General features: G+C 63.4%; 48 protein-coding genes and 1 riboswitch (1 of these 49 running past the window's edge). Of the genes, 21 read left to right on the forward strand and 27 right to left on the reverse strand.

Annotation, left to right across the window (positions count from 1 at the left end; all coding sequences use genetic code 11):
• Positions 1–448: 448 nt before the first annotated feature.
• Complete coding sequence (locus NKJ93_RS16720; RefSeq protein ID WP_352482684.1) at positions 449–2,158, forward strand: trimethylamine N-oxide permease; 1,710 nt, start codon at positions 449–451, stop codon at positions 2,156–2,158.
• A gap of 258 nt (positions 2,159–2,416) precedes the next feature.
• Here NKJ93_RS16720 and NKJ93_RS16725 read toward each other — a convergent pair whose 3' ends face one another.
• From NKJ93_RS16725 to NKJ93_RS16745, 5 genes are all read right to left on the reverse strand, one after another.
• The gene (locus NKJ93_RS16725; protein WP_023716755.1) at positions 2,417–3,904 is read right to left on the reverse strand and encodes an aldehyde dehydrogenase family protein; all 1,488 of its coding nucleotides are present in this window, start codon (positions 3,902–3,904) and stop codon (positions 2,417–2,419) included.
• Between the two features lie 70 nt (positions 3,905–3,974).
• On the reverse strand, positions 3,975–7,109 hold the full coding sequence (locus NKJ93_RS16730) for an efflux RND transporter permease subunit (RefSeq protein ID WP_352493975.1): 3,135 nt from the start codon (positions 7,107–7,109) through the stop codon (positions 3,975–3,977).
• Positions 7,110–7,316: 207 nt separating this feature from the next.
• The gene (locus NKJ93_RS16735) at positions 7,317–8,468 is read right to left on the reverse strand and encodes an efflux RND transporter periplasmic adaptor subunit (RefSeq protein ID WP_023716753.1); all 1,152 of its coding nucleotides are present in this window, start codon (positions 8,466–8,468) and stop codon (positions 7,317–7,319) included.
• A 62-nt stretch (positions 8,469–8,530) separates the two neighbouring features.
• The gene (locus NKJ93_RS16740) at positions 8,531–9,139 is read right to left on the reverse strand and encodes a TetR/AcrR family transcriptional regulator (protein ID WP_023716752.1); all 609 of its coding nucleotides are present in this window, start codon (positions 9,137–9,139) and stop codon (positions 8,531–8,533) included.
• A 250-nt stretch (positions 9,140–9,389) separates the two neighbouring features.
• Complete coding sequence (locus NKJ93_RS16745; protein WP_352590231.1) at positions 9,390–11,030, reverse strand: acyl-CoA synthetase; 1,641 nt, start codon at positions 11,028–11,030, stop codon at positions 9,390–9,392.
• A 188-nt stretch (positions 11,031–11,218) separates the two neighbouring features.
• Here NKJ93_RS16745 and NKJ93_RS16750 point away from each other — a divergent pair, with 188 nt between their 5' ends.
• Both NKJ93_RS16750 and NKJ93_RS16755 read left to right on the forward strand, forming a co-directional pair.
• Entirely contained in the window at positions 11,219–12,184 is a 966-nt protein-coding gene (locus NKJ93_RS16750; protein ID WP_352590234.1) for a sugar-binding transcriptional regulator, read from the forward strand.
• A gap of 85 nt (positions 12,185–12,269) precedes the next feature.
• Entirely contained in the window at positions 12,270–14,324 is a 2,055-nt protein-coding gene (locus NKJ93_RS16755) for a bifunctional aldolase/short-chain dehydrogenase (protein ID WP_352590237.1), read from the forward strand.
• Between the two features lie 73 nt (positions 14,325–14,397).
• Here the strand turns inward: NKJ93_RS16755 and NKJ93_RS16760 are convergent, their stop codons facing one another.
• The 4 genes from NKJ93_RS16760 to NKJ93_RS16775 form a co-directional block, all read right to left on the reverse strand.
• Positions 14,398–15,243 (reverse strand): acyl-CoA thioester hydrolase/BAAT C-terminal domain-containing protein, encoded by an 846-nt coding sequence (locus tag NKJ93_RS16760; RefSeq protein ID WP_023716748.1) that lies wholly within the window; start codon positions 15,241–15,243, stop codon positions 14,398–14,400.
• A 156-nt stretch (positions 15,244–15,399) separates the two neighbouring features.
• Entirely contained in the window at positions 15,400–16,455 is a 1,056-nt protein-coding gene (locus NKJ93_RS16765; protein WP_352590241.1) for a substrate-binding domain-containing protein, read from the reverse strand.
• A gap of 46 nt (positions 16,456–16,501) precedes the next feature.
• The gene (locus NKJ93_RS16770; protein WP_023716746.1) at positions 16,502–17,497 is read right to left on the reverse strand and encodes an ABC transporter permease; all 996 of its coding nucleotides are present in this window, start codon (positions 17,495–17,497) and stop codon (positions 16,502–16,504) included.
• Between the two features lie 83 nt (positions 17,498–17,580).
• Positions 17,581–19,092: a sugar ABC transporter ATP-binding protein gene (locus tag NKJ93_RS16775; protein WP_352590244.1), complete on the reverse strand. Its 1,512-nt coding sequence runs from the start codon at positions 19,090–19,092 to the stop codon at positions 17,581–17,583.
• A 135-nt stretch (positions 19,093–19,227) separates the two neighbouring features.
• Here NKJ93_RS16775 and mtnK point away from each other — a divergent pair, with 135 nt between their 5' ends.
• From mtnK to dhaL, 10 genes are all read left to right on the forward strand, one after another.
• A complete protein-coding gene (mtnK, locus tag NKJ93_RS16780; protein WP_352590247.1) occupies positions 19,228–20,499 on the forward strand; it encodes an S-methyl-5-thioribose kinase in 1,272 nt (423 codons plus the stop codon).
• Positions 20,496–21,590, forward strand: coding sequence for an S-methyl-5-thioribose-1-phosphate isomerase (gene mtnA, locus NKJ93_RS16785; RefSeq protein WP_352590250.1), 1,095 nt, complete (start codon positions 20,496–20,498; stop codon positions 21,588–21,590). The genes mtnK and mtnA overlap by 4 nt, the downstream gene beginning before the upstream one ends.
• A gap of 183 nt (positions 21,591–21,773) precedes the next feature.
• The gene (locus NKJ93_RS16790; RefSeq protein ID WP_352590253.1) at positions 21,774–22,376 is read left to right on the forward strand and encodes a hypothetical protein; all 603 of its coding nucleotides are present in this window, start codon (positions 21,774–21,776) and stop codon (positions 22,374–22,376) included.
• Entirely contained in the window at positions 22,373–22,657 is a 285-nt protein-coding gene (locus NKJ93_RS16795) for a helix-turn-helix transcriptional regulator (protein WP_352590256.1), read from the forward strand. Before NKJ93_RS16790 ends, NKJ93_RS16795 begins: the two co-directional genes overlap by 4 nt.
• Before the next feature lie 131 nt (positions 22,658–22,788).
• Positions 22,789–23,448 carry a 2Fe-2S iron-sulfur cluster-binding protein gene (locus NKJ93_RS16800; protein ID WP_352590259.1) on the forward strand — a complete coding sequence of 220 codons (660 nt, stop codon included), beginning with the start codon at positions 22,789–22,791 and terminating at the stop codon, positions 23,446–23,448.
• Between the two features lie 3 nt (positions 23,449–23,451).
• Positions 23,452–24,438, forward strand: coding sequence for an FAD binding domain-containing protein (locus NKJ93_RS16805; RefSeq protein ID WP_352590262.1), 987 nt, complete (start codon positions 23,452–23,454; stop codon positions 24,436–24,438).
• Between the two features lie 638 nt (positions 24,439–25,076).
• Positions 25,077–27,386, forward strand: coding sequence for a xanthine dehydrogenase family protein molybdopterin-binding subunit (locus tag NKJ93_RS16810; RefSeq protein WP_352590265.1), 2,310 nt, complete (start codon positions 25,077–25,079; stop codon positions 27,384–27,386).
• Between the two features lie 127 nt (positions 27,387–27,513).
• A riboswitch (FMN riboswitch) is annotated at positions 27,514–27,660 on the forward strand.
• Between the two features lie 76 nt (positions 27,661–27,736).
• Positions 27,737–28,210, forward strand: a complete 474-nt coding sequence (locus NKJ93_RS16815; protein ID WP_352482699.1) for a 6,7-dimethyl-8-ribityllumazine synthase — start codon at positions 27,737–27,739, stop codon at positions 28,208–28,210.
• 63 nt (positions 28,211–28,273) lie between these two features.
• Positions 28,274–29,287, forward strand: coding sequence for a dihydroxyacetone kinase subunit DhaK (locus NKJ93_RS16820; protein ID WP_352590267.1), 1,014 nt, complete (start codon positions 28,274–28,276; stop codon positions 29,285–29,287).
• A 9-nt stretch (positions 29,288–29,296) separates the two neighbouring features.
• Positions 29,297–29,935 (forward strand): dihydroxyacetone kinase subunit DhaL, encoded by a 639-nt coding sequence (gene dhaL, locus NKJ93_RS16825; protein WP_023716735.1) that lies wholly within the window; start codon positions 29,297–29,299, stop codon positions 29,933–29,935.
• On the opposite strand, the gene derI is transcribed toward dhaL, so the two are convergent.
• Genes derI through NKJ93_RS16840 form a run of 3 tightly spaced genes read right to left on the reverse strand, consistent with a single transcriptional unit; the run spans position 29,932 to position 31,936 of the window.
• Positions 29,932–30,375 (reverse strand): D-erythrulose-4-phosphate isomerase, encoded by a 444-nt coding sequence (gene derI, locus NKJ93_RS16830; RefSeq protein WP_352547512.1) that lies wholly within the window; start codon positions 30,373–30,375, stop codon positions 29,932–29,934. The genes dhaL and derI overlap by 4 nt on opposite strands.
• Positions 30,376–30,401: 26 nt before the next feature.
• The gene (locus NKJ93_RS16835) at positions 30,402–31,160 is read right to left on the reverse strand and encodes a triose-phosphate isomerase (protein WP_352482707.1); all 759 of its coding nucleotides are present in this window, start codon (positions 31,158–31,160) and stop codon (positions 30,402–30,404) included.
• A gap of 11 nt (positions 31,161–31,171) precedes the next feature.
• A complete protein-coding gene (locus NKJ93_RS16840) occupies positions 31,172–31,936 on the reverse strand; it encodes a DeoR/GlpR family DNA-binding transcription regulator (RefSeq protein ID WP_031193326.1) in 765 nt (254 codons plus the stop codon).
• A gap of 262 nt (positions 31,937–32,198) precedes the next feature.
• On the opposite strand from NKJ93_RS16840, the gene fba reads away from it, so the two are divergent.
• The gene (gene fba / locus NKJ93_RS16845) at positions 32,199–33,263 is read left to right on the forward strand and encodes a class II fructose-bisphosphate aldolase (protein ID WP_352493967.1); all 1,065 of its coding nucleotides are present in this window, start codon (positions 32,199–32,201) and stop codon (positions 33,261–33,263) included.
• Between the two features lie 46 nt (positions 33,264–33,309).
• Here fba and NKJ93_RS16850 read toward each other — a convergent pair whose 3' ends face one another.
• The 10 genes from NKJ93_RS16850 to NKJ93_RS16895 all read right to left on the reverse strand — a co-directional run bounded on the left by NKJ93_RS16850 (position 33,310) and on the right by NKJ93_RS16895 (position 45,047).
• Positions 33,310–34,248, reverse strand: coding sequence for a sugar phosphate isomerase/epimerase family protein (locus NKJ93_RS16850; RefSeq protein ID WP_023716731.1), 939 nt, complete (start codon positions 34,246–34,248; stop codon positions 33,310–33,312).
• Entirely contained in the window at positions 34,248–35,765 is a 1,518-nt protein-coding gene (locus NKJ93_RS16855) for a glycerol-3-phosphate dehydrogenase (protein WP_352590270.1), read from the reverse strand. Before NKJ93_RS16855 ends, NKJ93_RS16850 begins: the two co-directional genes overlap by 1 nt.
• A 19-nt stretch (positions 35,766–35,784) precedes the next feature.
• Complete coding sequence (locus NKJ93_RS16860; RefSeq protein WP_352590272.1) at positions 35,785–36,825, reverse strand: 2-hydroxyacid dehydrogenase; 1,041 nt, start codon at positions 36,823–36,825, stop codon at positions 35,785–35,787.
• A 7-nt stretch (positions 36,826–36,832) separates the two neighbouring features.
• Complete coding sequence (locus tag NKJ93_RS16865; RefSeq protein ID WP_352590275.1) at positions 36,833–38,395, reverse strand: FGGY-family carbohydrate kinase; 1,563 nt, start codon at positions 38,393–38,395, stop codon at positions 36,833–36,835.
• Positions 38,395–39,519, reverse strand: a complete 1,125-nt coding sequence (locus NKJ93_RS16870) for an ABC transporter ATP-binding protein (protein WP_023716727.1) — start codon at positions 39,517–39,519, stop codon at positions 38,395–38,397. Before NKJ93_RS16870 ends, NKJ93_RS16865 begins: the two co-directional genes overlap by 1 nt.
• Positions 39,516–40,634, reverse strand: coding sequence for an ABC transporter ATP-binding protein (locus NKJ93_RS16875; protein WP_023716726.1), 1,119 nt, complete (start codon positions 40,632–40,634; stop codon positions 39,516–39,518). The genes NKJ93_RS16870 and NKJ93_RS16875 overlap by 4 nt, the downstream gene beginning before the upstream one ends.
• Before the next feature lie 4 nt (positions 40,635–40,638).
• Entirely contained in the window at positions 40,639–41,496 is an 858-nt protein-coding gene (locus NKJ93_RS16880; protein ID WP_023676025.1) for a carbohydrate ABC transporter permease, read from the reverse strand.
• Positions 41,497–41,505: 9 nt separating this feature from the next.
• A complete protein-coding gene (locus NKJ93_RS16885) occupies positions 41,506–42,429 on the reverse strand; it encodes a carbohydrate ABC transporter permease (RefSeq protein WP_023716724.1) in 924 nt (307 codons plus the stop codon).
• Positions 42,430–42,582: 153 nt separating this feature from the next.
• A complete protein-coding gene (locus NKJ93_RS16890) occupies positions 42,583–44,028 on the reverse strand; it encodes an ABC transporter substrate-binding protein (protein ID WP_352590277.1) in 1,446 nt (481 codons plus the stop codon).
• A gap of 44 nt (positions 44,029–44,072) precedes the next feature.
• On the reverse strand, positions 44,073–45,047 hold the full coding sequence (locus NKJ93_RS16895; RefSeq protein ID WP_023716722.1) for a sugar-binding transcriptional regulator: 975 nt from the start codon (positions 45,045–45,047) through the stop codon (positions 44,073–44,075).
• Positions 45,048–45,274: 227 nt separating this feature from the next.
• On the opposite strand from NKJ93_RS16895, the gene NKJ93_RS16900 reads away from it, so the two are divergent.
• The 7 genes from NKJ93_RS16900 to NKJ93_RS16930 all read left to right on the forward strand — a co-directional run bounded on the left by NKJ93_RS16900 (position 45,275) and on the right by NKJ93_RS16930 (position 53,262).
• Positions 45,275–46,318 carry a LacI family DNA-binding transcriptional regulator gene (locus NKJ93_RS16900; protein WP_023716721.1) on the forward strand — a complete coding sequence of 348 codons (1,044 nt, stop codon included), beginning with the start codon at positions 45,275–45,277 and terminating at the stop codon, positions 46,316–46,318.
• Positions 46,319–46,356: 38 nt separating this feature from the next.
• Positions 46,357–47,625, forward strand: coding sequence for an ABC transporter substrate-binding protein (locus NKJ93_RS16905; RefSeq protein WP_031193325.1), 1,269 nt, complete (start codon positions 46,357–46,359; stop codon positions 47,623–47,625).
• A gap of 76 nt (positions 47,626–47,701) precedes the next feature.
• A complete protein-coding gene (locus NKJ93_RS16910) occupies positions 47,702–48,547 on the forward strand; it encodes a carbohydrate ABC transporter permease (RefSeq protein WP_023716719.1) in 846 nt (281 codons plus the stop codon).
• On the forward strand, positions 48,544–49,383 hold the full coding sequence (locus tag NKJ93_RS16915; protein WP_352493961.1) for a carbohydrate ABC transporter permease: 840 nt from the start codon (positions 48,544–48,546) through the stop codon (positions 49,381–49,383). Before NKJ93_RS16910 ends, NKJ93_RS16915 begins: the two co-directional genes overlap by 4 nt.
• A 21-nt stretch (positions 49,384–49,404) precedes the next feature.
• A complete protein-coding gene (locus NKJ93_RS16920; protein WP_352482714.1) occupies positions 49,405–50,445 on the forward strand; it encodes an ABC transporter ATP-binding protein in 1,041 nt (346 codons plus the stop codon).
• A 37-nt stretch (positions 50,446–50,482) separates the two neighbouring features.
• Positions 50,483–51,763, forward strand: a complete 1,281-nt coding sequence (locus NKJ93_RS16925) for an amylo-alpha-1,6-glucosidase (RefSeq protein WP_023716716.1) — start codon at positions 50,483–50,485, stop codon at positions 51,761–51,763.
• 83 nt (positions 51,764–51,846) lie between these two features.
• Positions 51,847–53,262 (forward strand): FAD-binding oxidoreductase, encoded by a 1,416-nt coding sequence (locus NKJ93_RS16930; protein ID WP_352590280.1) that lies wholly within the window; start codon positions 51,847–51,849, stop codon positions 53,260–53,262.
• 35 nt (positions 53,263–53,297) lie between these two features.
• Here the strand turns inward: NKJ93_RS16930 and NKJ93_RS16935 are convergent, their stop codons facing one another.
• The 5 genes from NKJ93_RS16935 to NKJ93_RS16955 form a co-directional block, all read right to left on the reverse strand.
• Positions 53,298–54,227, reverse strand: coding sequence for a pseudouridine-5'-phosphate glycosidase (locus NKJ93_RS16935; protein WP_352494031.1), 930 nt, complete (start codon positions 54,225–54,227; stop codon positions 53,298–53,300).
• 12 nt (positions 54,228–54,239) lie between these two features.
• Complete coding sequence (locus NKJ93_RS16940; RefSeq protein ID WP_023716713.1) at positions 54,240–55,349, reverse strand: carbohydrate kinase; 1,110 nt, start codon at positions 55,347–55,349, stop codon at positions 54,240–54,242.
• Between the two features lie 86 nt (positions 55,350–55,435).
• A complete protein-coding gene (locus tag NKJ93_RS16945) occupies positions 55,436–56,953 on the reverse strand; it encodes a zinc-binding dehydrogenase (protein WP_352590283.1) in 1,518 nt (505 codons plus the stop codon).
• Between the two features lie 10 nt (positions 56,954–56,963).
• Positions 56,964–57,401, reverse strand: a complete 438-nt coding sequence (locus NKJ93_RS16950; RefSeq protein WP_352590286.1) for an SRPBCC family protein — start codon at positions 57,399–57,401, stop codon at positions 56,964–56,966.
• Between the two features lie 81 nt (positions 57,402–57,482).
• On the reverse strand, positions 57,483–57,671 hold the final stretch of the coding sequence (locus tag NKJ93_RS16955; RefSeq protein ID WP_352590289.1) for a flotillin family protein. 1,998 nt of this gene lie beyond the right edge of the window; 189 of the gene's 2,187 nt are visible here — the last part of the coding sequence; its start codon lies off the right edge, out of view — the gene reads right to left on this strand; the stop codon is at positions 57,483–57,485.

Consider the following 57,671-nt stretch of genomic DNA (forward strand, 5'->3'; position numbering starts at 1 on the left):
GCCCGTCTGCTTCACTGCCATCGCGATTCCCTCAGACCGTCCACCTCAGAGAATCACAATCAGCGAATTACGCAACAGGCCCCTTGTGGGAGAAGGTGGATTGGCGCGCAGCGCCAAGACGGTTGAGGGGCGCTGGACGAAGTGCGGTTTTGCCAAGCTGGAACACCCCTCATCCGACCGAGCTTCGCTCGGCCACCTTCTCCCACAAGGGGAGAAGGAAAGACCGCACCCGTTGGCAGCGCCAACGAAGCTCGACTGTTTCACAAGCGCAATGTGCACAGCGTCACAAACCGCTTGACCTGAAAGCGCGTTGGGTCAATCTTCACTGCTAAGAATAAAATACTACTGAGCGGAAAACGCTTGGGCCGTTCAACGTGAGCGTCGATGACGCCTCGCGAGATTGCGGCTGTTGCCGATAGGGAACATCAAAAATGGGGAATCCACGTAAATGAGCACGATAGTCACCACCTTGGTGCCGCCTGCCGAAGGGCAGCTGCACCGGAACATCGATTGGCGCGGCGCCTTTTGGGTGGCAAGCGGCGTTCCGGCCCTTGTCCTGTTTTCGATCGGCGGCATTGCCGGCACCACCGGAACGCTGGCCTTCATGATCTGGACCGCATCCATGATCATGGGCTTCCTGCAATCCTTCACCTATGCGGAAATCGCCGGCCTGTTCCCGAACAAGTCCGGCGGCGCCTCGATCTATGGCGCCACCGCGTGGCTGCGCTATTCGAAATTCATCGCGCCGCTTTCGGTGTGGTGCAACTGGTTCGCCTGGTCGCCGGTGCTGTCGCTCGGCTGCTCGATCGCCGCCGCCTATATCCTCAATGCGCTGGCGCCGGTGCCGCTGTTCACCGACACTTCGCCGGAAGTCGCCGCCTATATCGCGGCCCATGCCGGAACCAGCGCCGCCGACGCCATCACCGCGGTCACCACTGCGGCGACGCCGGCGATCCGCAACTGGACGCTTTACGGTCATACGCTTGGCCCGGTTTCCTTCACCTTCAATGCCACCTTCTTCATCGGCGCGGTGCTGATGCTGATCATCTTCTCCATCCAGCATCGCGGCATCCTTGGCACCGCCAACGTGCAGAAATATATCGGCCTGCTCGTCATCATCCCGATGCTGATCGTCGGCGTGGTGCCGATCGTCACCGGCCAGATCGACTGGGCAAACTTTTCGCCGCTGGTCCCGCTCGCGGCAGCCTACGCGCCGGAGCCCGGCGCGTGGAACATCGCAGGCTGGACGCTCGTTCTCGGCGGCATGTTCATCGCGGCATGGTCGACCTACGGTTTCGAGACCGCCGTCTGCTACACCTCCGAGTTCAAGAACCCGGGCACCGATACCTTCAAGGCGATCTTCTATTCCGGCCTTCTGTGCATGCTGCTGTTCATCCTGGTGCCGTTCACCTTCCAGGGCGTGCTCGGCTTGAACGGCATGCTGGCGACGCCGATCGTCGACGGCTCCGGCGTTGCCGATGCGCTGGCTGGCATGGTCGGCGGCGGACAGCTGATCCACAGCCTGCTGGTCATGCTGATGATCCTGGCGCTGGTGCTCTGCATCATGACGGCGATGGCCGGCTCTTCGCGCACGCTCTACCAGGGTTCGGTCGACGGCTGGCTGCCGCGCTACCTCAGCCACGTCAACGAGCACGGTGCGCCGACGCGGGCGATGTGGACCGACTTGATCTTCAACCTGATTGTGCTGGCCATCGCTTCGGCCGACGCGACGAGCTTCTTCTTCATCCTCGCCGTGTCGAATTGCGGCTACATCATCTTCAACTTCCTCAACCTCAATGCCGGCTGGATCCACCGCATCGACAATGGCCACATTGCGCGGCCATGGAAGGCGCCGAGCTGGCTGCTCGGCCTCGGCGCTATCTTTGCCTATGTCAACGCGGTCTTCATGGGCGCCGGCGCCAAGGTCTGGAACCCGATGGCATTGTGGGCCGGGCTGATCACGGCCGCCTTGATCATCCCGGTGTTCTGCTTCCGGCACTACATCCAGGACAAAGGCAAGTTCCCCGACCACATGCTGGCCGATCTCGGCATGAACTCGTCCGACCTCGCAGTGCGAAAGGCGGGCATGCTGCCCTACCTGACGCTGATCGCCGGCGTCGCGGTGATGCTGCTCGCCAACTGGCTGTTCGTCATCTGAGGCTTGCCTTGAGAGCAATTCCAGGAAAAGGTGTGAACGGTTTTCCGGCCGGAATTGCCTCAAAACAAAAAATAGAGCGGTTCGGCGTTTCCGTGAAACGATGAACCGTTCTACGGATTGGGCGCGCGATGCGCGCTCGATCGCTTGCATTTTGTTCTTGCTTTGTGCCGGCAGCTATGCTACTAATCCCGCCATGGTGCTGATTCGCCCCGAGACCCGCCGCTGAGGCGGGTTTTTCGTTTCTGGGCCTATTCTGGCTCAATCGATCTTGATGAACACGCCCTTGGTGTTGAGATATTCGTCAAGGTGTTCGGCGCCGCCCTCGCGGCCGTAGCCGCTCATCTTGTAGCCGCCGAAGGGCACGGCCGGATCGATGGCGTGATAGGTGTTGACCCAGACCGAGCCGGCGCGGATCTTTTGCGACAGCCGGTGGGCGGTGGCGAGATTTTGGGTGAAGACCCCTGCAGCCAGGCCGTAAGGCGTGTTGTTGGCCCGCTCGACCGCCTCGTCCAGCGTATCGAACGGCAAGGCTGAAATCACCGGCCCGAAGATCTCCTCGCGCGCGATCTTCATATCGTCCGAGACGCCGGCAAAGACAGTCGGCGCGACGAAATTGCCGGCGGCAAGCGCGCCTTCCACAAGCCGGGTGCCTCCGGTGACGAGTTTCGCCCCTTCTGCAGTACCGGCCTCGAGGTAACCGGTGACCCGTTGCAACTGCTTTTCGGAGACGAGCGGGCCGATCTCGGTCGCCGGGTCGATGCCGTCGCCGACCCTGAGACCCTTGGCGTATGCCGCGAGACGCTCGATGAACTCGTCATGGACCGCGCGTTCGACGAAAAGGCGCGAACCGGCGATGCAGATCTGGCCGGAATTGGCGAACACCGACATCGCGGCCACCGGCACCGCTTTGTCGAGATCGGCATCGGCGCAGACGATGACCGGCGACTTGCCGCCAAGCTCCAGCGAGACGCGCTTGAGGTTGCCGGCCGAGGCGCGCACGATCGACTGGCCGGTCGCCGTCGAGCCGGTGAAGACGATTTTGTCGACGCCCATGTGCTCGGCGAGTGCGGCGCCCGCCTCGGTGCCGGTGCCGGTGACGATGTTGACGACGCCTTCCGGGACGCCGGCCTCGTTCATGATGTCGGCGATCAGCAGTGGCGTCAGCGGCGCCTCTTCCGATGGTTTCAGCACGATGGTACAGCCGGTCGCCAGCGCCGGGCCGATTTTCCAGATCGACGCGGCGGTCGGCGCGTTCCAGGGAATGATGGCGCCGACGACGCCGACCGCCTCCTTGCGGGTGAAGGAGACGATTTCGCCGGGCAGCGAGTTCTCGATCGTCTCGCCGTGCAGCGCCGTCGCCATGCCGGCATAATAGCGCAGCATGCCGATGACGCGGTTGCGATTGGCGCGGGTGCGCACGATCGGCATACCCATGTCGGTGGTGTCGGAGAGGCTGATCTCTTCCCAGTTCTTTTCGAAGAGATCGGCGATCCTCAGCAGAAGTACCTGCCGCTCGTAAGGTTTGAGCCGGCTCCACGGTCCCTCGAACGCCTTGCGGGCGGCAGTCACCGCCAAGTCGATGTCGAGGCGGTCTCCGCGCGGCACCGTGGCGATGACCGCGCCGGTGGCAGGATTGCGGGTCTCCATGGTCCGGCCGGAGCGGGCATCGACCCAGCCACCGCCGATGAACATCTGGCGATGGCGTCCGTCGATCGGCAGCCGCAGCGGTGCCTGAGCTATGGTCATGACGGTCCTCCTCCGGCACCTACGCCTGGTGGGCGGATTAAACCGCCGGAGGTCACATTTGCCAACAGCTCTATTCGGCCGCCAGGGCCAGTTGCGGCCTTTCGTTCTTTTCTTCCGTCTCGGCCGGCTGCTCCACCACCTTCTTGGGCTCCCGGCCGAAGAACAGCGCGTAGGCTGCCGGCAGGACAAGGATGGTCAGCACCGTGGCGACCAGGATGCCGCCCATCATGGCATAGGCGAGCGGCCCCCAGAAGACGCCGCGCGAGATCGGGATCAGCGCCAGCACCGCCGTCAGCGCCGTCAGCACGATCGGCCGGAACCGGCGAACGGCCGAGCCGATGATGGCCTCGGAGCGCTCCACGCCGGCGGCGATGTCCTGGTCGATCTGATCGACCAGGATGATCGAGTTTCGCATGATGATGCCGAGCAGGGCGATAACACCGAGGATGGCGACGAAGCCGAACGGCGCACCGCTGATCAAAAGTGCCGCCGCCGCACCGATGATGCCGAGCGGACCGGTCGCCAGCACCAGCATCGCCTTCCCGAAATGCTGCAGCTGGATCATCAGCAGCACGACGATGACCGCCAGCATGACTGGAGCTTTCGCCGCAATCGAGGCCTGGCTTTCGGCCGCATCCTCGGCGCCGCCCTGGATCTCGATCTTGTAGCCGGGTGCGAGGCCGGCGCGCAGGCCCGACATCTCGCCATACATTTTCATGGCGACATCGTTCGGCTGCACGCCATCCGGCAGCGTGGCGCGTACGCTGATGGTCGGCAAGCGGTCGCGCCGCCATTCGACGCCTTGCTCCAGCACCGGGACAATCTTGGCGACCTGCGACAGCGGCACGGAGCCACCGAAATCCGTCGGGATATAGACGGAATCGACCGCCGACAGCAGGTGACGGCTTGCCTCCGGTTCGCGGGCGACGATCGAAACCGTCTCCTCGCCGTCGCGGAAGTCATCGAGCGGCGCTCCCGACATGGTCGCCTGCAGCATCTGGCGGATGCGCTGCGAGGTGACGCCGAGCGCACGGGCGCGATCCTGGTCGATCACCAGCTTCATCGCCGGCACCGGCTCCAGCCAGTCGTCGTGGATGGCGCCGAGCAGCGGATTTGCCTGGAACTTCGCCTTCACCTCGTCGGCGATGCGGCGCACCTCCTGGCGATCCGGACCCATGACGCGCATCTGCACCGGCCAGCCGGTCGGCGGACCAAGGAACAGGCGGTCGACCTTGGCGCGGATCGACGGGAAATCCTCGGCCAGGATGGTGCGCAGCTTGACAATCAGCCGCTCGCGGGCCGGTTCGTCATTGGCCATCACCAGAAGCTGGGCGAAATTCGGATTGCGAAGCTGCTGGTCGAGCGGCAGGAAGAAACGCGGCGCGCCTTCGCCGATATAGGTGGCGATGAAGCGCTTGTCCTTGTCGTCCATCATCCTGGCTTCGAGCGCCTTGGCCTGTGTCTCGACTTCCTTGATGCTGGTGCCTTCCGGCAGCCAGAGGTCGACAAGGATTTCCGGGCGCGACGATTGCGGGAAGAAATTCTGCGGGATGAACTGGAACGCCCACAGGCTGGTGGCAAAGGTCATCATCGTCATCACCAGCACGATGATGCGATGGCGCACGGCCCAGGTCACGGTCGAGCGAAGGCGACGGTAGAAGCCCGTGTCGAAGACATCGTGATGGCTGCCGGCGTGCTTGCGCTGCTTCAGGATCATGTGGCCGAGCCATGGCGTGAAATAGACCGCCGCGAACCAGGACACGACCAGCGCGATACCGACGACGTAGAACAGGGTGCGCACATATTCGCCGGCCGTCGAGGCGGCGAAACCGACGGGGATGAAGCCGGCCGTGGTGATCAGCGTGCCGGTCAGCATCGGGAAGGCGGTCGAGGAATAGGCGAAGCTCGCCGCCTCGACCTTGACCAAGCCTTCCTCGAGCTTTCGCTCCATCATTTCGACGACGATCATCGCGTCGTCGACCAAGAGGCCAAGGGCGATGATCAGCGCGCCGAGCGAGATGCGCTGCAGGTCGATGCCGAGCTCGTACATGATGGCGAAGGTGGCGGCCAGGACCAGCGGAATGACGATCGCGATCACCAGACCCGAACGCCAGCCGATCGACAGGAACGAGACGACAAGCACGATCAGCAGCGCTTCACCGAGCGCTTCCATGAACTCGGCCACCGCATCCTTGACGACTTCCGGCTGGTCGGAGACCTGGTCCACCGACACGCCATAGGGCAGCGCCTCCTCGAAGCGCTTGTAGGTCGCTTCGACGTCCTTGCCGACGTCGGTGACGTTGAAGCCCTTGGCCATGACGACGCCGAGCTGGACGCTGTCATGGCCGTTGAAGCGGTATTTGCGCTGATAAGGGTCCTCGAGGCCGGAGGTCACGGTGGCGATGTCGCCGAGGCGCGTCACCTGGTTGCCGGCCCGCAGCCGAAGCTCGCGAATGTCGGCCGCCCTGGCCACGTCGCCTTCGACCGAGATGCGCACCGAACGCTGGCCGGTGTCGACCGAACCTGCCGGGTCGACATTGTTCTGGCCCCTGATCGCATTCTGCAGGTCGGTCAGCGTCAGGCCGCGTTCGGCAAGCACCTTGGATGAAACGTCGATGTAGAGCTTTTCCGGCTGGTCGCCGATGATCACGGCTTTCTCGACGCCGGGCGTCGTCAGCAGCATGTCGCGTGCCTGGATGGCGAATTTCTTCAGCTCGGGATAGCCGTAGCCATCGCCGCTGATCGAATGCAGGGTGATGAATGTGTCGCCGAATTCGTCGTTGAAGTAGGGCCCGAGCAAGCCCTGCGGCAGTTCATTCGAGATATCGCCGACCTTCTTGCGCACCTGATAGAACGCATCCGCGACCTGCGCGGGACTGGTGTCGCCCTTGACCTGCAAGGTGATGATGGCGCTGCCGGCGCGGGTGTAGGAGCGGACGAAATCGAGATGCGGCGTTTCCTGCAGCTTGCGCTCGATCTTGTTGACGACCTGGTCCTCCATCTCCTTGATCGAGGAGCCCGGCCAGATCGCCTGGACGACCATGACGCGGAAGGTGAAATCGGGATCTTCCTTCTGGCCCATGCGCATCAGGCCGAGCGCACCGGCGACGATGATAAGCCCGAACAGGAAGCGGGCAATGCTCGGATGGCCGATTGCCCAGCGCGAAAGATTGAAAGACCGCTTTTCAGTGGTGTCGGTGGTCATCGGCGTCAGTCCGTTTCAATTGATCAACAGAGCACGCGCTTTCGCATGCCCAAGGAACTTCCGATGTGGGCTTCCGAGCGGCGAGGCTTTCCGAGTTGAGAGATCTACATCGCGGTGGGACACGAGGATCGATGTGGGGGTTACATCGACCTGAGATCTCGAAAATCGGGGGCGCCTGCCGCCCGGAAACCGTGAATTGCCTGGCCGTCAGCGCAAGCGCCTTGCGGCGTCATCATCGGCCGAGGCCGACTGTTGTGCTGCATCACCGGTAAGCTTGACTTTCAGATTCTCGGTCATGAACTGCGTGCCGGCAGCGACGACCACATCGCCCGGCTTCAGCCCGTCGGCGACACTGACGCCGTCAGGCGTGAAGGCGGCGACCTTGACCGGATGCGCATGAACGGTACCGCCACTGCGGTCGACGGTCCAGACAATCGATTGGCTGTCCTTTTGTGCCAATGCGCTCAGCGGGATCGACACCAGCTGCTGCCGGTTGCCCGCCGCGGCTTCGATGGAGGCCGTCATGCCAAGCAGCACGTTCGGATCGTTGGGCAGGCTGACGCGAACGGCAAAGGTGCGCGACTGCGGATCGGCGCTGCCGGCGACTTCGCGGACCTTGCCTTCGAGCGTCAGCGCCTCATCGGACCAGAAACCCGCCTTGACGGTCTTGCCCGGCTTGAACTCGGCGATATCGGTTTCGGGAACAGCGATCAGGACTTCCTTCTCGCCGTCGATGGCAACGGTCACCACCGGCGTGCCTGAGCCGACCACCTGGCCGACATCGGCGGCAACGGCGGTGACGATGCCATTCTTGTCCGCCTTGAGATCGGTATAGCGGACCTGGTTCTGTGCCTGGGCAAGCTGCGAGCGGGCGGAGTCGCGCGTGGCGACCGCCTGATTGTAACTGAGCGTCGCCTGCTCGAGCTGCGACTTCGGTGCGAAATTCTTGGCGTAGAGCTGTTCGGCGCGCTTGCGCGTAAGCTCGACTGTCTCGACCTGACGGTCGGCGGCATCGAGGCTGGCCTGGGCGCTTCTCACCGAAAGCTCGTAGTCGGTGGGATCGATGCGGGCGAGAACGTCGCCGGGCTTGACGCGGTCACCGATGTCGACAAGGCGCTCGGTGATCTTGCCGTTGATGCGAAAGCCGAGATTCATCTCGGTGCGGGCGCGCACCGATCCGGAATAGGAGAGCTGACGGGTATCGCTCGCCTTGGCGATCTCGACCACCTTGACCGGGCGGATGATCTCCTTGACCTCGGCTTTCTCCTGCGAGCAGCCGGCGAGGCCGAGAGCGGCAACGACAATCAGTGCCAGGCCGGCGGCCGGTAGCCTGTAGGTGATGGACTTGGACAAAGACACTTTTCGTACTCCCGAACTGTGGGGATGAATTGCCGACATCACCGCCCGACGGGCGGCAACGGTCATTTCTTCAAGGCTCTGATGGCAAACTCGGTAAGCTCGTCCGGCGTCGCCCGGTTCTTCTTGGCGAGGCATTGGGCCATCATCTGCGGATGACAGAGGCTGATAATAGCAGCGCCGAAACACCTGGACGCGATCACCGGATCCTGATCGACGAACTCGCCGGTGGCGATGCCCTCGCGGATCACTTCCGCGACCAATTCGTGGATGCTGTCGATGTGCTTTTCGATGACATGCCAATCGCGTTCGATGGCGACGATGACCATCTCGTGCACTTTCTCCTGGTCGATCATGGTCTCGAGCGTCCACTGATAGTGCGTATGCACATAGCGGCGGAGCTTCTCGCTGGCGGTGCCGGGACCATGGCAGGCTTCGTAGGTCAACCGGTAGCAGGTGGCGAGCATACGGCCGCAAACCGCCTGGTGAATTTCCACCTTGGAGGCGAAGAAGCGATAGATGTTGGCGGTCGACATGCCAAGTTCGCGCGCTATGTCGGCGACGTTGGTCTTGCCGTAGCCGTAGTGGCGGAACAATCGCTCCGCGCAATCCAGGATGCGCGTGACGTTTTCCTGGCGGGCGGAATCGGCGGTGGTGTCTAAGGTTTCAAGCATCTCGTTGGCCAAAATTTACGACTGACGAATTTAGAATTTCGTCACTCGTAAATTGAAAACCATCACCTGTCAAGACATGATTTCGGCCAGCTGACGCCGCTGATGACAGATGGTGACATCTCTGGACGGAGTTGGCCCATGAAGCGCATGTGGTTCCCGCCGGGCGCGCCTGCAACACCGCGCGTCTTTTTGAACGCACAGGATTTTGAAATGATGCCTCCCGAAATCGGTTCCGTTTTCGGGTCAGGCGCTAAGGCTGCTTCGCCATCTCCCGCAGCCGGAACTTCTGGATCTTGCCCGTCGAAGTCTTAGGGATTTCTGCAAAGATCACCGCTTTCGGCACCTTGAAGCGGGCGAGCAGCGCGCGGCAGTGCTCAATGATTTCGGCCTCGGTCGCCGCCTTGCCCGGCTTCAACTCGACATAGGCGACCGGCACCTCGCCCCATTTGTCGTCGGATCGGGCGACAACGCCGCAAGAAGCGACGGCAGGATGCTTGTAGAGTGCCTCCTCGACCTCGATCGAGGAGATGTTTTCGCCGCCGGAGATGATGATGTCCTTGGAACGGTCCTTGAGCTGGACGTAGCCATCCGGGTGCATGACGCCGAGGTCGCCCGAATGGAACCAGCCGCCGGCAAAGGCCTCATCGCTCGCCTTGCGGTTCCTGAGATAGCCCTTCATGACGATATTGCCGCGGAACATCACCTCGCCGATCGTCTCGCCGTCGGCCGGCGTCTCTTGCATCGTCTGCGGGTCCATCACCGTCAGGCCTTCGAGCGCGGCATAGCGTACGCCTTGCCTGGCCTTCTTTGCCACCCTCGCCCCTTTCTCCAGCCGGTCCCAATCGCCATGCCATTCGTTGACGACGGCCGGGCCATAGGTTTCGGTCAGGCCGTAGAGATGGGTGACGGCAAAGCCCGTATCGGCCATGCCCGACAGCACCGCCTCGGGCGGCGGCGCCGCGGCGGTGTTGAAGGTGACGGTCTGCGGGAACTGCCGCTTGTCCTCGTCCCTGGCGTTGATCAGCACCGACATGACTATGGGTGCACCGCAGAGATGGGTGACGCCGTGATCAGCGATGGCGTCGTAGATCGGCTTCGGCCGCACCCAGCGCAGGCAGACATGGGTGCCAGCCTGCACGGCAAGCGTCCAGGGAAAGCACCAGCCGTTGCAGTGGAACATCGGCAACGTCCAGAGGTAGACCGGGTGCTTGCCCATGCCGGCATGGATGGTGTTGGCATAGGCCATCAGTGCCGCGCCGCGGTGGTGGCAGACGACGCCCTTCGGATTGCCTGTCGTGCCGGAGGTGTAGTTGAGCGATATGGCGTCCCATTCGTCGTCCGGCATCGACCAGGCGAAATCCTCGTCGCCGCCGGCGACAAACGCCTCGTAGTCGAGCGTGCCGATCCGCAGGCCCTTGGCATAGGGCGCGTCGGCGGCGTAATCGGGATCGTCGTAGTCGATCACCAGCGGCTTGACCTTGGCCAGCGTCAGCGCTTGTCGAACCACGCCGGCGAATTCGCGGTCGACGATCAGCACCTTGGTTTCGGCATGCTCGAGCTGGAAGGCAATGACCGCGGCGTCGAGGCGGGTGTTGAGCGAATGCAGCACCGCCTTGGTCATCGGCACGCCGAAATGCGCTTCCAGCATCGGCGGCGTGTTGGACAGCATGACGGTAACGGTGTCGCCCCTGCCGATGCCGCGCTTCGCCAGCGCCGAGGCAAGCCTCAGCGAGCGCTTCCAGAAATCGCGATAGGTCGTGCGCTGGCGGCCATGGATGATGGCGGTCTGGTCGGGAAAGGTTTTTGCCGCCCGTTCAAAATAGGTCAGCGGCGTCAGCGGCTGGTGGTTGGCCGGGTTCCGGTCGAGGTCCTGTTCATAGGGATTGCCCATCCCGTCCTCCGCAATGTGTTCGTCGAGAACTTTAGCTACCGGCTTCCGGCCCGTCACCACCAACGATGCCATCATAGACCGCGCTTGGCACAAGAATGGTCTAGATTCGGCGAGCGCAAGGGCATCTATGCCTTCCTCCCAATTTGACTTTTGTCGAGAGCCGTGACTAATGTCAGCGAGGAGATGGTATGGCGATCCGACCGGCAGAACAGCTTATCCACAAGGCCGCCTGGCTTTACTATGCACACGGCCTGCGCCAGGACCAGGTGGCCAGCCAACTCAAGATTTCCCGTGCCTCGGTGGCCATGTATCTGCGCAAGGCGCGCGAGACCGGCATCGTCAACATCTCCACCTCGACCCAGCTTTTCACCGACGACGTGCTGGCACGCAAGCTGGAAGACGCGCTTAAGCTCGACGCGGTCTGGATCGCGCCGGAAAACGGCTATGTCGCCGATCCGTCGACCGACATCGCGGTGCTGGCGGCAAGCGTCTTTCTTGAGTTGGTCAGGAAGGGCGACCGTATCGGCGTCGCCTGGGGGCGGACCATCTACACGATCGCCGACATCATGTCCTATGCCGACCTGCAGGACGTGACGGTGGTGCAGCTCTGCGGCAATCTGGGAGCACCCTATTCGTACCGGCCGGACCAATGCACCATGGAAATCGCGCGCCGGCTCAATGCCAAGGGGCTGAATTTTTACGCGCCGCTGGTGCTGACGACGGAAGAACTGGCACGCGGCCTGCGCGCCGAATCGGTGATCCGCGAGCAGTTGTCGGATATCGGTGACTGCGACCTGGCGCTATACTCGGTTGGCTCGGTGGATACCGACAGCCATCTGGTCAAATGCGGCGCGCTGACGCCAAGCGAAATGGCTGCATTGCGCAAGGCGGGTGCAGCCGGCGTCATTGCCGGGCAGATCATCGATACCGAAGGCCAGGCGCTCGACTGCAGCTACAACCGCCGGCTGATTTCGGCAGAGCTGTCATCGCTGCGCCAGATCGAAAAGCGCCTTGTGGTGGTGCAGGAAGAGAGCAAGTTCGAACCGCTCGTCGCGGCGATCGCCGGCGGGCTCTGCACCCATCTCGTCGTCGGCGCGCGCATGGCGCGACGGCTGCTCGACCATGCCGGAGCAGTAGCAGAAAAGGTCGCCTGATACCTAGTTTCAGTCGCCGACGCATTGTCATCAGGGCGTCGCGGCATTCCTGTTCACAACAAAAGAGAAATCGGACGAAGCTGACATGAAGAACCTGTGGAATGACGGCGACGCGGAGAAGCTGGTCGCCGACTATGCAAAGAAGGGTGTGGCCCGCGACCTGGCGCTGCGCGTCTATACGACCAGGCTGCTGGGCGGCGAGCCGCGGCTCGTCCTGCATGGCGGCGGCAACACCTCGTGCAAGACCAAGGCCACCGATCTTGTCGGCGACGAATGGGACGTGCTCTGCGTCAAGGGCAGCGGCTGGGACATGGGCGTCATCGAGCCGCAGGGCCTGCCGGCGGTCAAGCTCGGCGCGCTGTTGAAGGCGCGGTCGCTCAAGAAGCTCTCCGACGAGGACATGGTCGCGCTGCAGCGGGCGAACCTGATCGATCCGTCCTCGCCCAACCCTTCGGTCGAGACGCTGCTGCACGCCTTCCTGCCGCACAAATTCGTTGACCACACGCATTCGACCGCAATCCTGGCCATCGTCGACCAGGAGGACAGCGAGGCGCTGAGCAGAAAAGTGTTCGGCGAGAAAATGGGGTTCGTGCCTTACATCATGCCGGGCTTCGATCTGGCGAAGGCTGCCGCCGATGTTTTCGACGCCGACCCGACGGTCGAAGGCCTGATCCTCGACAAGCACGGCATTTTCACCTTCGGCGACGATGCCAGGCAGGCCTATGACCGGATGATCCATTATGTGAACGTCGCCGAGGATTTCATCGCCAGCCACGGCAAGCCGCGCACCGAAAAAGCGGCCTTGCCGGCCAGATTGGCCAAGCCCGCGGACATTGCGCCGATGCTGCGCGGCGCGGTGGCGGTGGCACGCGGCGAAGGCCGCTTCGACCGCATGGTCAGCGATTTCCGCACCTCGGATGCGATCGTCGATTTCATCAATTCGGCTAGAATTGCCGACTATGCCGGACGCGGCGTGTCGACGCCCGACCTGTCGATCCGCATCAAGACCGGACCGATGGCACTGCCGGCGCCCGACGCGGACAATGTCGGCGACTACAAATCCGTCATCCGCCAGCATGTCGAAAAATTCGCCAAGGACTATCGCGCCTATTTCGAAACCAACGATGCGCTCGACGACGTGAAGCGCACCATGCTCGACACGATGCCACGGCTGACGCTGGTGCCCGGCCTCGGCATGTTCGGCCACGGCCGCACGCTCAAGGACGCGAAGATCGCCTCCGACGTCGGCGAAATGTGGATCGAGGCGGTACGCGGCGCCGAAGCCGTCGGCGATTTCCGCCCGCTCTCCAAAGCCGATCTGTTCCCGCTCGAATACTGGTCGCTGGAACAGGCCAAACTCGCCGCCAACAAGCCGAAGCCGCTGACCGGCCAGGTGGTACTGGTCACCGGCGGCGCCGGCGCGATCGGTGCTGCCACGGCAAAGCTATTCGCCGACAACGGTGCCCATGCGGTGGTCGTCGATGTCGACGGGTCAAGAGCTGCCGAGGCCGCCAAAAAAGCCGGTAACGGTTCGATCGGCATTGGCGCCGACATCACCGATCCGGAGCAGATGCGCGCTGCGTTCGACAAAGCCGTCGCCGTCTTCGGCGGCCTCGACATTCTCGTCTCCAATGCGGGCGCAGCCTGGGAGGGCCGGATCGGCGAGCTCGACGACGCCACTTTGCGCAAAAGTTTCGAACTCAATTTCTTCGCCCACCAGTCGGCGGCGCAGAATGCCGTGCGCATCATGCTCGAACAGGGCACCGGCGGCGTGCTGTTGTTCAATACCTCCAAGCAGGCGATCAATCCGGGACCGAAGTTCGGCGCTTACGGCATCCCGAAGGCGGCAACGCTGTTCATGTCCAGGCAATATGCGCTCGACTACGGCGCGCAAGGCATCCGCTCCAATGCCGTCAACGCCGACCGCATCCGTTCGGGGCTGTTGACCGACGCCATGATCGCCAGCCGCTCGGGCGCGCGCGGCGTATCGGAGAAGGAGTACATGTCCGGCAACCTGCTCGGGCAGGAAGTGATGGCCGAAGACGTCGCCCAGGCCTTTCTGCATCAAGCGCTGGCCGATCGGACCACAGCCGATGTGACGACGGTCGACGGCGGCAACATCGCGGCGGCGCTGCGGTAGGCGGAACCGGCCGAGACAGGCACGCAACTCGGAATTTTGCGACACGGCCATGGAAGGCATTCTCGAACTGCTACTACAGCAGGCCTCGGATGCCTTCCCAAGCCTTTCTGCCCAGCTTTGAATCGGCCTCGTCATTGCCTCCATGTGCGTGCAATGTCGAGCGTGGTGTGCTCTCGCCTGGCAACAGAATGCGGTGTCCCGCATCCGGCGACGAAATGAGATGAGTGACCTTACCTGCTTCGCCGCGCCGCCTAATAATATCTCGGGCGAACGATAGGGAAGGCCACAGCGCATCGTTGCCACCGGCGACAAGCAGAAGCTCGGCCGATATGGTCTCAACGGGGATGGTCGCCGCATTCGCTTCGCTCTTGAAGGTTTTCAAACAGCATTTGAAAAGCCCCCTGTAAGATACCAGGCCATCCACATACTCTCGTGTCCAATCTGGATCTGCCGGCACAAACGGCAGCGCGATACCGTTGAGCGACCATGAGGATCGTTCAGGCCAACTGGCACCATCCCGGCCCGCACCGATATTCCCCCAAACTACCGATGACGGGCTGATCGCGACCACCGCGTTGATTCGCTGGTCATGGACCGCGGCAAGCAATGAGGCCTCGGCACCTTTGGATGTGCCGACATAAACGATGCGACGGCACCCTGTTTCAATGAGATAGTCTGTTGCTGCAAAGAACGTTTCCAGGGGAATTTCACATATTCCCGGAATCTGGCCCTCGCCGCCAAACCACTGCAACGCCAAGGCCGACGTACCGGCATCTGTAAAAAGCCGCGCGCGCCCGACATCAACACGACCACTCGATCCACCCAACACCACAACGCCCGTGGTGGCCTGCGAGCGTCGGAAAAATGTTCCGGCGACGACACCGGTCGGACTTTCCTCTCTTACCGCATGCGCCTCCATGTACCCGTCGAATCCTGGGTTCAACCGTCCAATCGGCCTGCAAATCGGAGACTGCGACAATTGAAATTCGGCAGTCCGGCGCGCCAGACATCTTCGACAAAAAAGCCGCCTGCAGCAAGCTGCTGCAGGCGGCTATTGTTTTGCTCGTGCCGAAAGTTACTTCGCGTTCGGGTTCGGCATCCAGGCCGGCATGGCGACATCGGCATGGGCGAACTGCGGCAGCTTGGCCGAGAGGTCTTCCATGTTCTTGATGTCCTTGTCGAGCAGGTCCTTCTGGGTGATCAGCGTCGGTGGCACGATGACGTTGTGGCCGGGATCTTCGCCGGCCAAGAGCTGCGACAGCGCACGCACCGAGACCTGGCCGACGACGGCCGGGTTGGTGGCGGCGGTTGCCGCCCAGGCGCTGTCGGGCTCGCGCATCGCGGCGATGTCGGAGGTCGAGATGTCGGCCGAATAGATCTTGATATCCTTGTTCAGCCCGGCCTCGTCGACGGCGATCTTTACGCCCTTGGCGAATTCGTCATAGGGCGCGAACATCACCTTGATGTCAGGATGAGCCGACAACACCGAGCGAGCCTGGTTGGCAACCGAATTGGCGATCGGATTGTCGAGCGTGCCGAACATGGCGGCTTCGTTGATGCCCGAATATTTCTTCTTGAATTCGACCCAGGTCTCGTTGCGGCGATCGAGCGGGGCGATGCCGGCGACATAGACATAGCCGGCCTTCCAGCTCTCGCCATTGTCTTTGACCGCCTGTTCGAGCGCCAGGCGCGCGAGGTCGCGGTCGGACTGTTCGATCTGCGGGATCTTGGGGTTTTCGACATTGACGTCGAAGGCGACGACCTTGATGCCGGCATCGACGGCACGCTGGGCGGCGTCCTTCATCGATTCCGTCAATCCGTGCTGGATGATGATGCCCTGGACGCCGAGCGCGATGGCCTGGTCGACCATGTCCGCCTGAAGCGCCGCGTCCTGACGGCTGTCGAGCACGCGCAGGTCGACGCCGAGCGCCTTGGCCTGCGCCTCGACGCCGGACAGATACGCCTGGAAGAAGTCGCCTGTCGAGAGATAGCGGACCAGCGCGATCTTGACGGCACCCGGCTTGTCGAACGGCGCCGGCCTGTCCTGCGCCGTTGCCGGCAACTGCATCAGCAATGTTGCGCCGGCAAGCCCGAGCGCTGCCTTCCCCAAAAGTCTTCTTGTGATGTTCACGTCGTTTCCTCCACTTGTTGAACCCAAAATGTGACCCGGTCGAACCCTATCTCCTGCCCCTGCCGGACAGGGCGAAGGTGAAGACAAGGGCGACCACGAGAACCACGCCCTTGACGAAATCCTGCGTGTAGTAAGGCGCGTTCATCATCGTCAGGCCCTGCAGCAGCACGCCGACAAACACCGCGCCGACGGCCGTGCCGAAGGCGTTCGGTTTGGCGGCGCCGAGAACCGCGTAACCGATGAGTGCCGCAGCCACCGCGTCGAGCAACAGATTATTACCCGAGGCGATGTCGCCGCGTCCAAGCCGGGCGGCGAGCAAAATGCCGCCGATCGAGGCAAAAACCCCAGAAATAACGTAGGCCCAGATTTTGTATGCCTTGACAGGCGCGCCGGCGAGTTCGGCAGCGCGCTCGTTGCTGCCGACGGCGTACATCATGCGGCCGAAACGGGTGTATTCGAGAAAGAACCAGATCAGCACCGCCAGCACGAGCAGGACGACGACCGACACCGGAATGAGGTTCGGGATGAAGAAATCGAAGCGATGGCGGCCAAGCGCCAGGAACGCGGCGCCGAAGCTGCCGTTGGCGACCGAGCCGTCGGGCATGGTCATGCCGGTGGCGATCGAACGGCCCTCGGTAGGGATGCGCTGCAGGCCGACGAGCAGGAACATCATGCCGAGCGTCGCCAAAAGGTCCGGCACCCGCATATAGACGATCAGCCAGCCATTGATGAGGCCGACAACGGCGCCGATCACAAGACAGGCGACGACCGCCACGACGGCATTCTGCTCCAGCACCACCATGACGTAGGCAGCCGCCATCATGGCGCTGGTGGCGACCGAGCCGATCGACAAGTCGAAGCCGCCGACGACCAGCGTGGCGGTGACGCCGAGCGCCAGAACGCCGGTGATGGCGACCGACTGGAAGATGAAGACGGCGCTTTGCGGCGACACGAAGCCATCGGCGGCAATGGCGAAATAGGCGATCAGACCGAACAACAGGACGATGAAGCCATACCGGATGGCACGGTCGCGCAGGATCATTCAGCGCTCCCGCACGCTGGCACTGTCTTTACCCAACCTGAACTCATGCCCTCTCCATTCCAATTCTCATCGTCTTCCTGCCGTCAGGCTGCGCTGTGCAACGGCCCGCCCGCCACTTCGGCCAGCAGCCGCTCGAGATCGACATCGGTGTTGCGGTGCTCGCCGACGATCGTCTGCTCCGACATCACCAGAATGCGATCGGCCGTCTCCAGGGCTTCGTCCAGTTCGGTGACGAACAGCAGCGTCGCGCGGCCGCTGGCGCTGGCCCGCAGCTTGGCAGCGATATCGCGCCTAGCCGAAATGTCGACGCCCTGAAACGGCTCGTCGAGGATGAAAAGCCTTGCGGTCTGCGACATCCAGCGGGCGACCATCACCTTCTGCTGATTGCCGCCCGAAAGCGACGACATCTCGTCCTTCTCCGAGCGGCAGACGATGCCGAGTTCCTGGATCTGCCGGCGGGCAATGGCGCGTTCGATGCGGCGCTTGAGGACGCCGAGACGCGACATGCGCCTGTGGAACGGCAGGCTGATATTTTCCTGGATGTTGAAGCCGCCGACGATGCCGTTCTCGCCCCGGTCCTTGGCGACGAGAAACACGCCGGCGGCAATCGCTTCGCCGGTCGACGCCGGAGCATAGGGTTTCCCGTTCAGCACCATGGTCCCGGACAGCGGCTGGCGCAAACCGAACAGCGTCTCGGCCAGCGCGGTCTTGCCGACGCCGACGAGGCCGGTGATGGCGACGACCTCGCCGTCGCCGAGCGTCAGCGAAATCGGCCTGGCGCCTTCGGCAATCCGCAAACCGTCGGCAGTAAAAATTGCTTTGGCCGAATTCCTGGCGACGATCCGCTCGAGTTGGATCTTGCGGCCGAGCATGGCGTTGACCGCACCTTCAAAATCCAGCGGCTTCCTGTCGAAGATGCCTGAGATGACCCCATCGCGCATCGAAATGATGCGGTCGGCAAGCCGTCTGATGTCAGACATACGGTGCGAAATGTAGAGAATGGCTACGCCTTGCTGGCGAAGCCGGTCGAGCAATGCGAACAGCCGGTCGGCTTCGGCACTGGACAGCGAGGAGGTCGGCTCGTCGAGGATCAGCACTTTCGGCCGGTGCGCCATGGCGCGGGCGATCGCCACCATCTGACGATCGGCCAGCGAGAGATGGCTGATGCGGGCCTTGAGGTCGATGGCCAGCCCCATGCGGTTGGCAACCGCCTTGGCCTCACGGCGCACCCGGCCCGGCTTGAATAGCGTCGGCACGCCGCTGCCGCTCAACCTGTCGAGGGTGAGGTTGGTGGCGACGTCGAGGTCGGCGACGACACCGTCATTGATGTTCTGATGGACGGTGACGACGCCGGCGCGGATCGCCTCGGCCGGCGTTTTCGGCGCGAAGTCCTGACCGGCAAGCGACATTGAGCCGCCGCCATGGTCGTAGACGCCGCTGATGATCTTGACGAGGGTGGATTTGCCGGCGCCGTTGGCGCCCATCAGCACGGTCACTTCGCCGGCATGCAATTCGAGCGAGACGCCGCCAAGCACCTCGATATGGCCAAAGGATTTCCTCAGGCCGTCGACGCGGAACACGGCATCATTGCCCATTCGTTCCTCCCTGACCGTGACGCTATGGGCTGTATCGGCAATTGTCAACACGATTGACAATTGCCAGCAGGCTTCCTAGCTTGGCCCGACCGCCATGGCTCCGCTATCATCGGAGCACATAAGCGGGAGGTGAGGATGATTGGAAAATCGCCGTTCGAAGCACTGTCGGTCGAGACACTGGCGGGTCGTCTCCGTGCCAACGGGGCCCTGTGTTCGCAGATCGGCAAGGATACGAGCCGCTGGAAGGTTCGTGAAGTCGGCGACGGCAATCTGAACCTGGTGTTCATTGTCGAGGGTGCTGAGGGTGCGGCCGTGGTCAAGCAGGCCCTGCCCTACGTCCGGCTGGTCGGCGACAGCTGGCCGCTGCCGTTGAAGCGCTCCTTCTTCGAATATCATGCGCTGACGCGGCAACAGGCGCGGGCGCCGGATTCCGTGCCTGATATCTATCACTTCGACGAAGGCCAGGCGCTGATCATCATGGAATATCTGTCGCCGCACATTATCCTGCGGCGGGCGCTGATCGAGGGCCGGCAACTGCCCAACATCGCGAAAGACATCGGCCTGTTCATGGCCCGCACGCTGTTTCGCGGCTCCGACCTGCATATGGCGACCAAGGACCGCAAGGCCGATCTGGCGCTGTTCGCCGACAATGTCGAACTCTGCGACATCACCGAGAACCTGGTTTTCTCGGACCCGTATTTCGATGCCAAGATGAACCGGCACACCAGCCCGCAGCTCGATGGCATTGTCGCCGAACTGCGCGCCGACCGCGACCTCAAGGTCGAGGCGCAGCGGATGAAGCACCACTTCGCCGCCAATGCCGAGACCCTGCTGCATGGCGACCTGCATTCCGGCTCGATCATGGTCACCGACACCGAAACGCGGATGATCGACCCCGAATTCGCCTTCTACGGGCCGATCGCCTTCGATGTCGGCATGCTGCTCGCCAATTTCTGGATGGCGTTCTTCTCGCAGCGCGGCCATGAGCAGAATGGCAAGCGCGACGCCATGCGCGCCTATCTGCTCGACGTCACGGTCGATACATGGTCGGCATTCCGCGCCGAGTTCTCGCATCTGTGGCGAACCGAGCGCACCGGCATACTCTACCAGAAGAGCCTGTTCGAGGATCAGGGCGACAGGCTTGGCGCCGAGCAGGCGCTCGACCACATGCTGCATTCGATCTGGACCGATCTGCTCGGCTTTGCCGGCGTCGAGGTTCACCGGCGAATTCTCGGACTTGCCCACAATGCCGATTTCGAGACCATTGCCGATCAGGATCTGCGCGCCAGATGTGAGGCAAAGGCGCTGAAATTCGGCCGTCACCTCGCCGTCAACCGGCGCCAGATCCACAGCATCGACGAGGTCAACCAATTGGCCGCGCTGATCGAACGGGAGAGCAGGATTTGAACGTCGGTGACCGCCACTACCGCACGATCTGGCCGAGTGACGACGGGCGTTCGGTGGAGATCATTGACCAGCGCTGGCTGCCGCATGATTTCCGCATCGAAAAGATCGATACCGTCGCCGGCATCGCCACGGCAATCCGCGACATGTGGGTGCGCGGGGCGCCGCTGATCGGCGTCACTGCCGCCTATGGCGTCGCCATACAGATGGCCGACGATCCGTCGGATGCGGCGCTCGACGCCGTCTGGGCAACCCTGCACGAAACGCGCCCGACGGCGATCAATTTGCGCTGGGCGCTGAATGAAATGCAGCGCTTCCTGCTGGCGCTTCCCCTGGCAGAACGTGCCGCAGCCGCCTATCGGCGTGCCGGCGAGATCGCCGACGAGGATGTCGGCCTCAACCGCGCAATCGGCGCCCATGGGCTCGAAATCATCAAGGTGATCGCGGCGCGCAAGCAGCCGGGCGAACCGGTTAACATCCTGACCCACTGCAATGCCGGCTGGCTGGCCACCGTCGACTACGGCACCGCCACCGCGCCGATCTATCTGGCGACGGAAGCCGGCATTCCAGTCCACGTCTATGTCGACGAAACGCGACCCCGCAACCAGGGTGCCCAGTTGACCGCCTGGGAGATGGCCGGCCACGGCGTGCCGCATACGCTAATCGTCGACAATGCCGGCGGCCATCTGATGCAGCGCGGCCAGGTCGACATGGTCGTCGTCGGCACCGACAGGACCACCGCCGACGGCGATGTCTGCAACAAGATCGGTACCTATCTCAAGGCACTGGCCGCCGCCGACAACGACGTGCCGTTCTATGTCGCGCTGCCGTCGCCGACGATCGACTGGACGGTGGGGGACGGGTTGGCCGAAATCCCGATCGAGCAGCGTTCGCCCGACGAGGTCTCGCTGGTCTGGGGCAAGACCGCTTCCGGCGAGATTGCCCAGGTCCGCGTGTCGCCGGAAGCCACGCCGGCGGCCAACCCTGCCTTCGACGTGACGCCGGCGCGGCTGGTCACCGGCTTGATCACCGAACGCGGCGTCGCCACGGCCTCGCGCGAAGGCCTGAAGGCGATGTTTCCCGAGCGCGGATGATCCGCTTTGGAGTGCCAGGAGGAGCCCTGGATTTTGCCTGATCTCACGATTTCTTGAACACGGCGCGGTTAAAAACGTCCGTTGCCTGTCCCAGATGGACGGTCGTATGCGTAGCGGCGGGGCGGCGCAACGCTCAAGCCGGGGCTGACCACGGCTCGGCGAGTGAACCAGCAGGATGCCGCGATGTCATTCAGACCGCTGCTTGGTGACGGACGGGTTCGGAGCCAGGAGGAAAAGTCGGAGCCCCTGCAAACCGCGTCATGGGTCAGCTCCTCGATCGTTTTCGACAACCGGCGGTGGGCGTGCCGGGAGGCGGAGCTCCGCTGGACAGCCCCTCATCATCTGATCGTGCTGACCGAAGAAGGCGGCACGTCCCATACGTCTATCCGGCACGAGGCAAGATCCCTCTACGACGGAATGGATCGTCCCGGAGCCCTCACCTTCGTCCCGGCAGGCGCGGAGCGACAGGGCTTCTATCGCGATGTAAACCTCTCATATTCAGCCCTGTGGATCGATCCCGATATCGGGCTTCCCGGATGCGAACGCCTGAGGAACCTGCCGATACTGGTAAACAAGAAGGACGCGGTCGTCGCCACGCTGCTGAGTTCGCTTCGCGACGAGATGGCCCTCGGTCACAAGCCGGACACTGCCTATGTCGAGCATCTGGTGGCCCTCGTCAGCCTCCGCGTGGCCAACCTGAGCCGGAGCAACAGCCGCTCGTACGTCACGGCTGTCTCAGCCGCCGAGCACTTGGTCGAGTTCGGGACTATATCGATGCACGTATGAATTCCGACATTTCGCTAAGCGAGCTTGCAGCTGTCGCCGACTTGGCCGTCGACAGTTTTGCGCGGCGCTTCAAGGCGACGACCGGTCTTGCCCCCTATGCCTATGTAATCGAGGAACGGGTGCGGCGAGCGGAGGCACTGTTGCGCGAAACGGGTTTGTCGATCAGTACCATTGCCTTTCGGCTCGGCTTTTCAAGCCAGAGCCACTTCACCACGACGTTCCGGCGTCTCAGGGGCATGACGCCTCGTGCCTATCGGGTGAATTCTTCTCCAGAATCCTGATAGTGCCGCCGGTTTCTTGAAAGAAAGCCGCTGCGTGCGCCCCCACCTCCAGTGTCGATGACCGAACCCGAGGGTCCGCTGTCGGGGTCAAATTGCCGTCTGCGTCCTTCATTGCGACTGGGAGATCTTGCATGGCCAAAACAGACAACAGGAGGGGGCCAACGCGTCGAACCGTGTTGGAGGGCGGGGTGGCGACCGGGGTGCTCCTGGCTATCGGGATACCGGTCGGCGCCGAGCCGGCCGACACCGTCACGGCGACGGCATCTGGCACGCCGGTACCGACGATGCCGATATCGTTGCGGATCAACGCGAAGGACCTTGCCGTCGAACTCGACCCGCGGACGACGCTGCTCGATGCCCTGCGCAACCATCTCGGCCTCACCGGCTCGAAGAAGGGCTGCGATCACGGCCAGTGCGGCGCATGCACGGTGCTTGTCGATGGACGCCGGATCAATTCCTGCCTGACGCTTGCCGCAATGCATGATGGCGACGAGATCACCACGGTCGAGGGCCTTGCCGAGGGTGACCGGCTGCATCCGGTGCAGGCCGCCTTCATCGCCCGCGACGGTTTCCAGTGCGGCTACTGTACGCCAGGCCAGATCTGCTCGGCGGTCGGTATGCTGGGCGAAGCCAAGGCCGGCTGGCCGAGCCATGCGAGCGCCGACGTGGCAGCGGCTTCCGTCGCTCTCAGCGATGCCGAGATCCGCGAGCGGATGAGCGGCAACATCTGCCGTTGTGCCGCTTATCCGAACATCGTCGCTGCAATCCGCGACGCGGCAGAGGAGGCATGAGCAATGCAGTCCTTCACTTATGAACGTGCAACGAGTGCCCAGCAGGCGGCCGCCGCGGTCGCGGCCCGGCCGGACGCCAAGTTCATCAGCGGCGGCACCAACCTGCTCGACCTGATGAAGCTCGATATCGAGCGCCCAGCGCATCTCGTCGACATCAGCCGGCTGCCGCTTGATCGGATCGAGGAGACGGCAGAAGGCGGGCTTCGGGTCGGCGCCCAGGTCCGCAACAGCGATCTTGCCGCCGACCCGCGGGTGAGGTCCCGCTATCCGATGCTCACACAAGCGCTGCTGGCGGGAGCGTCCGGCCAGATACGCAACAAGGCCTCGACCAGCGGCAATCTCCTGCAACGCACGCGCTGCCCCTACTTCTACGACCGCAACATGCCCTGCAACAAGCGCCAGCCGGGTTCGGGCTGCGCGGCGCTTCAAGGCTTCAACCGCATGCACGCTGTACTGGGCGCGAGCGAAGCCTGCATCGCGGTCCATCCTTCGGACATGGCGGTCGCCATGTCCGGGCTCGACGCCAGGATCGAGACCGTTTCGCCCGGCGGCGAGACCCGCACGATCCCGATCGGCGATTTCCATCGATTGCCCGAGACGATGCCCCATGTGGAGACCGTGCTCGGCCACGGCGAAATGGTCGTCGCGGTTACCCTGCCGCCGCCACCACCCGGCCGGCAGCTTTACCGCAAAGTGCGCGACCGAGCTTCCTACGCCTTCGCGCTGGTGTCGGTGGCAGCAATCGTCGAAAAAAGCGGCGATCGTATCCGAAGCGCTCGGATCGCCATGGGCGGCGTGGCAGCGAAACCCTGGCGCGCGACGGAGGCGGAGCGCGGGCTGGCAGGCGCAGCGGCGTCCGACGATACCTTCACCGACGCTGCCGAAGCCGCGCTCGCCGGAGCCGTTGGGCATGGCGCCAATGACTTCAAGATCCCGCTGGCGAAACGAACGGTGCGGCACACACTCGCTGCTGCCGTCGAGAGTGCGTGAGGCGACACGATGACAGAGACGACGACCCCGAACAGCGGTTCCCAGATGCAGGCGACGAGCAGGAGATCGATATGAAACTCACGCGACGCGCCGTTGCCGCCGCGGGTGGCGGCCTTTTTGTTTCTGCCGCCGCAGCTTGGGGCGCCACATCCGACCCGGGAGCTCGTCACGTGCTCGAGGCCGCCGTCGACGCCTTCTTTGCCGGCTGGGCCTCCGGCGACTGGACGGCATTCCTTGATTGTTGCGATGAGACGATGACCTTCCAATTCCCTGTCGGCGAGCAACGAGGCCGACACGGACCGCCAGAAGGCAAGCCGGCTCGCAGCCTGGACCGCCGCGCATCAAGCGCAAGGAAACAGGATCACGAAATCGACCGTCGATCTCAAGCTCTTCGCCGCCGACTGGGTCATCGTCTGCGATCGCGGGAGCGGGACAATCAGCGGCGCGCCCTACACTGGCCTGCATGCGATCTTCATGCGCGCCGGCCCGACAGGGAAGCTGGTCGAGTTTCGCGAGTATTTCGGCGAGATCGCCGCGTGAGCTCCGGCCGCTGCGCGACGAACATGAAGGTGCGAGGAAAGAGGCGTCGTCGCGGCCTCGATGCTTCCGAACTCCAAATGAAAATCTTTAGGTGACTTATGAACGAGACCATACCCGGACTGCCCGGCTCCGCCACCCATTCAAGAGTGAAACCGCGTCCCGGTGCTGGCATCATCGGGAGGCCGATCGACCGCATCGACGGTCCGCTCAAAGTGACGGGCGGCGCCACATACGCTTACGAGAATGAGCTGGATGGTACAGCCTATGGCTATGTTCTCGGTGCCGCCGTCGGCAAGGGGCGCATCGCCGAGATCGACACGGCCGAAGCCGAACGGGCGCCGGCGGTGTTGCTCGTCATGACGCACCGGAATGCGCCGGCCCAGCCGGATTTCGGCCCGGCGGTCACGCCGACGGTGCCGGAGGTCTTCACCCGCGCCCGGCCTGCGCTCAACAGCGATCGGGTGCGGTATTACGACGAGCCGGTCGCGCTGGTCGTTGCGGAGACATTCGAGGCTGCACGCGCTGCTGCGGGCCTCGTCAAAGTGCGCTACGACAAGGAGCCGGGCCTCTACGATCTGACGGGGCATAAGGCCGACGCCTATGCACCAAAGCGGACAAATGCCGGCTTCGAGACCGACAGCGTGGTCGGCGACTTCGAGAGCGCCTTTGCGGCCGCCCCGGTCAAGATCGATGCCGCTTACCGGACTCCCTTCGAACATCACAATCCGATGGAACCGCATGCGACGCTCGCCGCCTGGTCAGGCAGCGGGCTGACGATCCATACATCGGCGCAGACCCTCGCGAACTTCCGGGCCGGGGTCGCCAGCACGCTTCGCATCCCGCTCGAGCGAGTGCGCATCGTGAGCCCTTTCACCGGCGGGGGCTTCGGCTCCAAGCTGATTGCCCATGCCGATACGATCCTGGCCGCACTTGCAGCGCAGGTCCTGCAGCGCCCCGTGAAGATCGCGCTGACGCGGCAACAGATGTTCGCCAATGCCGGTCATCGCGCAGAGATGATCCAACAGGTACGTCTCGGCGCGGATACCGATGGGCGGCTCACCGGGATCGCGCACGATGTCTGGTCCGCGACGTCCAGCTTCGAGGAGTACTGCGAACAAACGGCAGTTTTTGCGCGCTCGCTCTATGCGGCGCCGAACCGTCTCACCCGCCATCGCCTGGTTCCGCTGGACATCAACCGCGGCGAATGGATGCGCTCGCCCGGCGAAGCGCCCGGCATGCTGGCTTTCGAATGCGCAATGGATGAACTCGCCGAGCAGGTCGGCCTGGACCCGATCGAACTCAGGATCCGCAACGAACCGGCTCAGGATCCCGAGCGCGGAGTGCCGTTCTCCACCCGCAATCTCGTCGCCTGCATGGAGGAAGGCGCCCGCCGTTTCGGTTGGGAGCGGAGAAACCCGACACCGGGCCGAACCCGGGAGGGCCGGAAGCTCATCGGCTACGGCATGGCGGCGGCGATCCGTCCGAACTACATCGGCGCGGCGACGGCGCGGGTTGCGATCGACCGGGACGGTCGGGTGACGGCGCGGCTCGACATGACCGACATTGGGACCGGCACCTATACGATCCTGACCCAGATTGCTGCCGAGAGCCTCGGCGTGCCGATCTCGTCCGTCAAGGTGGAGCTCGGCGACAGCCGCTTCCCGCGTACCGCCGGCTCCGGCGGGTCCTGGGGCGCGGCGAGTGCGGGTTCGGCCCTGTATAATGCGTGCAACGCCCTCAAAGGACGGATCCTGGACGCGGCGCAGTCGAGCGAAGCGTCACCGTTGCGCGGCGCGAACGCCACCGAGGCAAACTTTGCCGACAGCGAGGTCAGGATCGGCCAGCGATCGGCGAGCCTGGCCGATCTCATCGGGAGGATCGCTCCCGACGGGTTCGAGGCCGAAGGCTCCGTAGCCGCAGGCGCTACCACCGAGTCATACAAGACTTATTCGCAGCATTCGTACGGAGCGCATTTCGCCGAGGTCGCTGTCGATTGCGATACCGGTGAAATCCGCATGCGCCGGATGCTGACTGTGATCGGCGCGGGCCGTATCCTCAACGCCAAGACCGCGCGCTCGCAAATTATCGGCGGCATGACCTGGGGGATCGGTGCGGCGCTGATGGAGCAGACGGTGCTCGATCCGCGCTATGGCCACTTCGTCAATCACGATCTTGCCGAATATCACGTCCCGGTCAATGGCGACGTCCCCGAGATGGAAGTCGTCTTCCTCGAGGAAGATGACGACAAGGCCAATCCACTTGGCGCCAAGGGTCTCGGCGAGCTCGGCGTCTGCGGTGCGGGGGCTGCCGTCGCCAACGCCATCTACAACGCGACCGGCGTGCGAGTGCGTGAATTCCCCATCACCTTGGACAAGGTGCTGCCCGCCTTGCCCGTGATCGCCATTTGACGCTGCAACTTATCAGCGCCTCCCTCGCCCTCAAGGTGACCAACTCGGAACGGATCGCCATTTCTGCGCCATCGGCGACGACGTCGGCGGTTGACAGCGCTATCCGGTCCTTCCATACAAACGCCGTCAATGTTCTCAGGGCGGGGTGAAAGTCCCCACCGGCGGTAAGGGTCTCGGCCCAAGCCCGCGAGCGCTTTCCGGTTAGCCGGAGGGGTCAGCAGATCCGGTGAGATTCCGGAGCCGACGGTCACAGTCCGGATGGAAGAGAACGAATGGAAGACGGTCCGCTTTCGCGGTTCGGACTCCGTATCGTGCGTCCTGATTCTGGTTCGAAACGGAAGGATGGACCCATGAATCAGCATTCCCAGAACGACTATGAAACGATCCGCGTTGCCGTCATTCGGGCGCGCTGGCACGCCGATATCGTCGACCAATGCGTTGAAGCATTCGAGGCGGAATTGGCGGTTGTCGGGGAGAAACGCTTTGCCGTCGATGTCTTCGATGTGCCGGGCGCCTTTGAGATTCCCCTGCATGCAAAGATGCTTGCCGAGACCGGCCGCTATGCCGCTATCCTCGGCGCCGCGTTCGTCGTCAATGGCGGCATCTACCGGCATGAGTTCGTGGCGAGTGCGGTCATCGACGGCATGATGAACGTGCAATTGTCGACTGGCGTGCCGGTGCTTTCGGCGGTGCTGACGCCGCACAACTACCATGACAGCGCTGACCATCACCGCTTCTTCTTCGAGCATTTCAGGGTCAAGGGCAAAGAGGCGGCCGGTGCCTGCGTGCAACTGCTGGCGACACGCGAACGCATCGCGGCGTGAAATCTCCGTCGCCGGGTGGAAATCCCGGTAAGGCGCTGTAGTATCTCACGAAAACTAGGGAGGATGCCGGTGCAGACCAAGAAGATCATCAATGACGGCAACCGCTCCGTCGACGAGATGCTGGAGGGCATTCTGGCCGCGCATCCGCGCCATCTCCGAAGTGCGGACGGCAGCCCCCGCTCCATCATCGCCCGCGACGGGCCGCGCCCAGGCAAGGTCGGCCTTGTCATCGGCGGCGGCTCGGGCCACGAGCCGACCTTCCTTGGCTTCGTCGGCAAGGGGCTTGCCGACGCGGCCGCGATCGGCAACGTTTTTGCCTCGCCGCCGCCGGACCCGATCCTCGAATGCGCCAAAGCGGCCAGCGGCGGTGCCGGTGTGCTGTTCATGTACGGCAACTATGCCGGCGACGTGATGAATTTCGACATGGCCGCCGAAATGGCGGCGATGGACGATATCGAGGTGCGCACCGTGCTGACCACCGACGATGTCGCCTCGGCGCCACGCGACCAGAGGCAGAAGCGGCGCGGCGTCGCCGGCAATTTCTTCATCTTCAAGGCTGTCGGTGCCGCATGCGACCGGATGCTGACATTCGATGAATGCGAGCGTATCGCCAGGAAGGCCAACGATCACACCTTCACTATGGGCGTGGCGCTGTCGCCCTGTTCGCTGCCGCAGACCCGCCGGCCGAATTTCGAGATCGGACCGGACGAGATGGAGATCGGCATGGGCATCCATGGCGAGCCGGGCATCGCACGCGGAAAACTAAAGACGGCCGACGAGATCACCGACGAGATGCTGGACAAGATCCTCGACGAAATGGCGCCGACGCGCAGCGACAAGGTCGCCGTGCTGGTCAATTCGCTCGGTTCGACGCCGCTGATGGAGCTCTACATCATGAACCGGCGGGTCAAGCAGAGGCTCGACGACATCGGCGTTTCCGTCCACGCGACCTGGGTCGGCAATTATTGCACCTCGCTCGAAATGGCCGGCGCCTCAGTGACGCTGATGCATCTCGAGGGCGAATTGCAGGAGATGCTCGACCATCCCTGCGACTGCGCCATGTTCCGCGCCGGCTGAGAAAGCATCATGACCTCGATCGACTCAGCCGGCTTGAAAAGAATGTTCGATGAGATCGCGGCGGCGATCGACGCCGACAAGGACAGGCTCTGCCAACTCGACGGCGTCATCGGCGACGCCGACCACGGCATCGCCATGGCGCTCGGCTTCGGCGCGGTACGCGAGGCGCTGGCGCAACTCGACCTCGCGGCGACCGGACCGACGGCGCTGCTCAATACCGCGGCAAAGTCGTTCCTCAACGCCGTCGGCGCGTCGTCAGGCCCACTCTATGCGACCGCCTTCATGCGCGCTGCCGCCGCCGTCAAAGGCAAGGCAATTCTGGAGGATGCTGACATCATCGCCATGCTCCGGGCGATGGCGCAAGGCATCCAGGATCGCGGCAAGGCCGAGCTCGGCGAAAAGACCATGGTCGACGCCTGGCTGCCGGCAGCACAGGCAGCAGGCGCCGCGCAGGAAGCCGGCAAGACCCTGTTGGAGAGCTTGGAAACTGCACTCGCCGCAGCCGAACGGGGCGCCGAGGCAACCAAGAACATGATCGCCTTCAAGGGCCGCTCCTCGCGGCTCGGCGAACGATCGCTCGGGCATATGGATCCCGGCGCTGCCTCGGCCGTCACGATCATCAAAGCGATACGGGACAGTCTGGCTTAACGGACCTTCGCCGCGTCGAGCCTATCGATGGCCTGGACATTGCCGGCCGACGGTCCCTTCTCATCGAATTCCGAGGCAAGCCATGCATCGACGATCGACTTGGCCAATTCCGGGCCGATGACGCGCGCGCCCATGGTGATGATCTGGGCGTTGTTGGATTTTGCAGCGCGCTCGGCCGAATAGGTGTCGTGGGTGAGTGCGGCGCGAATGCCGGGAACCTTGTTGGCGGAAATGGATACGCCGATGCCGGTGCCGCAAAACAGGATGCCGCGATCGTTCTCGCCGTCCAGGATGGTCTGGGCGAGCTTCTGTGACAGGTCGGCGTAGAAGCCCGTCTGGCTGAGATCGCTGACCGTGAGGCCGGGCTTGGTGGCGAGGTGAGCGGCGATGACATCGAGCAGCGGTTTGCCGGCGCTGTCGGCTCCAATGGCTATTTTCATGTTCGGTTTCCTTCCTGTTCGATGGTTCAGATCGCCGCTGAGGCGCGTTTGAGGATGTCTATATAGCCGTCCGCCTGCCAGGCGGAACGGCCGATGAACAAGCCGTCTATATGAGACTGTCCGATCAGTTCGGCGGCATTTTGCGGATTGACGCTGCCGCCATAAAGCACCGGCGGCACGGCCGGCAGCAGGTCGCGCGCGATTTTCTTGATCAGCGCCTGCTGTCTGCCGGCATAGTCCGAGCTTGCCGGCACGCCCTTGTCGCCGATCGCCCAGACCGGCTCATAGGCAAACAGGATCGTCGCCGCCCTGGCCGCGCCTTCGAGAAACTGCAGCGCGCCGTGCACCTGCAAGGCCAGCACCGTATCCGCCTGCCCGCTGTCGCGTTGAGCCAAAGTCTCGCCGACGCAGATCAGTGGCACGAGACCGTGCTTCACCGCCGCTGCGGTCTTCAGCCCGACAGCCTTGTCGGTCTCGCCGAAATACTCGCGCCGTTCGCTGTGGCCCAACTCTACCATATCAAGTTCGCAGTCTTTCAGCATTACCGGCGAGATCTCGCCGGTCCAGGCGCCGGCGTCAGCCCAATGCATGTTCTGCGCGCCGACCTTGATGCGCGTCGGCGACAGCGCTTTCTTGACCTCGCGGACCGCCGTGAAGGGTGGGATGACGAAGGGCTGGATGCGCTCGTCGAAACCGGGGACGAACTCGGCCAATGCCCTCGTGAAAGCCATCGCCTCGGCGAGCGTCTTGTTCATTTTCCAGCTGGTGCCGACCCAGTAAACCATGCGTGCTCCTCCTACTCTGCGACCACTGTCAGCGACACGCCGGCACCATCCAGCGCCGCACGCATCTGCGGCTGCGGCTCGCGGCCGGTGAAGACGGTATCGAAAGCCTTGAGATCGGTCAGGAAATGCAAGGCTGTGCGGCCGAACTTGCCGTGATCGACCAGCAGATATTTGCGCGCCGCAGCGGCCATCATCAGCCGTTTGGTCTGGACCACTTCCTGATCCTGGTGAAAGGCGGAAGCGCCGTGGATAGCCGATGACGACAGGAAGGCGACATCGGCGCGCAATGATTTCAGCGTGTCCTCGGCGAGCAGGCCGAAGAAGCCGTGAAACTTCTTGCTGTACTGGCCGCCGAGCGCAATCAGGTTGATGCCGGCAACGCCCGCCAAATCCTGGATGACAGCCAGATTGTTCGAGATCACCGTCAGCGGACGCAGATCGGCGAGATGCCGAGCAACGCCGCCCGCGGTCGAGCCGTCGTCGATGATCACCGTCTGACCCGGTTCGATCATCGTCACGGCAGCGGCGGCGATGCGCTTTTTCTCGTCGCCGGCCAGTCTCTGGCGGTAGCGGAAATCGCTCTCGAAAAGGCTGCTCGGCTGAATCGAGGCGCCGCCGCGTACCTTGCGCAGGAAGCCGCCCTCCTCGAGCTCGTCGAGGTCGCGGTGGACGGTCATCTTGGAGACGCCGAAGCGCGAGGCAAGATCGTCGACACTGGCGGTGCCGGTGTCCATCAGAAAATCCATGATGCCTTGCCGACGGCCGTCGCTCTTCATTTCCGCGGCTTCCTCGTGCAATCCGAACCACGTTCCGAGATATAACAGGAGACGTCGCATAGCCACCAGTATTTTTGTGATAATGTTATATCTGCCTGGGATATCATGACGCTTCTGACGGCGTGCCGTAACAAGAATTGCTGTCGGCCGGGCGTCCAGCGGTTGCGGTGCAGCGGAAATCCGGCCAGAAGCTTTAGCGGGCTCGACAATAGCCGAACAGCCCGCAAACACTGGCTCGAAACCGGATACGGGAGACTACTGAGTGGCTCGCATCACACTGAGACAATTGCTCGATCATGCCGCCGAATACGGTTATGGCGTGCCTGCCTTCAACATGAACAATATGGAACAGGGCCTCGCCATCATGGAGGCAGCCGAGGAGACCAAATCGCCGGTCATCCTGCAGGCGAGCCGCGGCGCGCGGGCCTACGCCAACGATGTCGTGCTGGCCAAGCTGATCGACGCGCTGGTCGAAATCCATCCTGATATCCCGGTCTGCATGCATCTCGACCATGGCAACAACGAAGCGACCTGCGTTACCGCAATCCAGTACGGCTTCACCTCGGTGATGATGGACGGATCGCTGAAGGAAGACGGCAAGACGCCGGCCGACTACGGCTATAATTCCGATATCACCCGCCGCGTCGTCGATATGGCGCATTGGGGCGGCGTGTCGGTGGAGGGCGAGATCGGCGTTCTCGGATCGCTGGAGATGGGCGGCGGCGAACAGGAGGACGGCCATGGCGTCGAGGGCGTCATCAGCCACGATCAGCTGCTGACCGACCCGGTTCAGGCCGAACAGTTCGTGCGCGACACCCGTGTCGATGCGCTGGCCGTCGCCATGGGCACCAGCCACGGCGCCTACAAGTTCAGCCGCAAGCCGGACGGCGCGGTGCTTGCCATGAACGTCATCGAGGAAATCCACCGCCGCTTGCCGAACATGCACCTCGTCATGCACGGCTCGTCCTCGGTGCCGGAGGAGCTGCAGGAGATCATCAACAAATATGGCGGCCAGATGAAGCCGACATGGGGGGTGCCGGTCGAGGAAATCCAGCGCGGCATCAAGCATGGCGTGCGCAAGATCAATATCGATACCGACAACCGCATGGCGCTGACCGGCGCGATCCGCAAGGTGCTGACCGAGAACCCGAGCGAATTCGATCCGCGCAAATATCTGACGCCGGCTATGGCCGCCATGCGGAAGCTGTGCAAGGAGCGTTTCGAGCAGTTCGGCACTGCCGGCAACGCACCGAGGATCAAGCCGCTGCCGGTCTCGGAAATGGCCAAGCGCTACAAGTCGGGCAGTCTCGATCCGAAATTCGGCTGACATATTCCGGTTCTGAGCAGGAGCCGCGTCGGCACCTGCTCATCCATCATGCTTTCGGCAAAAGACCGGCCCTGCCGGCCTCGATGAAGGGCGCCCAATAGTCGACCGATTCGCGGATCATGGCGACGACCTGGTGGTCGACGGGCTCGCGTTCGCGGAACGACAATTCGAGGCAGATCTCATTGTCGACGCCGCCGCCACGGCGAACAGTGTCCAGCAGCTTTTCCGGCGTGATGCGGCCGTCCTTGTTGTAGGCGGCAATGAACGGCCAATGGCCACCCTTGTTCATTGAGGATTGCTTGACGTGGATGATCGGCGATTCCTTTGGAAAGGCTTCGGCCCAGGCATAGGGGTCGATGTCGTCCGGATTGCTCGACGTCACGTCGCCATGGTCGATATCGACCATCATCTTGAGCGGGATCGCCATGCCGGCCGCATCGATCTCGCTCTGCAGCGTCCGGCAGCTTTCGATCGTATGGCCGAACTCGCGGCCGACCGACATCGGCTCCCAGAACAGGTAGGTCAAGCCGGCCGCTTTGGCGTGCTCGGCGACCGCGCGCCAGCATTCCAGCGCGATCTCGAAAAGCCGCGCGCGACGCTCGGGATCGTCATAGTCACGATGAGTGAAGATCGCGAATTGCGTGCCCATGCCGCGGGCGCCGAGCTCGGCCGAAATTTCGGCAAAGGTCTTGAACCAGTCGACATAATAGCGCCGCACGTCGGCATCGGGATGGCCGAAATGATTGAGCCGGCCGTAGGGGCCGGTCATCGCGGAGGTCACACGCACGCCGGTGCGGTTGAGAGCGGAGCGGAACAGGCGGATGAATTTGGCGATCGTCGCCGCCGGCCAACCGGGATTGACGAATTCATGCGTGAGCTGCACGTCGCGGATGCCGATGTCGTACGCGATCGCATCGATCAGATCGTCCGGTTCGGCGAAACGATTGACCAGCGGGTTGGTGTTGAGGGACAGCGTAAAGGCCATCAGCCTGCCTTCGCCAGCCGGCTCGAGCACCAGTCTTCGAAGGCGGTTCTTTCTGCGGCGGACAGATGCAGTCCGTGTTTGGTGCGCCGTTCGAGAATATCGGCGGCCGTCTCGGCCCATTCATGCTCGAACAGGTAATTGGCTTCGCGCTCGAACAAATCCTTGCCGAAGCGCCGCCCCAGTTCAGCGAGCGAACCGGCCGCGCCGACCAGATCACGCGTCCTTGTGCCGTAGAGCCGGCCATAATGCTTGACCAGCGAGGCCGGCATCCAGGGATGTTCGTGGCCGAGGTCACCGAGGAACTGCTCGAAATCGGCATTGGCGATATCGCCGCCTGGCAGATGTCCTTTCGAGGTCCACGGCTTGCCCATCTTCGGGAAGAACGGGGCGATGCGGTCGAGCGCGTGCTCGGCCAGCTTGCGGAAGGTGGTGATCTTGCCACCGAAGACGGAAAGCAGCGGCGCCTGTCCCGCCGCCACGTCGAGCTCGAAAATATAGTCGCGGGTGACCGCGCTCGGATTGTCGGCATTGTCGTCATAAAGCGGCCTGACGCCGGAAAACGAGTAGACGACGTCGCTGCGCGCAAGCTGGCGCTTGAAGTAGCGGTTGACCACCTTAATCAGGTAGTCGACCTCGCTGGCGTCGGCGGTCACGTCTTCCGGCCGCCCGTCATAAGGAATGTCGGTGGTGCCGATCAGCGCCAGATCGTTCTGGTAGGGATTGATGAAGATCACGCGCTTGTCGCTGTTCTGGACGAGATAGGCTTGCCGGCCTTCCCAGAATTTCGGCACGACGATGTGGCTGCCCTTGACCAGGCGCACGTTGCGCCTGGAATTCTGGCCAGCGACGCGATTGATGATGTCATTGACCCAGGGGCCGGCGGCGTTGACCAGCGCCCGTGCCCGAACCGTGGTCCTGACGCCGGTTCGACCGTCGCGCATCTCCACCGACCACAGGCCGTTTTCGCGGCGGGCGGCGGTGCAGGCAGTGCGGGTGAATATCCTGGTCCCACGCTCCGCGGCGTCGAGCGCGTTGATGACGACCAGGCGGGCGTCGTCGACCCAGCAGTCGGAATATTCGAAGCCGCGTTTGAAGCTGTCCTTGATCGGCGCGCCCTCGGGTGCGGTGCGCAGGTCAAGCGTGCGAGTGGCCGGCAGCCTCTTGCGGCCGCCAAGATGGTCGTAGAGGAACAGGCCGAGCCGGACCAGCCAGGCCGGCCGATCATCCGGGCTGTGCGGCAGCACGAAGCGCATCGGCCAGATGATGTGCGGCGCGGATTCCAGCAGCACCTCGCGCTCGATAAGCGCCTCCCGCACTAGGCGGAACTCGTAGTATTCGAGATAGCGCAAACCGCCATGGACGAGCTTTCCCGATCGCGAACTGGTGCCTTCGGCGAGATCGTCTTTTTCGCAGAGGATGACCGACAGCCCCCGGCCTGCCGCATCGCGCGCAATGCCGGCGCCATTGACGCCGCCGCCAATGACGAAGAGATCGACGATTTCGCTGTCACCGCTCATCTCGCTCTATGCCCTGTCGTCAGCATGGATTGACCGGCGGCAGGCCGGCGATGAAGCGGCGCACTTCCTCGGCCGCCTGCTCGGCAGCATAAGTCACCGTGCGTACCGACGCGCCGGCGATATGCGGCGTCAGCGTCACATTCGGCAGCTGCAGCAGCGGCCAGTCGGCCGGCACCGGCTCGACGGCGAACGTCTCCAGCATGGCACTGCCGATCTGCCCCGAGACGAGCCCCTCGTAGAGCGCATCGTAGTCGACCAGCGGTCCGCGCGCGGTATTGACGAAGATCACGCCGGGCTTCATCCGGGCGATGGCGTCCTTGCCGATCAGGCCGCGCGTCTCCTCGGTGACCCGGGAATGCAGCGTGACCACGTCGGAGCGCGACAGGAGATCGTCCAGCGCAACCAGCTCGACGCCGGCATTGCGATCCTCGGCGCTCAATTGCACATAGGGATCGGAGACCAGGATGCGGCAGCCGAATGCACGCAGCAGCCGAACCAGCCTGGTGCCGATATTGCCATAGCCGATGACGCCGACGGTCATCTCGTTGAGCTCGCGGCCGGTGCGGTCGGCGCGGTAGAGATCGCCGCGCCACTCGCCCTTGCGCAAGGCTTCGTGGCCGACGCGGATCAGCCGCGTCTCGGCGAGAATGGCGCCGATGGTGAACTCGGCCACCGCGCTGGCATTGCGACCGGGCACATTGACCACGGTGATGCCATGAGCCTTGGCGGCAGGCATGTCGATGTTGATCGGCCCGCCGCGCGACACCGCAACCAGCTTGAGCGTCGGCAGGCGCTGCATCATGGCTTCGGAGAGCGGCGCAAGCTGGGTGACGAAGATTTCGGCATCGCCGATGAAATCCACCACTTCGTCGGGATCGCCGAAATATTCCTTGATCTTGTCGAGGCCGAGCGCCGCATTGCCGAATTGCATCGGCTCGTCGGGCCAAGCGGTTTCAATGGTGCGGATGTCGAGATTGTCGCCGCAGGCCGCTTCGATTTTCTCGCGAAACACGTCCGGAAGCATGAAGCGGTCACCGATGATCGCAATTTTCTTGGGCATGCTCTTCTCAATTCACGTCAGTTTGCCTGGACGCGGCCATCGAACGCCAGACCGGCCGCAGCGCCTCATGCGCCAATGTGTAGGACGGAGCCATCGCCTCATAGGCAGCGGCAAGGTTACGATCGCTTGGCTCGGCCGCACGGAGCAAAGGTGTGACCCATTCACTGACGCAATCGTCCATCGATGCGTACTGGCCAACGCAAACCGCAGCAATCATCGCGGCGCCCGCAGCACCGGCCTCCTCGCGCTCGCTGGTGCGAATGTCGGCGCCGATCGCAGCACCCAGGATCTTGCGCAGAGCCGGGCTCCTGGCCGCTCCACCAGTCAGGCGGATTTCCTTGGGCAGCGGCCCCATGGCGGCGTAGCAATCGCGTGCCGCGAAAGCCAGCCCTTCGAACACCGCACGAACCATGTCGGCATAGCCGTGCCTGGACGAAATGCCGACGAAACCGGCCCTGGCATTGGCATCGACGAACGGGCCGCGCTCGCCCGCCTCGGAGACATAGGGCTGGTAGAGCAGCGAGCCTGGCTCGGACGACGATATCCACTGGTCGACCAGCGCGATCATCTCGCCATTGGTCCGCGTGATGCCTTGCGAGGCGAGAATGCCGGAGGCGAGGCCGAGGACCCAGTCGATGTTGAGCGTTGCCGCCATGTTCGACTGCATCTGCGCAAATACGCCCGGTGCCGGCATGGTCATCGTGTAGCCGGTTGCAGCTTCGTTGAGCAGAACCTCGTCCGGCGTCTCGGCAAGCCGCATATGCATGCCGGTGGAGCCGATGATCGAGCATCCCGGCTTGCGCTCGCGATCGAACAGGCCGGCGCCGAGCGCCGTGCAGGCGACATCGACATAGGCCAGAACGACGGGCGTGCCGGCGAGCAGGCCGGTCGCATCGGCTGCTGCCGCCGACAGCGAGGTGCTTTGCCTGGTGCCATCGACGATGGGCGGCAGCAGATGCCTGAGATCGGTGACGCCGAGCACCTCAAGCACATCGTCGCAATAGCCGCGCGTGCGGAAGTCGCCGAAGGTGAAGGTGCCTTCGGACGGGTCGGTGGCGCGTTGGCCGGTCAACTTGAAATAAAGCCAGTCCTTGCAGTGGAACGCCGTCGCTGCATTGGCAAGCATCGCGGGCATGTGGCGCTTCATGAAGACGAACTGCGATCCCTGCTGGCAGGCAGCGAGCCCGCTGCCGGTCTTTTCGAAGCGCAGCCGGTCTTCGGGCCGCCCGCGGATCTCCTCGACGACGGCGGCAGCGCGCGCGTCGAGCCACAGCCAGCCCTTGGCCACCGGCTCGCCATCCTTGTCGATCAGCCAGGTGCCGTCGCCCTGCCCGGTCACGGCGATGGCAATGGTCCGGCTGGCGAGATCCGGCACCTTGTCGGCCAGTTGGCGCAAGGTCGTCGCGGTATCGGCCCAGGTGCGGACTAGGTCCTGCTCGGCGCCGCCACCCGGCAGTGTCTCGTATCTGTTCGGCAGCGCGGCTGCCGCGATCTGCCTGCCCGCCGTGTCGAAGGCGACGGATTTGATAACAGACGTGCCGGCGTCGATGCCGATCAGCACATCCCGCATCAGGCAAGCTCCGTGCCGTGCGAAATGGCGTCGCCGCTCGCCTGATCGAAGACGTGCAGGTTTTTTGGATCGATGCTGACCTTGATAGGCGCCCCGAGTTCCAGGCGAGTCCGGTCATGTTCGACCAGAACCAGCGAGCCGCCGGCGAAGTCGGCGGCGATATGGGTCTGGTCGCCGAGCCATTGATTGGCCGAAACCGTGGCCGGCACACCGTCCTTGGAACGGCGGACGGCATAGGGCCTGACACCGATGACGACGCGTTGCCGGTTGAGCAATTCATCGCGAACTGGGCCGCTGAACGCGTCCTTGTCGTAGTCGAGCGAAAGCCCGTCGGGCAGCTTGAGACTGATCTTGTCGGCAGCCGTGCCGACATAGGCCTCGAAGACATTCATCGGCGGCTCGCCGACGAAGGTGCCGGTGAACAGGTTTGCCGGCCGCTCCTTGAGCCTGTCAGGCGTATCGAACTGCTGCAGCACGCCGCCCTCCATGACGGCGATGCGATCGGCCAGCGCATTGGCCTCGGTCTGGTCGTGCGTGACCAGGATCGCGGTCAGGCCACGCTCCTTGATGAAATGCTTGATGCGGCCGCGCAGCACGGCGCGAAGCTGCGGCTCGAGCTGGCCCATCGGCTCGTCCAGCAGATGCAGGTCGGCCTCGCGGATCAGCGCCCGGCCGAGGCTGGCGCGCTGCTGCTGGCCACCGGAGATCGAGCTCGGATAGCGCTCGAGAATGTCCTCGATCTCGAGCAGCTTGGCGATGTTGGCAACCTTTGCATCGACGGCACTCTTCGCCAGCCTGGCCGCCTTGAGGGCGAAGGCCATGTTCTCGCGCACGGTCAGGGGCGGATAGAGCGAATAGCCCTCGAAGGCCATTGCGACGTTGCGCCTGACCGGCGGCAACGTGTGCACCTTGCGGCCGGCAACCGCGATGGTGCCGCGCGAGACCTCTTCGAAGCCTGCGATCATACGCAATGTCGAGGTCTTGCCGCAACCGGACGAGCCGAGCAGCGCCACGATCTCGCCCTTGGCGATTTCCATCGTCAGGTTCTTGACCGCATGCACACCGCGGTCGATCGGACCGTAGAACTTGTCGACGCCTGAGAGGGTGATTGCGCTTGGGCTCATGCCGCTTCTCCACTGCGCAAATTGACGACGTTTTTCGAGCCAATGCGCTCGCCGCTCGCGCGATCGAACAGCAGGGCGCTTTTGCTGTCGACGGCTATATGCGCCCTGCCCTCGGATTGGCCAGGTGTCCCGGACGGACGCGAGACCAAGATTTCACGGCCGCGCACGGTTCGCGCCAGGGTGACGATCTTCTCGTTGAGCGGCGTCTCAGCCTCGACCGTCACCGGGATGGCGCCGGGCGTGCCTTCATCAACAAACGCCAGAGCCTCCGGCCGCAGGCCGATCACGCAATCACGGCCGACCGCCGCCTCATGCGCGCCGGCAAGATGGACCTGGACGTTGGACAGGCCGACATAGATGCCCTTGGCGTCCCGCGACGGCTTGACGTCCAGAAGGTTGATGGTCGGGTCGCCGAACAGCCGGGCAATCTCGACATTGGCCGGCTCGCGATAGATCTGCTCGGGCGTGCCGAGCTGTTTGACGACGCCTTGCGACATCACCGCGATGCGGTCGCCGAGCGCCATCGCTTCCTTGTAGTCTTGGGTGACGTAGATGACGGTCGCGCCACGATCGGCGAGCAGTCTTGGCAGCTCGAGGCGCATTTCGAAGCGCAATTTGGCATCGACGTTGCGCAAGGGATCATCGAGCAGCAGCAGCGGCGGCGAGCCGACCAACGCGCGGGCAAGCGCGGTGCGTTGCTTCTGGCCGTTGGACAGCGCCCGCGGCTTGTGGCTGAGCACATGGCCGATTTTCAACAGCTTAGCGACGCTCTCGACGCCGGTCTTTATCGTGCCCTGCGATGAGTGCTTCGCCTGCAGAGGCGTGGCTATGTTGTCGAACGCCGTCATATGCGGGAACAGCGCGAAGTTCTGGAATGCCATGCCGACGCCGCGGAACTCGGCGTCGAGATCGGTCATGTCCTCGCCGCCGATGAGGATCTTTCCCTCGTCGGGGTCGATGACCCCGGCCACCAGCCGCAACAGCACCGTCTTGCCGGCGCCGGACGGTCCGAACAGGACCAGCGTTTCGCCGTCGGCGACGGTCAGCGACAGATTGTCGAGAACGGTCTGGCTTTTATAGCGCTTGACGATGTTTCGCAGTTCGAGGCTTGCCATCGGACTATCCTTTCACCGCGCCAAGCGACAGGCCTTCGACCAGATAGCGTTGCGCATAGAGAGCGAGCGCCAGGGTCGGCGTGATCGACAGCACGATCGCCGCCGAAATCTGGCCATACTGGATGCCGGAGGACGTGATGAAGGCGAGCGCGCCGACCGTCACCGGCTGCTTGTCGGCCGAGGCGAGCACCAGCGCAAAAACGAAATTGTTCCAGGCAAAGATAAAGGCGAGCAGGCCGGCAGCGGCAATGCCTGGGCCGGCGAGCGGCAGCGCGATCTTGCGGAAGGTAGCAAACCAGGAATGTCCGGCAATGCGGTAGGCGTATTCGATGTCGGCCGGTATATCCTCGAAATAGCCGCGCACGATCCACAGGATCAGCGGCAGGCAGATCAGCTGGTAGACCCAGATCAGCCCGATATAGGTATTGGCCAGCCCGAGCTTCTGGAAATAGAGGGTGAGCGGCAAAAGCACCAGCAGCGCCGGCGCGAAACGGAACGACAGCAGCGTGAAGGCAATGTCCTCCGAGCCGCGAAACTTATGCCGCGCAAACGCATAGGCGGCCGGCACGCCGAGCAGCAACGCGACGGCAACCGAGGTGACCGACAGGAAGACGGAATTCCAGAGATTGCGCATGAAGGCGATGTCGAGCGTGCCGGCCGCCGTCATCAGCTTGCCGGTGATCAAGGCGGTGTAGTTGGCGAGCGTCGGCTCGAAGACAAGCTGTGGCGGAATCCGCAGGATTGTCTCGTTGGTCTGGAATGACATCATCAGGATCCAGACGATCGGGAACATGAAGAAGATCACGACCAGCGCCAGGGCTATGCCGCGCAGGATGCGTTCGAGAAGGGAGGTATGTTCCATGCCAGCCTCCTATGCCTGGCCGCGGGCGCGTTCGCGCAGCCGCAGCCAGTTCTTGATGAAGATGTTCGAGAGGAAATAGGTGATCGCCCACAGGATGATCATCAGCGCCGCCGAGCGGCCGACATTGGTCGACTGGAAGAAGTTGAGATAGGCCTCGACCTGGAACACGGTCAGCGTGTCGCCCGGACCACCCTGGGTCATGGCGTAGATGATGTCGAACTGCTGGATGGAATCGAGCAGGCGGAACAATGTCGCCGTCAGGATATAGGGGGTTAGCATCGGCAGGGTGATGCGGAAGAACACGAAGCTGCGCGGCACGCCGTCAAGTGCTGCCGCCTCGAAGGGCTGCGTCGGCAGGCTGCGCAGACCGGCAAGCAGCAGGATCATGATGAAGGGCGTGTAGACCCAGATGTCGACAAGCACGACGGTGAGCAGTGCCGTCGAGGGCGACGAGGCCCAGCGGAAATCCTGCAGCCCGATCAGGCTGGCGAGATAGCTGAGCACGCCAAAGCCGGGATTGGTCATCAGCTTCCACATCAGCGCGGCGAGCGCTGGCGCCGTCATCAGCGGCATCAACAGCATGATCGAGATGAAGTTGTTCAGCGTCGAGCGCTTTTGCAGCAGCATGGCGATGCCGAGACCGAGAAGCAACTCGAGCACGACGGTGATGCCGGCGTAGAGCAGCGACACCTGCAGCGTGTTCCAGAACTTCGGGTCGGTGAAGAACGAGATATAGTTGTCGCCCCAGTTGAATTGCCGCGCCCAAGGCTGGCTCAATCGGTAGCGCTGGAAAGAATAGACCACCGATGTGAAGAACGGGATCAGGATGCCGATGCAGACCAGCAAGGCCGGCAAGCTAAGGAGATAGGGCAGCACCCGCTTGCTGATCCTGAAGCCCGACGGCCTGTTTCTTTGTATTGTCGCCGCAGTCATCTGCTGCTCCGTCATTCTGTTGCTTCGCCGTCCCGGCCGCCCAAGGGAGCAAGGCGGCCGGTCGGGCGAGCAGGCGGTACCGCTCGGCACCGCGTCGCAAACGTATCACATCTCAAAGGCTGACCCGCGGACGGGCCAGCCTTGGCCGCGGCTTTAGCCGAGCCCGGCTTCCTTGAGCTGGCTGTTGATGCTCTCGGCCAACCTGTCGAGGCCTTCGTCGACCGGCACTTCCTTGGCCACCATCTTCTGCAGCGTCGCCGCCCATTCGGTGGTGAGATCGAAGAACAGCGGCTGCGGTGTGAACTTGATGCTGGCGCCCGGCGCCGAGACGTCGAACATCTCGACGTAGCCCGGATAGCTCTTGTTCAGCTTCTCGCGGAACATCTCGTCGTTCCAGACCGACTGACGAACCGGATTGACGAAGTCCATCTTGGTCGCACCGAACAATGCATGCTCGGGTCCGGATGCCCATTGCATGAAGTACCAAGTGGCGTCCTTGTCCTTCGAGAAGTTGGACATCGACAGCGACCAGATCCAGATATTGGGCGTCGGCGCCTTGGCGGCCGGGTTGGCCTTGAACGCCGAAAAGGCGAGCTTGCCGGCCATCTTGTTGTCGCCGCCATTCATGAAATAGCCGAGGATATCGGCGTCGAAAATCATCGCCGACGCACCTGCACCGAGATCGGTGCCGACCTGATACCAGGTGTAGGTCGACCAGTCCTTGGGGCCGCTCTCCTGGATCATCTGCACCCACTGCTTGTGGAAAGCCTTGGATTCGGCGGTGCTCATCGCGGCCGACAGCTTGCCGTCAGCCGAGACGTTCAGGTCCTTCTGGTCGAAATTAGCGTAAGCCGACAGGAAGCCCGGGTGGATCGTTGCCCAGGAGCGCGAGCCGCGCACGCCGATGCCGTAGACGCCGCCACCAACATCCTTGGTAAGCTTCGCCGCCGTAGCGACCATTTCATCCATATTGCCGGGAACGCTGACGCCGACCTTGTCGAACATGCCCTTGTTGTAGGTGATGTTGTTCTGCTCGAAGCCCCACGGAATGCACCATTGCTTGGCGTCTTCCGAACCGAGCGCGCCGCCCGGCTGGCCGTTCCAGGCGCAAGAATTCTTGACGCCGGGCAGGAAGTCGTCCCAGGCATATTTCGGGTTGGTCTTGGCCGGATCCTTGATCCATTCGTTGAGATCGGTGATCCAGCCGGCCGGGCCGTAGGTCCAGGTCATGTAGGCGCCGGTCATGAAGGCATCGTATTCGGGCGAGCTGGCCGACAGCGCGGCGGTAACCTTGTCGAAATAGACGTCTTCGGGGAACACGTCATAGACGACTTCCATGCCGGTCAGCTTCTTGAAGTTGTCGAGGTTGGCAATCATCGCATCGGCGTACGGATGCTTGTTGAGCAGCAGCTTGATGGTCTTGCCCTTATGCGCCTGCCAGTCGAAATCAGCTGCCAGGGCGCGGGTCTGCCCGAAATTGAGCAGTGTACCGGCGGTGCTGGCGGCAAGGCCCATTGCACCGAGGCCCTTGATCAGCCCACGGCGGCCGACTTGTCCACGCAGGAACGCGTCGATGAGGTCTTTCTCTTTCTCATGCATTTCTCTTCTCCTCCACAGGGTAGTTTCAACGAAATGGTTGCCGGCTACCCGACCGGCGTCTGTTCCACGAGCGATCGCGCCGTCCGCTCGTCGGTTATCAGGCCTTTGAGATAGCGGCCCTCCAGCACTGACTTGATGGCGCGAACCTTCACCTTGCCGCCGGCGACGGCGACAATCCTGCGGTTGCTGATGTCTTCGCGCGCCAGTGCCAGCGCCCGGTCGGAAAGCGTCGTCGCGACGGCCTTTCCGGCATCGTCGAAGAAATGGCCGAGCAGTTCGCCGACGCCGCCGTTGCGGCGGATCTCCTCCATCTCGCCCTTTTCGATCATGCCGGTGGCGACAAGCGAGGCCTCACGCTCGGCGGTGCCAATGCCGGCAATGAGCAAGTCGGCGGTCTTGGCGAGGTCGAAGACATCGCTGACGCCCTTCTGCCCGAGCAGCACCGTTCGATCCTCGACCGTGTTGGCGAACATCGGCACCGGCATCACATAGGCCTCCGCGCCGGTCCGTTCGGCGACGCGGTGGATGACGTCATGCGGATTGGCGGAGAACTTGCGCGTCAGGCCGCCAAGCAGCGAAACGAAACGGATCCTGCCGGCCGATATGCGCGGCAGATATTCGACGCAGGCGGCAAGCGTGCGGCCGTGGCCGACGCCTATCAGCGCCTCCTCGCCGCGTTCGATCTCGCGCTTGAGAAACTGCGCGCCGGCAATGCCGAGCGCCTTGAGCGGCAGGTCTTCGGCATCGAAGTCCGGGACCACCTCGCAATAGTCGAGGCCGTAACGGCCGGATAACTCGTCCTCGAGTTCCACGCATTCTGAGACTTCGCCATCGATATAGACTTTGACCAGGCCCTCCTGATTGGCCTTGGTGATGAGGCGGTGCGCCTTGAGGCTGGTCAGGCCGAGCCGCTTGGCGACTTCCGACTGGGTCAGGCCGCCGGCATAGTGAAGCCAGGCAGCGCGGGCTGCCATCCCGGTCTCATCGTCGCGCAGCAGGCCGTTGCCAAAACCAACCATTTCCGCCCTTTGATATTTTTATCAGTTGCTGTAAAATTTTTCACAAGGCGCCGTCCGAGTCAAGCAACCGCTGCGTTTAAATCTCCGTCCGGAAGCTTGCCGGCCCGGGGCCGAACAGGGCCGCGCGAACCAACGGGCAAGAAGCAACACCGATCGCGCGCATTTAAAACGTTTGCAATTTCGCTTGGACTGATTACAAACGTTTCAAACTTCGTTCGAGAGGAACGATGCCGGGCCGCGTTACCACCCTCAAGGAACTAGCCGCACAGCTCGGCCTGTCGATCACCACCGTTTCGCGCGCCCTTGCCGGCCACGAGCAGATCGCATTGAAAACGCGCCAACGTGTCACCGAGGCCGCGCGCCAGGCCGGCTATGTGCCGAACACGGCAGCCCGCACGCTAGTCTCCGGCCGCAGCGGTTTTGTCGGCATGGTGCTGCCGATCCGTGGCCCCAATCTGGTCGATTCCTTCCTCGGCGAATTCGTCACCGGGCTCGGCGAAGGGTTGGTTTCGCACGGCTCCGACCTGATCCTGGCCGCAGCGGCGCAGGGCCAGTCGGAACTTTCCGTGCTTCGCCATGTTGTCGAATCCGGACGCGCCGATGGGGTCGTCGTCACCCGCATCGCCGAGGTCGACGAGCGGCTTGCCTACCTGCGTCAACGCAATTTTCCGTTCGTCGCGCATGGCCGGCTGCTCGACGGTGACTTTGCCTATCATTGGCTCGATACCGATGGCGCGCACGCATTCGGCGAGGCCTTCGACATGCTCTACGATCTCGGACACCGCCATTTCGGCCTGGTGACGATTTCCGAGCCGATGACGTTTCGCCATCTCAGGCAGGATGGGCTCGCTGCCGCGATCGCCCGCCGAGGCGATCCGTCGGTCAGGCTCGATGTGGCGACGGCACCGCGGTTCGATCGCGGTGCCCGCATCCAGGCAATCAACCGGCTGCTGCACGCCACCGAGCGGCCGACGGCCATTGTCGCGCTGTTCGACGAGCTGGCGCTGACGGTGATGGAAGAGGCTGCCCGAGCCGGCCTTGCCATTCCTCGCGACCTTTCGGTGATCGGCTTCGACAACATAGCCGCCTCAGCCTATGCGCCGCCGGGGCTAACCACTTTCGACGCCTCGATCCGCCAGTGCGCGCGCGAGATCGGCGAGATGCTGCTGACCGTCATCGGCAACAGGCCGGACGCGCCACTGACGCGGCTGGTCCGGCCGACACTTGTCTCGCGGGCAAGCCATGGCCCGGCACCCACAAGACAGAACTGACGCCCGCTTCGCGGCGCAACCCAGGGAGGAAGATGACGATGAATGCTTTGCGGATATTGGCCGGCGCCGTGCTGGCGCTGTCGCTCGCTGCCGGTGCAGCGCAAGCCCAGCAGGTGTTGTTCTGGTCGACACAGGCGCGACCTGTGGAAGAGACGCAAAAAATGCGCGGCGAGGTGCTGAAGGGGTTTGATGGCCAGGTCGACTATCAGGTCGCCGAGGACGGGCCTTGGCTCACCCGCCTTCAGGCCGAACTGCAGGCCGGCTCCGGCACCATAGGCGTGCTCGGCGGCCTGCACGGAGACTTCTCCACCGTCGGCGCGGACCTTGTCGATCTCTCTGGCGTCGATCTCGGTGGCGTCAAGGTCAACGAGACCTACAAGAAGCTCGGCATGCTCGGCACCGGCGAGCAGAAGTACCTGCCATGGATGCAGGCCACCTTTCTGATGGCGGCCAGCAAGCAGGCGCTGCAATATCTGCCGGCCGGCACCGATCTCAACACCATCACTTATGACCAACTGATCGAGTGGGCGAAAAACATCGCTGAAAAGACCGGTTCGCCCAAATTCGGTTTTCCGGCCGGCCCGAAAGGGCTGAAGCACCGTTTCTTCGAGGGTTTTCTCCTTCCATCGTATACCGGCTCGATGGTGACCAAGTTCCGCTCGGCGGAGGCCGAGACGGCGTGGAACAAGTTCAAGGAATTGTGGCAATACACCAACCCGAATTCGACCAACTATGCCTTCATGCAGGAGCCGCTGTTGACCGGCGAAGTCTGGGTGGCATTCGATCACGTGGCGCGCCTCGCCGACGCCTTCAACCAGAAACCCGATGACTTCGTCGCCTTCCCGGCGCCGGCCGGCCCGGCAGGCCGCGGCTACATGCCGGTGGTCGCCGGCGTCGCTATCCCGAAGACCTCGCCCGACATGGACAAGGCCAAGGCACTGGTCGCCTATATGCTGAAACCGGAAACCCAGATCGCGACGCTCAAGGCGACAAACTTCTTCCCCATCGTCGACGTCAAGCTGCCCGACGACATGCCGGCCTCGGTGAAGGCCTTCAGCCCAGTGATCGCCACCATGACCGGAGCCCCGGATGCGCTGCCGGCGCTGCTGCCGATGGGACTTGGCGGCCTCGGCGGCAAGTTCAATCAGATCTACACCGACAGCTTCGAGCGCATCGTGCTCGGCGGCGAGGATGTGCACGGCGTGCTCGACGAACAGGCGACGGCGCTGAAGGCGATCATCGACCAGGCGAAAGCGCCGTGCTGGGCGCCCGACAAACCATCGCAAGGCGCCTGTCCCGTCGATTAAGAATCCTCCCCGGGCGTCCGGATTTCCAGCGCGCCGGGCGCCCACCCCTTTTGAAGCTTCGAATAGAGAGAGCTCCATGCACGGCAAGGCCCTGCCCTATCTGCTGCTGACGCCGGCGACGCTGTTCCTTTGCGTCTTCTTCCTCTATCCGTTTGCGCTGGTCGCCTTCGAGGCGTTCACCCGCGACGGCGGCTTTACGCTCGACAATTTCCGCACCATGACCAGCAGCTGGAAATTTCCGGTCACGGTTCGCAACACGCTGCTTCTCAGCGCCGTCGTCGTGCCCATCCAGCTGGTCATGGCGCTGCTGATGGCAACGATGGTGTCGCGACTTGCGGCCGGGCGCAGCGCCGCGCTTTATATCTTCGCTATTCCGCTCGGCATCTCCGATCTCGCCGCTGGGCTGATCTGGCTCGCCATCTTCGACCAGTCCGGCTTCCTCAACACCTTGCTCTCCAATCTCGGCGTCATCGACAGGCCGGTCATGTTCCTCGGCTACCAGAGCAAGCTGACGATCTTCATCGCCGTGGCGCTGGCCGAGATCTGGCGTGCGACCGCCATCATGATGGTCATTCTGGTCGCCGGCATGGGGCTCATCCCCCGGGAATATTACGAGGCGGCGGAGGTTTTTGGCGCTAGTCCGTGGAAGCGCTTCATCAAGATCACGCTGCCTCTGCTGCGCCCCAGCCTGCAGACGGCGATCATCCTGCGCGTCATCCTTGCCTTTGAGGTCTTTGCGGTGGTTGCAGCACTCGGCGGCACCAATCTGCCGGTGCTGATGGGCGAGACCTACAATTGGCAGTTCACGCTGCAGGACCGCAATGTCGCCGCCGCCATGGCGCTGTTCATCCTCGCCATATCGATCGGTTTCACGCTGTTCTTCCTGCGGGTGCTGCGTGTGCCGAAGGAGGCGCGGATATGAGCACGGTGGAGCTGTCGATCGCCGCGCCTGAGGCCCGCAAAGCCGGCAACTGGTTGCTGGTCGCCACCGTCATCCTGCTTTGCATCTGGGTGCTGCTGCCGATCTATCTGTTGATCGTCAACGCGCTGTCGTCGCCGGAAGAGGTGACCGCCTTTCCCAAGCGCTTCTTCCCGTCATTCGATTTCGGCAGCCTTTCTTTCTTCATCAATTTCGCCGGCGTCGCCAGGGCGCTGTGGAACTCCGTTCTCGTCGCCACGCTGACGATGCTCCTCTCGATCGGCTTCGGCGCACCCGCGGGCTACGCGCTGTCGCGCTTCGAATTCCCGGGCAAGGAAACGTTCCGTTTCCTCGTGCTGATGACCCGCGCCTTCCCACTGCCGCTGCTGGCGCTACCGCTGGCGGTGATGTTCATCCGCACCGGCCTCGACGACACCGCGATCGGGCTGGCGCTGGTCCACACCACGCTGGCGCTGCCATTCGCGGTGCTGATCACGTTCTCGCTCTTCTCCGGCATTCCAGTCGAGCTGGAGGAAGCGGCCTGGACGCTCGGCTGCACGAGATTGCAGGCATTCCGAAAAATCATTCTACCGCTGGCGCTGCCGGGCATCGCGGCGTCGGCGGTATTTGCCTTCACCATCTCCTGGAACGAAGTGTTTGCCGCCGCCGTGCTCACCATCGAGAACCGGACGCTGACCGCCTTCCTGCTGCAGAGCCTCGGCGAATCGCCGCTCTACCTCAAATTCGCCGGTGGCGCGGCACTGGTCATCCCGGCGCTGATCTTCATCTTCGCCGTTCGCAAATATCTGTTCGCCATGTGGGGGATCGCCAACCGATGACGCGCACAAAAGAGAACGCCGATGGCTGAGATCGCCATCAAGCAGGTCGCAAAACGTTTCGGTGGCTTCACCGCGCTGCATTCGATCGACCTGACCATCGCCGACCAGGAATTCATGGTGCTGCTTGGCGCCTCGGGTTGCGGCAAGACCACGCTGCTGAGGATGGTCGCCGGGCTGGAAACGCCAAGCCAGGGCGAGGTCTGGATCGGCGGCCGTCGCGTCGACCATCTGCCGCCGCGCGAACGCGGCATCGCCATGGTGTTCCAGAATTACGCCGTGTTTCCGCACCTGACCGTGTTCGAGAACATCGCCTTCGGCCTGCGCATGAAGAAGCTGCCGCAGCAGGAGGTCGAGGGGCGCGTCAACCGCACCGCGGAGCTCATGCACATCGAGCAGCTTTTGAAGCGCTATTCGGGCCAGCTTTCCGGCGGCCAGCGCCAGCGCGTGGCAGTCGCTCGGGCACTTGCGATGGAGCCGGACGTGATCCTGATGGACGAGCCGCTGTCGAACCTCGATGCGCTGCTGCGGCTCGAAATGCGCGCCGAGCTCAAGGGCGTGCTCGCCGCGTCCAAGACCACCACCATCTATGTCACTCACGATCAGGTCGAGGCGATGAGCCTCGCCGACCGCATCGCCGTCATGCATCAGGGCCATATCGTCCAGGCCGCCTCGCCGGTAGAGGTCTATCGCAATCCGGCCGCACGCTTCGTCGGCTCCTTCATCGGCAACCCGCCGATGAATTTCATCCTGGCGACGAAGGCGGCAGACGGCAGCTGGACCGTCGCCGGGCTGACGCTGCCCGGCCCCAAATCGGACAAGCAGACGATAGAATTCGCCATTCGCCCCGAGGATGTCGACACCGGCACCGAAGGGCTGCACGCCACCGTGCGCGTTGTCGAGCCGCTCGGACCGCACACGCTGGTCACCTGCGATGTCGAGGGCGGCCTGTTCCGCGCCATCCTCGAATCGAATGCCACGGTCGCCGTCGGCGATCACCTGCGGCTCTTGCCCAAACCCGACCGCATCCGCTGGTTCGACCCCGAAACCACCAACGCGCTTTGATCCAAACGCCCTTCGATCCTGAAAGTACGACCGCCCCATGATATCTCTTGCTGTCGACGAAACCATCGCCCGCGCCGTAGAGGTGCTCAGGGAAAACGACCAAGGCACCTACACCATACCGACCAAGGGCCTCTACCCGTTCCAGTGGAACTGGGATTCCTGCCTGACCGCGCTCGGTCTTGCCCACTACGATGAGGCTCGAGCCTGGACCGAGATCGACACGCTGTTCGCCCACCAGTGGCCGGACGGCATGGTACCGCACATCGTCTTCCATGTCTGGAGCGACGGCTATTTCCCGGGACCGGAGGTCTGGCGGACGGACCGCCCGACCGCCACCTCGGGCATCACCCAGCCGGCGGTCGCCGGCTTTGCCGTGCGCCGCTTGTTTGACCAGGCCAAGGACAAGACGCTGGCGGCCGAGCGTGCCCGGGTGTTGCTGCCGAAAATCGATGCCTGGCACCGCTGGTTCTACGAAAACCGCGACCCGAACGGCGAAGGGCTGGTCGCCATAATCCACCCATGGGAGTCCGGTCGCGACAACTCGATCGACTGGGACGAGGCGTTTGAGCACGTGCCGACCGAAGGCGTCGAGCCCTACACCCGCCGCGACATCCTGCACGCCGATCCGGCGCATCGTCCAACCAAGGCACAGTATGACCGCTATATCTGGCTGCTGCAGCATTTCCGCGGGCTTGGCTGGGATAATGCCAGGCTGCACGATGCCTCGCCGTTCCAGGTCGTCGATCCCGGCTTCAATGCCATTCTGATCCGTTCCGCCGCCGATCTTGCCGATCTCGCCGAGGCACTTGGCGAAACCGAAATCGCAAAAGCCAACCGCGCCCGTGCCGAAAACGGGCTTTCGACGATGGAACGGCTGTGGAGCGACACACATAGCCAGTACATTTGTTTCGACCGAGTGGCCGGAAAGCACGTTGACAGCGCGTCGGTCGGCGGCATTCTGCCGGTGTTTTCGGCTATTCCGGAAAGCCGGGCAGCGGCCATCGCCGCAACGATCGAGCGCATCGCCGGCAAAGCGCGTTACATCGTCCCCTCGCACGATCCTGGCGATGCGCGCTTCGACGCCAAGCGCTACTGGCGCGGCCCGGTCTGGCTGGTGGTCAACTACATGATCGCTAATGGCCTTGCCGCCGCCGGCCACAGCCAAATCGCACAACGGATCACCCAGTCCAGTCTCGACCTGATCGCCGAGAGCGGCTTTGCCGAATATTACGATCCCCTCAGCGGCGAGCCGCTCGGCGGTAACCGTTTCACCTGGACCGCGGCAATGGTGATCGAGTTTTTGAAGGGTCGAGGCTGAAGGCCGGCCACGACTGGCAGTCCCGCGTGGGTTTGACAAACAGCAGTCCGTGTCTATCGTCCTGCCTGTTACAGGAGCGGCGCATGACGACACCATCCGTGAGCGCTCTGTCCCCACTGACCGGCGAACTCCTGTCGCGGCTGGAGAAGCGGCTGGACCGGTCGGCGATCGTTTCGGCCGATGAGGCCGGGCCGCGTTGCAGGGAAGACCCCGACGGCAAAGCCGGCGTATCGCCGGAGTTCGTGCTGCGTCCACGTACGGCCGGCGAGGTGTCGGACATACTTCGCCTGTGCAACGAGGCCGGACAGAGGCTTGTCATCCAGGGTGGCCGGACCGGGCTCGCCGGCGGCGCTCGCGTCCAACCCGGCGAAGCGGTGCTGTCGCTGGAGTGTATGACTTCCGTTGAAGCCCTCGACCGTGAAGCGGCAACCATCATCGCCGAGGCCGGCGCGCCGCTGCAAACGGTGCAGGAAGCCGCCGATGCGGCCGGCTTACTGTTCGGCGTCGACATCGGAGCGCGCGGCGCGGCGACCGTCGGCGGTAATGTCGCCACCAATGCCGGCGGCATCCGCGTGCTGCGCTACGGCATGTACCGGGCGCAGGTGCTTGGCCTGGAAGCGGTGCTTGCCGACGGCGGCATCCTGACCTCGCTCAAGGGTTTGGCGAAGGACAATTCCGGCTATGACCTCAGCCAATTGTTCATCGGCAGTGAGGGCACGCTCGGCGTGGTCACCCGCGCATGCCTGCGGCTGCACCCGAAGCCGGCCACCGAGATCAACGCCTTCTGCGCGCTTGCTTCGCTCGACGCTGCAATCGCGCTGCTGGCGCTGCTCAGGCAGAAACTCGGGCCCTCGCTCTCGGCCTATGAGGTGAATTTCGCCCCGCTCTATGGCGCCATGATCGCCGGCATGGACGCGCCGGCGCCGCTGCCCGCGGGCTCGCCCGTCTATGTGCTTGCCGAGATACAGGGCAGCGAGCCCGACCGCGACGGCGAACGCTTTGCCGCGACGCTGATGCAGGCGGTCGAGGAGGGCGTGATCGACGACGTGGTCGTCTCGCAATCGCCGCGCGAATTCCGGGCGCTCTGGGCGGTGCGGGAGGAGGCCAACCGTTTCCTGTTTTCGATGGCAGGCCTGATTGGCGTCGATATCAGCATCCCACTGGCGAGAATGGCGACTTTCCTGGACGAAACAGAAGCCGCCATCAAGGCCGTCGACCCCGGCGCCGACATCTACGTCTTCGGCCATCTCGGCGATGGCAATCTGCATTACCAGATCCGCACGGTGGATCCGGCAGCCGCATACGGCACCGTCTACCGCGGTGTGGCCGCCGCCGGCGGCGGCGTTTCGGCCGAACATGGCATCGGCCTTGACAAGAAGGAGTGGCTGCATCTGGTGCGCAGCGATGCAGAGATTGCGGCCATGCGGCGCCTGAAAGCAGCCTTCGACCCGAACAACATCCTCAATGCCGGGCGCATCTTCGACCTTGCGACGGGCTGAAATCGAAGGCCGGTAGCGCTGGCCGGGTGCTGCCTCTATCTGGTCACGCCTTTCAATTTCGCATGCACCACCGCGATGCGGGCGGCGAGCGCGGCGTTGTTGCGGACCAGCGCGATGTTGGCCTTCAGGCTGCGGCCTTGCGAAAGCTCGTTGATGCGGGCGAGCAGAAACGGCGTCAGTTCCTTGCGCCCGATGCCGCGCTGCTCCGCTTCGGCTACCGCCGCTGCGATCGTGCCGTCGATGAATGCCGGATCGAGCGCGTCCGCTTCGGGGATAGGGTTGGCGACGAGAATGCCGGTGCCGGATTCCATCTCGTCATGCAGCAGCATGGCTCGCGCGATCTCGTCGGGGGTATCGAGGCGATGATCGGCCTTGAGCCCGCTGGAGCGGGTGTAGAAAGCCGGAAAATCATCACTCCCATAGGCGATCACCGGCACACGCTGGGTTTCCAGATATTCCAGCGTCTTCGCAATATCGAGGATCGACTTGACTCCGGCGCAGACGACAGTCGTGCCGGTTTGGCCGAGTTCGGTCAGGTCGGCCGAGATGTCGAAAGTCGCTTCGGCGCCGCGATGCACGCCGCCGACGCCGCCGGTCGCAAAAATGCCGATGCCGGCGAGTGCCGCGATCCGCATCGTCGCCGAGACGGTGGTTCCGGCCGAGCCGCCGTGCACCATGATGGCGGCGAGATCGCGCCCGGAAGCCTTGACCACGCCCTTTGCCGCTGCCAGCTCTTCCAGTTCACGGTCGTCGAGGCCAACCTTGATCTTGCCGGCGACCACCGCGATCGTGGCGGGCACAGCGCCGTTTTCACGCACCACGGTCTCGACACCACGAGCAGTCTCCAGATTGGCCGGATAGGGCATGCCGTGGGTGATGATCGTCGATTCCAGCGCCACCACCGCGCGGCCTTTATCAAGCGCAGCAGCGACTTCATCGTTCAAGTGGACAAGGGAAGGTTTCATATCATCTCGCTTTCAGGCAGGAATGCGGTACGTGCCGGCGGCAAGGAAGCGCGGCGACAGATCGGGGTGGACGCTCGATTCGCTCTCGGTGGTCAGCGTGGCGAGCAGCGCGCCGGTGCGCGCGGCATGAGCGACCGGATCACCCGAAAGCACCTTGTACAGAGTGCCGGCGATCATCGCGTCACCGGCGCCGGTGATGTCGACGGGCTGGGCCGGGACGGAGTGCATGGTCGTCACACCGCTCTCAGTCGCAACGGCAAATCCATGCGCGCCTGCGGTTACGATCACCGCGCTGGCGCCGGCCGCGCGCAGCGCTGCTGCTGCTTCCTCCGGCGTCAGCCGCTTGTCGGCATCCGTTATGCCGAGCATCGTATTGGCCTCGTCATGGTTGGTGAAAAGAAGGTCGATGCCGGTCAGGTCCTTCGGCGGCCGCGCTGATTTCGGCGACGAGACCGTGTCGACGGCGAGCTTGAAGCGCGCGCCCTGCTTGCGCGAGATCAGTGCTGCGATGGTCGAAGCCGGCAGATTGCAGTCGATGAACACCCATGTCGCCGAAGCCAGATGCGGCCAGAAGCGGTCGAGATAGGACGACGAAAACAGATCGAAGATCTCCATGTCGGCAATGCCGAGCACGAGATCATTGTTGCGGTCGAGGATCGCCGCATATTCGGCCGTCGGCCGTTCCGTGGTGGTGATGACCTGGCTGACATCAGCGCCAAGATCGCGCAGGTGCCGCACCAGCGAGCGGCCGGTTTCATCGTCGCCGACGATCGAGACGAAGCTTATGTCGACGCCGAGGCGGGCAAGGTTTTCGGCGACGTTGCGGGCGACCCCGCCGAAGCTGCGATAGCCGTCGACCGGGTTCGACGTCTCGAAAATCAGATCCTTCTTGGCGTGGTATTTGCGGTCGAGCACCGCGCCGCCGACGCAGACCATGCGCTTGGACGTCGGCAAGACGTAACCACGGCCGAGAATGTAGCCCTTGTTGACGAGTTGCACGATGTGGGCCGCGACCGTCGAGCGGGCGATGCCGAGCGCCGTTGCTATGTCCTGCTGGCCGGCGAACGGGTTCGCCGCAATGAGGTCGAGAACCGCTTGTTCCTGTGCTCCAAGGTCGTCCATTGTCCCGCCCGGCCGTCAAATTCGAGGCTGAACGCTTTCGCAACAACAGATGACATTGTCAACATCTGTTTTCGACCGAGTGTCGGCTACGGCACCAGCACCAATGCGCCTGTTGTCCGCCTGGCCTCAAGGTCGCGGTGAGCCTCGCCGGCGTCGGATAGGTTATAGCGCTTGGGCGCTTCGATCCTGACGACGCCCTGTCGCAGCGCGGCAAAGAAACGCTCGACGTGCGGGGCTAGTTTTTCCGGCGTGTCGGTGTAATGCGCATAGTTGGGACGCGATATGGTGATCGACTTCGATGCAAAGCGGCCGATGTCCCAATTGCCGATCGGCCCTGACGCCTGACCGAAACTGACGAGGTGACCGCGAATGCGGAGCGCCGCCAGCGAGCCGCCGAACGTATCCTGGCCGACCGCATCGTAGACCACATCGGCGCCGACGCCTCCCGTCAGCCGCATGACGGCCTCAGTGAAATTCTCACGCGAGTAGACGATGACATGATGGGCACCGAGGCGTTCGACGATGCGCGCCTTGTCGTCGCTCGACACCGTTGCAATGACCGTTGCGCCGAGATGGCGTGCCCATTGCACCAGAAGCTGGCCGATGCCGCCGGCGCCGGCATGGACGAGAACGACGGAGCCCGGCTGCACCGCATGGATATCATGCAGCAAAAAACTCGCACTGATGCCCTTGAGCAGCCCCGCGGCCGCAATCTCGTCGGGAATATCGTCGGACAGGCGAACCAGCAGATCGGGCACCATGTTGCGCCGCTCGGTATAAGCGCCGACCGGCGGGCAGGCATAGGCGATGCGGTCGCCGACCGAGAAACCGGCAATCTCCGAACCGACCGCTTCGACGACGCCGGCCGCCTCCATGCCAGGCACGCCCGGTGGTTGCAAAAGGTCGAAATAGCCGGTGCGGCAATAGACGTCGATGAAGTTGACGCCGATCACAGTATGGCGGATCCGCACCTCGTTCGGCGCCGGCGGCGGCAAGCCGATCTCCTTGAGTTGCAGCACCTCCGGACCGCCATAGCGCTCGACCACAATAGCCCTGGTTGTTGCTGACTGGCCGAACGATGTTGTTGCGGAAGAGACCGGCGAAGGGATCAGCGGCGGGGCTGACGGAGGTGCCGGCGTCGGCGCTCTTGCCTTGGCAGTCAGAACCCTTCCTCGCAAAAGGCTACGGATCGCCGCGAAGCCGGCCTGATAAATGCCTTCGGAGACGAGCTTGACCAGTTCGTCGCGGCGGTGCGTAGGTGGATGGAATTCGGAACGCCATTCCCAGAAGGTCGCGTTGCCGTCGGTCACCGGCTTCAGCTGGATCGATGCGACATAACCCATCAGCGGCAGCGGCGCTTCGAGCAGGCAATAGGCGAGCCGAAAGTCCTTGTCGGACAGCGCCAGCAGCTGTTCGCGCAACTCGCCGCCATCGGCCAGGCGGAAACGACGAACCGAACCGACCGCGTCGACCGGGTCGCCACCTTCGATTTCGCTGAACGAGATCGCCGGGTGCCAGCGTTCATGGCCGTTGAAATCGCGCAGAATCGACCAGACATCATCGATCGGCGCATCGATGATGGTGCTCTGGCGGACTTGAACCATCGCGGGAATGTCAGCGCCCGAAGCGCTGCTTGAGTGCGCTCAACGCCGCCTGGAAGACGCCGGTGCCGATCTGATGCATAAGTGCTGCTTCGCGCTCAGGCGCACAGTCGAACTTCGCCTCCCATTCGGCCAGAGTGAGATTGCCGTCGGTGATCGGCGTCAGCGACAGCGTGGCGATATAATTCTCCACCGCCATCGGGCTTTCCAGGATAGCGTAACTGCACGACAGATCGTAGTCGGACAGTGCCAGCAATTTTTCGCGAATCCGCCCGCCATCCCTGAGCACAAAGTTGCGGATGCAGCCGATCTGGTCGGCCGGTGCGTTCTGTTCGACGCGGCTCTCCGCAACGAATGGCGCCCAGGCGGGAAGGCCGTTGAAGTTGCGCACGAGCTTCCAGACTTCCGCAGCCGGCGCAGGGATGACCGAGGACACATAGACCTTGGTCATGCCCCACCGCCCGCATCGAACGAGCGGCCGGTGCCGAGGCATCGCCACTCATTCGCACAGCACACCGCCCACCGGACCTGGTCAGCGGTCGCGGTCGTCATCGTCGTCCTTGCTGACCTTGCCTTTGCCTTTCTTGTCGCGGGTCAGGCTCGATATGTCCTTGGCATCGCGCAGCACGTCGGTCATGCGGCCGAGCGAGCCGCCCTCGATGCCGATCTCCTTCATCAGATTATCGATCATCGGCGCCTGGACCCGGTAGCGCAGCGCCGA

This window comes from Mesorhizobium sp. M0028, assembly GCF_040323855.1.
Lineage (GTDB): Bacteria > Pseudomonadota > Alphaproteobacteria > Rhizobiales > Rhizobiaceae > Mesorhizobium.

Bases quoted from the DNA above. Each gene is read 5' to 3' on its own strand.
- NKJ93_RS16815 (WP_352482699.1), top strand. From the start codon at position 27,737: ATGAATCAGCATTCCCAGAACGACTATGAAACGATCCGCGTTGCCGTC.
- NKJ93_RS16850 (WP_023716731.1), bottom strand. From the start codon at position 34,248: ATGGCCTTTACGCTGTCCCTCAACACCAACCCGCTGGTCAATCGTTTC.
- NKJ93_RS16900 (WP_023716721.1), top strand. From the start codon at position 45,275: ATGCCGGGCCGCGTTACCACCCTCAAGGAACTAGCCGCACAGCTCGGC.
- NKJ93_RS16910 (WP_023716719.1), top strand. From the start codon at position 47,702: ATGCACGGCAAGGCCCTGCCCTATCTGCTGCTGACGCCGGCGACGCTG.
- NKJ93_RS16880 (WP_023676025.1), bottom strand. From the start codon at position 41,496: ATGGAACATACCTCCCTTCTCGAACGCATCCTGCGCGGCATAGCCCTG.
- NKJ93_RS16805 (WP_352590262.1), top strand. From the start codon at position 23,452: ATGCAGTCCTTCACTTATGAACGTGCAACGAGTGCCCAGCAGGCGGCC.
- NKJ93_RS16755 (WP_352590237.1), top strand. From the start codon at position 12,270: ATGAAGAACCTGTGGAATGACGGCGACGCGGAGAAGCTGGTCGCCGAC.
- NKJ93_RS16890 (WP_352590277.1), bottom strand. From the start codon at position 44,028: ATGCATGAGAAAGAGAAAGACCTCATCGACGCGTTCCTGCGTGGACAA.
- NKJ93_RS16720 (WP_352482684.1), top strand. From the start codon at position 449: ATGAGCACGATAGTCACCACCTTGGTGCCGCCTGCCGAAGGGCAGCTG.
- NKJ93_RS16750 (WP_352590234.1), top strand. From the start codon at position 11,219: ATGGCGATCCGACCGGCAGAACAGCTTATCCACAAGGCCGCCTGGCTT.
- NKJ93_RS16875 (WP_023716726.1), bottom strand. From the start codon at position 40,634: ATGGCAAGCCTCGAACTGCGAAACATCGTCAAGCGCTATAAAAGCCAG.
- NKJ93_RS16935 (WP_352494031.1), bottom strand. From the start codon at position 54,227: ATGAAACCTTCCCTTGTCCACTTGAACGATGAAGTCGCTGCTGCGCTT.
- NKJ93_RS16820 (WP_352590267.1), top strand. From the start codon at position 28,274: ATGCCGGTGCAGACCAAGAAGATCATCAATGACGGCAACCGCTCCGTC.
- NKJ93_RS16860 (WP_352590272.1), bottom strand. From the start codon at position 36,825: ATGCCCAAGAAAATTGCGATCATCGGTGACCGCTTCATGCTTCCGGAC.
- NKJ93_RS16800 (WP_352590259.1), top strand. From the start codon at position 22,789: ATGGCCAAAACAGACAACAGGAGGGGGCCAACGCGTCGAACCGTGTTG.
- NKJ93_RS16915 (WP_352493961.1), top strand. From the start codon at position 48,544: ATGAGCACGGTGGAGCTGTCGATCGCCGCGCCTGAGGCCCGCAAAGCC.
- NKJ93_RS16950 (WP_352590286.1), bottom strand. From the start codon at position 57,401: ATGACCAAGGTCTATGTGTCCTCGGTCATCCCTGCGCCGGCTGCGGAA.
- NKJ93_RS16730 (WP_352493975.1), bottom strand. From the start codon at position 7,109: ATGACCACCGACACCACTGAAAAGCGGTCTTTCAATCTTTCGCGCTGG.
- NKJ93_RS16945 (WP_352590283.1), bottom strand. From the start codon at position 56,953: ATGGTTCAAGTCCGCCAGAGCACCATCATCGATGCGCCGATCGATGAT.
- NKJ93_RS16725 (WP_023716755.1), bottom strand. From the start codon at position 3,904: ATGACCATAGCTCAGGCACCGCTGCGGCTGCCGATCGACGGACGCCAT.
- NKJ93_RS16840 (WP_031193326.1), bottom strand. From the start codon at position 31,936: ATGAAGAGCGACGGCCGTCGGCAAGGCATCATGGATTTTCTGATGGAC.
- NKJ93_RS16740 (WP_023716752.1), bottom strand. From the start codon at position 9,139: ATGCTTGAAACCTTAGACACCACCGCCGATTCCGCCCGCCAGGAAAAC.
- NKJ93_RS16905 (WP_031193325.1), top strand. From the start codon at position 46,357: ATGAATGCTTTGCGGATATTGGCCGGCGCCGTGCTGGCGCTGTCGCTC.
- derI (WP_352547512.1), bottom strand. From the start codon at position 30,375: ATGAAAATAGCCATTGGAGCCGACAGCGCCGGCAAACCGCTGCTCGAT.
- NKJ93_RS16760 (WP_023716748.1), bottom strand. From the start codon at position 15,243: ATGGAGGCGCATGCGGTAAGAGAGGAAAGTCCGACCGGTGTCGTCGCC.
- NKJ93_RS16835 (WP_352482707.1), bottom strand. From the start codon at position 31,160: ATGGTTTACTGGGTCGGCACCAGCTGGAAAATGAACAAGACGCTCGCC.
- NKJ93_RS16895 (WP_023716722.1), bottom strand. From the start codon at position 45,047: ATGGTTGGTTTTGGCAACGGCCTGCTGCGCGACGATGAGACCGGGATG.
- NKJ93_RS16745 (WP_352590231.1), bottom strand. From the start codon at position 11,030: ATGGGCAATCCCTATGAACAGGACCTCGACCGGAACCCGGCCAACCAC.
- NKJ93_RS16770 (WP_023716746.1), bottom strand. From the start codon at position 17,497: ATGATCCTGCGCGACCGTGCCATCCGGTATGGCTTCATCGTCCTGTTG.
- NKJ93_RS16775 (WP_352590244.1), bottom strand. From the start codon at position 19,092: ATGGGCAATGATGCCGTGTTCCGCGTCGACGGCCTGAGGAAATCCTTT.
- NKJ93_RS16870 (WP_023716727.1), bottom strand. From the start codon at position 39,519: ATGAGCCCAAGCGCAATCACCCTCTCAGGCGTCGACAAGTTCTACGGT.
- dhaL (WP_023716735.1), top strand. From the start codon at position 29,297: ATGACCTCGATCGACTCAGCCGGCTTGAAAAGAATGTTCGATGAGATC.
- NKJ93_RS16920 (WP_352482714.1), top strand. From the start codon at position 49,405: ATGGCTGAGATCGCCATCAAGCAGGTCGCAAAACGTTTCGGTGGCTTC.
- NKJ93_RS16925 (WP_023716716.1), top strand. From the start codon at position 50,483: ATGATATCTCTTGCTGTCGACGAAACCATCGCCCGCGCCGTAGAGGTG.
- NKJ93_RS16885 (WP_023716724.1), bottom strand. From the start codon at position 42,429: ATGACTGCGGCGACAATACAAAGAAACAGGCCGTCGGGCTTCAGGATC.
- mtnK (WP_352590247.1), top strand. From the start codon at position 19,228: ATGATTGGAAAATCGCCGTTCGAAGCACTGTCGGTCGAGACACTGGCG.
- NKJ93_RS16795 (WP_352590256.1), top strand. From the start codon at position 22,373: ATGAATTCCGACATTTCGCTAAGCGAGCTTGCAGCTGTCGCCGACTTG.
- NKJ93_RS16940 (WP_023716713.1), bottom strand. From the start codon at position 55,349: ATGGACGACCTTGGAGCACAGGAACAAGCGGTTCTCGACCTCATTGCG.
- NKJ93_RS16865 (WP_352590275.1), bottom strand. From the start codon at position 38,395: ATGCGGGATGTGCTGATCGGCATCGACGCCGGCACGTCTGTTATCAAA.
- NKJ93_RS16790 (WP_352590253.1), top strand. From the start codon at position 21,774: ATGTCATTCAGACCGCTGCTTGGTGACGGACGGGTTCGGAGCCAGGAG.
- NKJ93_RS16855 (WP_352590270.1), bottom strand. From the start codon at position 35,765: ATGAGCGGTGACAGCGAAATCGTCGATCTCTTCGTCATTGGCGGCGGC.
- NKJ93_RS16810 (WP_352590265.1), top strand. From the start codon at position 25,077: ATGAACGAGACCATACCCGGACTGCCCGGCTCCGCCACCCATTCAAGA.
- NKJ93_RS16930 (WP_352590280.1), top strand. From the start codon at position 51,847: ATGACGACACCATCCGTGAGCGCTCTGTCCCCACTGACCGGCGAACTC.